The sequence below is a fragment of the Alteribacter natronophilus genome, assembly GCF_006007885.1.
Classification (GTDB): domain Bacteria; phylum Bacillota; class Bacilli; order Bacillales; family Salisediminibacteriaceae; genus Alteribacter; species Alteribacter natronophilus.
The window spans coordinates 114957-172627 of record NZ_VCRO01000005.1; the positions used below are offsets into that span (position 1 = coordinate 114957).

General features: G+C 50.1%; 56 protein-coding genes (2 of these 56 cut by a window edge). 21 read left to right on the forward strand and 35 right to left on the reverse strand.

The window, feature by feature from the left end:
* The 3 genes from ade to FGB90_RS15705 form a co-directional block, all read left to right on the forward strand.
* Positions 1–150: the end of an adenine deaminase gene (gene ade, locus FGB90_RS15695; RefSeq protein ID WP_138811805.1), read on the forward strand. It extends 1590 nt beyond the left edge of the window; 150 of the gene's 1740 nt are visible here — the last part of the coding sequence; its start codon lies off the left edge, out of view; it ends in the stop codon at positions 148–150.
* Between the two features lie 146 nt (positions 151–296).
* The gene (locus tag FGB90_RS15700) at positions 297–1742 is read left to right on the forward strand and encodes a cryptochrome/photolyase family protein (RefSeq protein ID WP_138811806.1); all 1446 of its coding nucleotides are present in this window, start codon (positions 297–299) and stop codon (positions 1740–1742) included.
* Positions 1742–2938, forward strand: coding sequence for a GNAT family N-acetyltransferase (locus FGB90_RS15705; protein WP_138811807.1), 1197 nt, complete (start codon positions 1742–1744; stop codon positions 2936–2938). The genes FGB90_RS15700 and FGB90_RS15705 overlap by 1 nt, the downstream gene beginning before the upstream one ends.
* 129 nt (positions 2939–3067) lie before the next feature.
* Here the strand turns inward: FGB90_RS15705 and FGB90_RS15710 are convergent, their stop codons facing one another.
* The 4 genes from FGB90_RS15710 to FGB90_RS15725 all read right to left on the reverse strand — a co-directional run bounded on the left by FGB90_RS15710 (position 3068) and on the right by FGB90_RS15725 (position 6234).
* Positions 3068–4441, reverse strand: a complete 1374-nt coding sequence (locus FGB90_RS15710; protein ID WP_138811808.1) for an aldehyde dehydrogenase — start codon at positions 4439–4441, stop codon at positions 3068–3070.
* A gap of 25 nt (positions 4442–4466) precedes the next feature.
* Positions 4467–4769 (reverse strand): HNH nuclease-like protein HlpB, encoded by a 303-nt coding sequence (gene hlpB, locus FGB90_RS15715; RefSeq protein ID WP_138811809.1) that lies wholly within the window; start codon positions 4767–4769, stop codon positions 4467–4469.
* A 75-nt stretch (positions 4770–4844) separates the two neighbouring features.
* Entirely contained in the window at positions 4845–5324 is a 480-nt protein-coding gene (locus FGB90_RS15720) for a site-2 protease family protein (RefSeq protein WP_138811810.1), read from the reverse strand.
* Between the two features lie 184 nt (positions 5325–5508).
* Positions 5509–6234: an STAS domain-containing protein gene (locus FGB90_RS15725; RefSeq protein ID WP_138811811.1), complete on the reverse strand. Its 726-nt coding sequence runs from the start codon at positions 6232–6234 to the stop codon at positions 5509–5511.
* 161 nt (positions 6235–6395) lie between these two features.
* Between FGB90_RS15725 and FGB90_RS15730 the strand changes: the two genes are divergently transcribed.
* Positions 6396–6986 (forward strand): TetR/AcrR family transcriptional regulator, encoded by a 591-nt coding sequence (locus FGB90_RS15730; protein WP_171051871.1) that lies wholly within the window; start codon positions 6396–6398, stop codon positions 6984–6986.
* Between the two features lie 11 nt (positions 6987–6997).
* Entirely contained in the window at positions 6998–7510 is a 513-nt protein-coding gene (locus FGB90_RS15735; RefSeq protein WP_138811813.1) for a small multi-drug export protein, read from the forward strand.
* 318 nt (positions 7511–7828) lie between these two features.
* Here FGB90_RS15735 and FGB90_RS15740 read toward each other — a convergent pair whose 3' ends face one another.
* Positions 7829–8944 (reverse strand): alanine racemase, encoded by a 1116-nt coding sequence (locus FGB90_RS15740; RefSeq protein WP_138811814.1) that lies wholly within the window; start codon positions 8942–8944, stop codon positions 7829–7831.
* A gap of 165 nt (positions 8945–9109) precedes the next feature.
* Here FGB90_RS15740 and FGB90_RS15745 point away from each other — a divergent pair, with 165 nt between their 5' ends.
* A complete protein-coding gene (locus tag FGB90_RS15745; RefSeq protein ID WP_138811815.1) occupies positions 9110–9661 on the forward strand; it encodes a hypothetical protein in 552 nt (183 codons plus the stop codon).
* An 81-nt stretch (positions 9662–9742) separates the two neighbouring features.
* Here the strand turns inward: FGB90_RS15745 and FGB90_RS15750 are convergent, their stop codons facing one another.
* Together FGB90_RS15750 and hutH are read right to left on the reverse strand one after the other, a co-directional pair.
* Positions 9743–10306, reverse strand: a complete 564-nt coding sequence (locus FGB90_RS15750) for a GNAT family N-acetyltransferase (protein WP_246056212.1) — start codon at positions 10304–10306, stop codon at positions 9743–9745.
* A 17-nt stretch (positions 10307–10323) separates the two neighbouring features.
* On the reverse strand, positions 10324–11805 hold the full coding sequence (gene hutH / locus FGB90_RS15755; protein ID WP_138811816.1) for a histidine ammonia-lyase: 1482 nt from the start codon (positions 11803–11805) through the stop codon (positions 10324–10326).
* A 307-nt stretch (positions 11806–12112) separates the two neighbouring features.
* On the opposite strand from hutH, the gene FGB90_RS15760 reads away from it, so the two are divergent.
* The 4 genes from FGB90_RS15760 to FGB90_RS15775 all read left to right on the forward strand — a co-directional run bounded on the left by FGB90_RS15760 (position 12113) and on the right by FGB90_RS15775 (position 15609).
* Positions 12113–12937: an aldo/keto reductase gene (locus FGB90_RS15760; RefSeq protein WP_138811817.1), complete on the forward strand. Its 825-nt coding sequence runs from the start codon at positions 12113–12115 to the stop codon at positions 12935–12937.
* 134 nt (positions 12938–13071) lie between these two features.
* Entirely contained in the window at positions 13072–13443 is a 372-nt protein-coding gene (locus FGB90_RS15765) for a cytochrome-c oxidase (RefSeq protein ID WP_138811818.1), read from the forward strand.
* A 131-nt stretch (positions 13444–13574) separates the two neighbouring features.
* A complete protein-coding gene (locus FGB90_RS15770; RefSeq protein WP_171051872.1) occupies positions 13575–15089 on the forward strand; it encodes a helix-turn-helix domain-containing protein in 1515 nt (504 codons plus the stop codon).
* The gene (locus FGB90_RS15775) at positions 15067–15609 is read left to right on the forward strand and encodes a GNAT family N-acetyltransferase (RefSeq protein WP_138811820.1); all 543 of its coding nucleotides are present in this window, start codon (positions 15067–15069) and stop codon (positions 15607–15609) included. Before FGB90_RS15770 ends, FGB90_RS15775 begins: the two co-directional genes overlap by 23 nt.
* A 51-nt stretch (positions 15610–15660) precedes the next feature.
* Here FGB90_RS15775 and FGB90_RS15780 read toward each other — a convergent pair whose 3' ends face one another.
* Together FGB90_RS15780 and FGB90_RS15785 are read right to left on the reverse strand one after the other, a co-directional pair.
* Positions 15661–16641 carry a nucleoside hydrolase gene (locus tag FGB90_RS15780; protein WP_246056213.1) on the reverse strand — a complete coding sequence of 327 codons (981 nt, stop codon included), beginning with the start codon at positions 16639–16641 and terminating at the stop codon, positions 15661–15663.
* 215 nt (positions 16642–16856) lie between these two features.
* Complete coding sequence (locus FGB90_RS15785) at positions 16857–17825, reverse strand: nucleoside hydrolase (protein ID WP_138811821.1); 969 nt, start codon at positions 17823–17825, stop codon at positions 16857–16859.
* Positions 17826–18087: 262 nt separating this feature from the next.
* Between FGB90_RS15785 and hutU the strand changes: the two genes are divergently transcribed.
* The 4 genes from hutU to FGB90_RS15805 all read left to right on the forward strand — a co-directional run bounded on the left by hutU (position 18088) and on the right by FGB90_RS15805 (position 23473).
* Positions 18088–19758 carry a urocanate hydratase gene (hutU, locus tag FGB90_RS15790; protein ID WP_438502707.1) on the forward strand — a complete coding sequence of 557 codons (1671 nt, stop codon included), beginning with the start codon at positions 18088–18090 and terminating at the stop codon, positions 19756–19758.
* Position 19759: 1 nt separating this feature from the next.
* Entirely contained in the window at positions 19760–21031 is a 1272-nt protein-coding gene (gene hutI / locus FGB90_RS15795) for an imidazolonepropionase (protein WP_138811823.1), read from the forward strand.
* Positions 21028–22026: an agmatinase family protein gene (locus FGB90_RS15800; protein ID WP_246056214.1), complete on the forward strand. Its 999-nt coding sequence runs from the start codon at positions 21028–21030 to the stop codon at positions 22024–22026. Before hutI ends, FGB90_RS15800 begins: the two co-directional genes overlap by 4 nt.
* Before the next feature lie 115 nt (positions 22027–22141).
* Positions 22142–23473, forward strand: a complete 1332-nt coding sequence (locus FGB90_RS15805) for a YjiH family protein (RefSeq protein WP_138811824.1) — start codon at positions 22142–22144, stop codon at positions 23471–23473.
* 177 nt (positions 23474–23650) lie between these two features.
* On the opposite strand, the gene FGB90_RS15810 is transcribed toward FGB90_RS15805, so the two are convergent.
* Together FGB90_RS15810 and FGB90_RS15815 are read right to left on the reverse strand one after the other, a co-directional pair.
* Positions 23651–23863: a PspC domain-containing protein gene (locus FGB90_RS15810; RefSeq protein WP_138811825.1), complete on the reverse strand. Its 213-nt coding sequence runs from the start codon at positions 23861–23863 to the stop codon at positions 23651–23653.
* Positions 23864–23915: 52 nt separating this feature from the next.
* Positions 23916–24863 carry an alpha/beta hydrolase gene (locus FGB90_RS15815; RefSeq protein ID WP_138811826.1) on the reverse strand — a complete coding sequence of 316 codons (948 nt, stop codon included), beginning with the start codon at positions 24861–24863 and terminating at the stop codon, positions 23916–23918.
* 208 nt (positions 24864–25071) lie between these two features.
* On the opposite strand from FGB90_RS15815, the gene queC reads away from it, so the two are divergent.
* Entirely contained in the window at positions 25072–25767 is a 696-nt protein-coding gene (gene queC, locus FGB90_RS15820; RefSeq protein WP_138811827.1) for a 7-cyano-7-deazaguanine synthase QueC, read from the forward strand.
* Complete coding sequence (queF, locus tag FGB90_RS15825) at positions 25751–26239, forward strand: preQ(1) synthase (protein WP_138811828.1); 489 nt, start codon at positions 25751–25753, stop codon at positions 26237–26239. The genes queC and queF overlap by 17 nt, the downstream gene beginning before the upstream one ends.
* A gap of 144 nt (positions 26240–26383) precedes the next feature.
* Here the strand turns inward: queF and FGB90_RS15830 are convergent, their stop codons facing one another.
* The 7 genes from FGB90_RS15830 to FGB90_RS15860 form a co-directional block, all read right to left on the reverse strand.
* Complete coding sequence (locus tag FGB90_RS15830) at positions 26384–27532, reverse strand: S8 family peptidase (protein WP_438502709.1); 1149 nt, start codon at positions 27530–27532, stop codon at positions 26384–26386.
* Between the two features lie 294 nt (positions 27533–27826).
* Positions 27827–29110: a helix-turn-helix transcriptional regulator gene (locus FGB90_RS15835; RefSeq protein WP_138811829.1), complete on the reverse strand. Its 1284-nt coding sequence runs from the start codon at positions 29108–29110 to the stop codon at positions 27827–27829.
* Positions 29111–29391: 281 nt separating this feature from the next.
* Positions 29392–31818, reverse strand: coding sequence for a DEAD/DEAH box helicase family protein (locus FGB90_RS15840; RefSeq protein ID WP_138811830.1), 2427 nt, complete (start codon positions 31816–31818; stop codon positions 29392–29394).
* Complete coding sequence (locus FGB90_RS15845; protein WP_138811831.1) at positions 31815–32171, reverse strand: nucleoside triphosphate pyrophosphohydrolase; 357 nt, start codon at positions 32169–32171, stop codon at positions 31815–31817. Before FGB90_RS15845 ends, FGB90_RS15840 begins: the two co-directional genes overlap by 4 nt.
* A gap of 58 nt (positions 32172–32229) precedes the next feature.
* Positions 32230–33207 carry a DUF4003 family protein gene (locus FGB90_RS15850; RefSeq protein WP_138811832.1) on the reverse strand — a complete coding sequence of 326 codons (978 nt, stop codon included), beginning with the start codon at positions 33205–33207 and terminating at the stop codon, positions 32230–32232.
* A gap of 104 nt (positions 33208–33311) precedes the next feature.
* Positions 33312–34757, reverse strand: coding sequence for a sodium/pantothenate symporter (panF, locus tag FGB90_RS15855; protein ID WP_138811833.1), 1446 nt, complete (start codon positions 34755–34757; stop codon positions 33312–33314).
* Positions 34754–35044, reverse strand: a complete 291-nt coding sequence (locus tag FGB90_RS15860) for a YhdT family protein (RefSeq protein WP_138811834.1) — start codon at positions 35042–35044, stop codon at positions 34754–34756. Before FGB90_RS15860 ends, panF begins: the two co-directional genes overlap by 4 nt.
* 203 nt (positions 35045–35247) lie before the next feature.
* Between FGB90_RS15860 and FGB90_RS15865 the strand changes: the two genes are divergently transcribed.
* A complete protein-coding gene (locus tag FGB90_RS15865; protein ID WP_138811835.1) occupies positions 35248–36474 on the forward strand; it encodes a NupC/NupG family nucleoside CNT transporter in 1227 nt (408 codons plus the stop codon).
* Positions 36475–36685: 211 nt separating this feature from the next.
* On the opposite strand, the gene FGB90_RS15870 is transcribed toward FGB90_RS15865, so the two are convergent.
* Entirely contained in the window at positions 36686–37336 is a 651-nt protein-coding gene (locus FGB90_RS15870; RefSeq protein WP_246056216.1) for an MOSC domain-containing protein, read from the reverse strand.
* A gap of 114 nt (positions 37337–37450) precedes the next feature.
* Here FGB90_RS15870 and FGB90_RS15875 point away from each other — a divergent pair, with 114 nt between their 5' ends.
* Together FGB90_RS15875 and FGB90_RS15880 are read left to right on the forward strand one after the other, a co-directional pair.
* Entirely contained in the window at positions 37451–37792 is a 342-nt protein-coding gene (locus FGB90_RS15875; protein WP_138811837.1) for a DUF3221 domain-containing protein, read from the forward strand.
* A 367-nt stretch (positions 37793–38159) separates the two neighbouring features.
* Positions 38160–39758 carry an alkaline phosphatase family protein gene (locus FGB90_RS15880; protein ID WP_138811838.1) on the forward strand — a complete coding sequence of 533 codons (1599 nt, stop codon included), beginning with the start codon at positions 38160–38162 and terminating at the stop codon, positions 39756–39758.
* A gap of 26 nt (positions 39759–39784) precedes the next feature.
* Here the strand turns inward: FGB90_RS15880 and FGB90_RS15885 are convergent, their stop codons facing one another.
* On the reverse strand, positions 39785–40948 hold the full coding sequence (locus FGB90_RS15885; protein WP_138811839.1) for an acyl-CoA dehydrogenase family protein: 1164 nt from the start codon (positions 40946–40948) through the stop codon (positions 39785–39787).
* Between the two features lie 282 nt (positions 40949–41230).
* On the opposite strand from FGB90_RS15885, the gene mreBH reads away from it, so the two are divergent.
* Positions 41231–42238, forward strand: a complete 1008-nt coding sequence (mreBH, locus tag FGB90_RS15890) for a rod-share determining protein MreBH (protein WP_138811840.1) — start codon at positions 41231–41233, stop codon at positions 42236–42238.
* A 320-nt stretch (positions 42239–42558) separates the two neighbouring features.
* Here mreBH and nhaC read toward each other — a convergent pair whose 3' ends face one another.
* The 3 genes from nhaC to FGB90_RS15905 all read right to left on the reverse strand — a co-directional run bounded on the left by nhaC (position 42559) and on the right by FGB90_RS15905 (position 45908).
* Positions 42559–44028, reverse strand: a complete 1470-nt coding sequence (gene nhaC, locus FGB90_RS15895; RefSeq protein WP_138811841.1) for a Na+/H+ antiporter NhaC — start codon at positions 44026–44028, stop codon at positions 42559–42561.
* A gap of 692 nt (positions 44029–44720) precedes the next feature.
* A complete protein-coding gene (locus tag FGB90_RS15900; protein WP_138811842.1) occupies positions 44721–45287 on the reverse strand; it encodes a class I SAM-dependent methyltransferase in 567 nt (188 codons plus the stop codon).
* Positions 45288–45311: 24 nt separating this feature from the next.
* A complete protein-coding gene (locus tag FGB90_RS15905) occupies positions 45312–45908 on the reverse strand; it encodes a carbonic anhydrase (protein WP_138811843.1) in 597 nt (198 codons plus the stop codon).
* A gap of 152 nt (positions 45909–46060) precedes the next feature.
* On the opposite strand from FGB90_RS15905, the gene FGB90_RS19770 reads away from it, so the two are divergent.
* Positions 46061–46204, forward strand: a complete 144-nt coding sequence (locus FGB90_RS19770) for a hypothetical protein (RefSeq protein WP_171051873.1) — start codon at positions 46061–46063, stop codon at positions 46202–46204.
* 71 nt (positions 46205–46275) lie between these two features.
* Here FGB90_RS19770 and FGB90_RS15910 read toward each other — a convergent pair whose 3' ends face one another.
* The 12 genes from FGB90_RS15910 to FGB90_RS15965 form a co-directional block, all read right to left on the reverse strand.
* Positions 46276–47256 (reverse strand): NAD(P)/FAD-dependent oxidoreductase, encoded by a 981-nt coding sequence (locus FGB90_RS15910; protein WP_171051874.1) that lies wholly within the window; start codon positions 47254–47256, stop codon positions 46276–46278.
* 53 nt (positions 47257–47309) lie between these two features.
* Positions 47310–50000, reverse strand: a complete 2691-nt coding sequence (locus tag FGB90_RS15915; protein ID WP_138811845.1) for an Eco57I restriction-modification methylase domain-containing protein — start codon at positions 49998–50000, stop codon at positions 47310–47312.
* Between the two features lie 240 nt (positions 50001–50240).
* Positions 50241–51335: a nitric oxide synthase oxygenase gene (locus FGB90_RS15920; protein WP_138811846.1), complete on the reverse strand. Its 1095-nt coding sequence runs from the start codon at positions 51333–51335 to the stop codon at positions 50241–50243.
* Between the two features lie 69 nt (positions 51336–51404).
* A complete protein-coding gene (locus FGB90_RS15925) occupies positions 51405–51728 on the reverse strand; it encodes a thioredoxin family protein (RefSeq protein WP_171051875.1) in 324 nt (107 codons plus the stop codon).
* The gene (locus FGB90_RS15930; RefSeq protein WP_138811848.1) at positions 51728–52159 is read right to left on the reverse strand and encodes a DUF1284 domain-containing protein; all 432 of its coding nucleotides are present in this window, start codon (positions 52157–52159) and stop codon (positions 51728–51730) included. Before FGB90_RS15930 ends, FGB90_RS15925 begins: the two co-directional genes overlap by 1 nt.
* A 201-nt stretch (positions 52160–52360) precedes the next feature.
* Positions 52361–52876 (reverse strand): hypothetical protein, encoded by a 516-nt coding sequence (locus FGB90_RS15935; RefSeq protein ID WP_138811849.1) that lies wholly within the window; start codon positions 52874–52876, stop codon positions 52361–52363.
* 25 nt (positions 52877–52901) lie between these two features.
* Positions 52902–54383: a hypothetical protein gene (locus FGB90_RS15940; protein ID WP_138811850.1), complete on the reverse strand. Its 1482-nt coding sequence runs from the start codon at positions 54381–54383 to the stop codon at positions 52902–52904.
* Between the two features lie 14 nt (positions 54384–54397).
* Positions 54398–54805, reverse strand: a complete 408-nt coding sequence (locus FGB90_RS15945) for a pilus assembly protein TadG-related protein (RefSeq protein ID WP_138811851.1) — start codon at positions 54803–54805, stop codon at positions 54398–54400.
* Between the two features lie 11 nt (positions 54806–54816).
* Positions 54817–55224, reverse strand: coding sequence for a TadE/TadG family type IV pilus assembly protein (locus tag FGB90_RS15950; protein WP_138811852.1), 408 nt, complete (start codon positions 55222–55224; stop codon positions 54817–54819).
* 163 nt (positions 55225–55387) lie between these two features.
* Positions 55388–55555 carry a Flp family type IVb pilin gene (locus FGB90_RS15955; RefSeq protein ID WP_138811853.1) on the reverse strand — a complete coding sequence of 56 codons (168 nt, stop codon included), beginning with the start codon at positions 55553–55555 and terminating at the stop codon, positions 55388–55390.
* Positions 55556–55576: 21 nt separating this feature from the next.
* Positions 55577–56332, reverse strand: a complete 756-nt coding sequence (locus tag FGB90_RS15960; RefSeq protein ID WP_138811854.1) for a hypothetical protein — start codon at positions 56330–56332, stop codon at positions 55577–55579.
* Between the two features lie 14 nt (positions 56333–56346).
* Positions 56347–57671: the 3' portion of an ICP22 family protein gene (locus tag FGB90_RS15965; RefSeq protein ID WP_138811855.1), read on the reverse strand. Its footprint extends 781 nt past the window's final position; only the last 1325 of its 2106 coding nucleotides appear in the window; its start codon lies off the right edge, out of view; its stop codon occupies positions 56347–56349.

Sequence of the window (57671 nt, forward strand, 5' to 3'; positions counted from 1 at the left end):
GGTAAAGTGGGAACCGAGGGGGGATTCAATCCTTTTCTTACCCTGTCCTTTCTCGCTCTTCCGGTCATCCCGTCCCTTAAACTGACTGATAAAGGACTGTTCAGCACGGAGAAAATGGCTCATATTCCTGTCGGAACACGTTTACACTGACGGGAGCGGGAAATTGTTCAGAAGGTTTTCCAATCCAGGACGGTGCTGAGCATTTCCAACGGCGGCAGGTGATCCGGGGAACATAGCCCAACCAGCCCTGAAGGAAACTATTCAGGGCACCGTGAGAGAGAAAGAGGTGAGGTCCCTTGGCAGAAAAAGAGCAAAGAGAGCGCTATGCTGTCTGGTTCCGGAGCGACTTCCGGCTCGAGGATCAGGCCGCACTCTATCACGCTTTGGAAACAGTCAGACATAAAGGCGGCGAATGGTTCGCTTTTTTTCACCTGGAACCTGCTTTTACAGAAAGCATCGACCTTCATCACGATTATTTTTTCCGCACACTCGAGCATTTCCGCTCCTCCTGTAAAGAGGCAGGCATTCATCTCCACATTGTCTGCGGAGAGCTTGAAGAAGTGCTCGAGCGGTTTCATAAAACTGTTCCGGGGTGGAAGGCGGTATTCTTCAACAGAGACGATGCAGGGGTAAACGGGAACCGGGACGAACAGGCCAGAGCGTGGTTTGATGATCATAACATCGACTATTTTGACTACGAGGATGCCCACCTTCACGGCCCCGGGGAAATTACTAAACAGGACGGCACACACTACAAAGTATTTACCCCCTACGCGAAAGCCTGGGGAAAAGAACACAAACCTGAGTGCTACGATATTGATATCAGGGCGCTGGCCGACTATCATGCAGACCTTGAGCCCATCCATGAAAAGGGTGAAACCTTCTTTACAGAGGAAGTTCTCTCACGATGCAGCGGTGAATGGAAAGCGATTGGACCGGAACTTGCAAAGGATCGTCTCGAAACCTTTATGGATGAACGCCTCACCTCCTATAAAGACGAGCGCGACCTCCCTGACAGGGCAGCCACGAGCCGCCTTTCCCCGTATCTTAAAACGGGGGTCCTTTCCCCCCGTCAGGTCTATCACAGTGCGGCTGCCCGGCGCGAGGACGCAGGATCGGGAGCCGAAACGTACATTACAGAACTCGCCTGGCGCGATTTCTACTACATGATTCACTACTTTTATCCGGATGCAAAGGATCAGGAAGTATCCGCACAATACAGGAACCTGGACTGGAATGACAGTGAAAAATACTTTAATGTCTGGAAGGAAGGCCGGACCGGATTCCCGATCGTAGATGCAGGCATGCGCCAGCTGAACGAGACCGGCTGGATGCACAACCGGCTCCGGATGATTACTGCCTCTTTTCTGACGAAGGATTTTCACATCGACTGGCGAAAAGGTGAACAGTACTTCCAGCAGAAACTGATCGACTACGACGCCTCATCCAATATCGGAGGCTGGCAGTGGGCTGCTTCGGTTGGTACTGATGCTGTACCGTATTTTCGTGTCTTCAATCCCACGACTCAGGGTAAACGCTTCGATCCCGAGGGGACGTTTATACGGAAATATGTTCCGGAGCTTGAAAGGGTACCGGACAAGTACATTCATGAGCCGTCAAAAATGCCGGAAGAGGTGCAGATGGAGTCCACATGTGTAATTGGTGAGGATTACCCCATGCCGGCAGTCGACCACAAAACCCAGCGTAAAAAAGCCATTGAGATGTTTAAGGGGGAGAATTAATGGAATTTCGCAAACTCAAAAAAGATGAAATTAACCGAAGTATCGAGATGTCCGAATTCGCCTTTCAGTACGAACTTTCGGACGAGGAACGGGAGGACCGCCTCAAGTGGATCGTCCCGGAGGAAACGTGGGTAGCTTCCGAAAAAGGTGAACTCTTATCCAAGGTTACAGTGATGCCATTTCATGTTTATATAGATGGCCAGGCATACGCCATGGGCGGTGTGTCGGGTGTGGCCACCTGGCCCGAAAAGCGCCGTTCCGGGCTTGTGCGCACACTGCTGGGCATGTCGCTTGAGGAAATGAAAAGAAACGGACAGACCGTCTCCTTTCTTCACCCCTTCTCCGTTCCTTTTTACCGGAAGTTCGGGTGGGAGATGTTTGCATGGAAACGAACTGTTGACATTCCCCGGGAAAAACTGCCGGCCCGAAAATCTGTCTCCGGCTCCGTGGAACGTGTAAAGAAGGATCCCGCCATTCTGGGACCCGTCTACGATCAGTGGGCGAGCCGCTATAATGCCACCATCAGGCGCACCGATGAATGGTGGGAACGCTCCATCTTCAAGCGGAAAAAAGGGCACGCTGCCGTTTACCGCAACGGGGAGGGCACAATCCGCGGTTACATTATCTATACAGTAAAAGAGGAAACGATGACCGTTAAGGAGCTCGTCCATCTGGACGCCGATGCCCGTAACGGTTTGTGGAATTTCATTTCCAACCACGACTCCATGATCGAAAATGCAGAACTCACTCTGCCGGGAGATGACAGCACGATGCTGATGCTGGACGATCCTGATGCTGAACAGACTGTCATCCCCTACTTTATGGCCCGCATAGTGGACGTAAAACCATTTCTGGAACAGTACACAGCCGAAAAAGCGCTCACGGAACCGGTAATCCTTCACATTGATGATGCCTTCTGCAACTGGAACACAGGTACCTATATTCTGAAGCCTGATTCTGAGGAAAACGGTGTGCTTGTGGAACATTACGCAGGAGCCTCCGAAGGGTCATCGTGTGCTCATCCCCCTAAACGGGGACTGAGTATGGATATTCAGACCCTGAGTGCTGCCGTGTTAAACGCCCATCCGGCACAACTTCTGTATACCGAGGAACGAATCCTCGGGACCCGGGAGGAACTGGAGCGCTTCAAATCTCTCGTTTCAGACCGGCCTGCGTATTTCTATGATTTCTTTTAAATATAGAGCCGCTTCCGGGCCGGTGCCGGACAGCGGCTTTTTTTCTGCGTTCAGCCGAAACAGAATCCCTCTGAAAAAAGAAACCCCGGATCCCGCACATTCACATGCACTGGACCCGTGGGTACTGTTTTATTCCCAGATTTTCCGCATTGCCTTGATGGAGCCTTCACTCTGGCTGTAACGGAGCGGGATATCGAATTTATTTGTCTGCTTCAGTACACTCTTGCTGTGGGAGAACGTGTCAAAGCTGGACTTCCCGTGATACGCCCCCATTCCGCTTTCACCGACACCGCCAAACGGGAGATGAGGTGTGGTAATGTGCATAAGAACATCATTCAGACAGCCGCCCCCGAATGAGAGGTTCTCAAAGATAAGGGACTCGGTTTCTTTCCTACCCGTAAACAGGTAGAGTGCGAGAGGGTTAGGCCGCTTACGGACGAGATCGATCACTTCCATTTCCTCTTCAAAGCTGATCATCGGAAGGATCGGTCCGAAAATCTCCTCTCCCATCACCGGGTCATCAAAGGTCACCTTGTCCATAATTGTCGGTTCAATAAAACGGTCCTCCCGGCTGTGTGCTCCGCCGTAGACGATTTTGTCCGGATCCAGAAGTGCTGTAATCCGGTCATGGTGCTTTTCATTGACGATCCGCGGATAGTCCCTGTTTTCCTCAACAGCCTGTCCGTGGAATTTCTTGATGTACTTCACAAGATACTTGTACAGTTTCCGTTTCGCTTTTTCCTGGACGAGGATATAGTCGGGCGCTACACACGTCTGGCCGGCGTTAACAAACTTGCCCCAGACAATCCGCTTGGCTGCCAGCTTCACATCGGCGTCTTTCATAACAATTGCCGGACTTTTACCGCCGAGCTCCAGCGTTACAGGTGTGAGGTGCCTGCTGGCTGCTTCCATCACTTTTTTACCGACTTCCACACTTCCGGTGAAAAAAATATAATCCACGTTCTGCTCTAGAAGCCCTTTAGAAACAGAGGCGTCCCCTTCCCGCACTGCAACATATTCTTCCTCAAAAGTGGATTCCACAAGCTCACGGACAACCCTGCTCGTGTGCGGTGTCATCTCCGAAGGTTTCAGAATTGCTGTGTTGCCTGCAGCCAATGCTCCGATCAGGGGAGCCATAACGAGATGAAACGGATAATTCCAGGGACCGATTATTAACGTAACTCCGTACGGTTCCTTATAAATGTAACTCGCTGAGCCCATATGGGTAAGAGGGGTCTTCTCTTTTTTCGGTTTGGCCCAGAGATCGATATTTTTAATCATGTCCTTAATTTCACTGTAGAGAAAGCCAATTTCAGTCAGGAATGCTTCACGTTTTGATTTGCCGAGGTCGCGGTAGGCAGCGTCAATAATCTGATCCTCCCGCTCTCTGATCGCATCTTTCAACCGGGTCAGCTGTTCCACCCGAAATGCAACCTTCTTTGTTTCCCCGCTGTAATAATAGCGGCGCTGTCTGCTCACTAGAGCCTCGTACTGGCTGTCCATAAGCACTCTCCTTTTCGCCGTTGTTCTATCTTTTTTTCCTTCTCCGCTCATTTGATTTTTTCATTTTCACACCGGCAGTGGCCGGCTGTTTCCGGATCCATTTTAAAAACTTACGGATTTTATCATCATCCCTGAGGCGTTCGATCGAGCCGAGTCGGAGGGCAATTTCCCGGTTTGTATACAGGTTATGAATCTGTCTGTGGCAAGGTGGGCAGAGCATGACCGTTTCGAGAAAGGTTCCCCCTTCTTCTTTTGGAATGAGATGATGCTCAGTCAGCCTGACTCCTTCACGCTGGCAGAGTTCGCACGTGCCCCTGTGGTTTTTCATTACCCTTTCCTCCGCTTCTGTCCCGGATGCTTATCCCTATCTTATGCCAAAACTGCAAAAAGCTCCAATTTCAAGTCAGTCAAGCGGGTCCCTGCCGGTTCCGTACCTGAGAACATCGTAAAGGGCCTTCCCGTCGCTTGGGTGCCCCTCTCCGTACTCTACGGGCAGAAGCGCAAAAAACATAAAGTACAGGGAAAAATAAGCAAACTGGTAAAAGACCATGTGCGGGGGCAGGAAGCCTGCATGAATTAGAGAATTAACGATGATAATCGTGAGTAAATTAAAAAGAGGCCCTCCTAAATAGACGAGCGCATGGGATAATCGGTTACTTACTTTCAGTTCTTTTATCTGACAGAAGGAATCGAGAAAATACACTCTGCGAAGCTCGAATCCCCCCATTTTAAACAGCAGTTTCCCTCTTCCAAGGGTAAAGGCAATTTTCCCTCCGAACAGCCGGGTAAAAGCATAATGACCCAGTTCGTGGATGAGGGCAACGAGCGGCAGAATAATGAAAAAAGCCCAGATTGCTGAAGGGATATCTGACCATCCGAACACTAAAACGATGCCACCTTTCCTAATAGTGCTTCTGCTTACCTTATTTCCTTAAGGAAAATGCCCTAAACAGTGATTCCCTCAATCACGTATTTTTTTATAATTCCATCATTAATAAAAAAGCACCCGGCTGACCAGGTGCCTCCCACCACTTGCCCATATAAGAAAGTTTCAGCGGCGTATTCGTTCAGCTTTCAGTTAGAAAGTACTCAACCGCCTGCTTAAGATTCTGGTAAACTCTGATCCTGTCAAATTCAATTTCAAGACCTGCAAAATCAGCGGCAGTCTCGTGCCGCACACCCGTCAGGATCACTTCTACGCCAAGAATCCGAAGAACTTCAATGAGCCTCACCAGTATATCCCCCAGCTCCTCATCGAGAGAGGTAATCCCGGAGAGATTAATGGCAAGCTTTGAAAATCTTTCATTCCGGCAGATTTCTGCCGTTTTTTCCACGATGATCCACTTCTGCTCATCCCGTAAAATTGGCGGCAGCGGCAGCACCCCTACTTCATCCGAAAGCGGTACGACATTAACTGTCATATCAAGAATCATCCGCTTCATATCCTCTTCACGGCGCCGCTGATGCGTCAGGTCCGTAAAAAGCGTGACAATGCAGGGATTTCCTTCACTATCTTTGAACCTGGTTGTATGCGTGTCCAGATAGAGTGTCTTCTCACCCATTGTGAAAGACACTTTTCTGCTTAAGTCTTCCTCATCGGAATCAATGATCTGCGTCAGAATCCGGCTGCTCGCAGGGAGATCTTTAAAGATCTTATGCAGATGTCTGCCAATGACCTCCTCTTCTTCAAGACCGAATAACTCTGTGTAGGCTTTATTAATTGCTCTTACGATGTAATCCTCCCCGGACATTATGGCCGGCTGCTGCATTTGCCTGAACGCTTCTTTATACATGTGGTCTGCTCCTCCCGAATTCTCCTCTTATTACATTGTACCTCACCGAAGTTGCCAATTGAAGGAAAACAATTGACACAACTTTTCTGCCGCGTTATGATGTATCCGGCCTAAAACTAACGACCGTTCGTTAACTAATGAGAAAAACGGAGGAACACCAGATGAAAGAAAGAGGTAAAGCAATCCGTACAGCTGCTCTTCACCTTTTTGCCGAGGAAGGTTATGAAGGGGCTTCGTTATCCAAAATAGCAGGACGGGTCGGGATCAGGAAGTCATCCCTTTATAATCACTGCAGCAGCAAGGAAGATCTGTTCCTCTCCCTTGTGGAGGAAGTATACAGCCGGTACATCCAGGAACTTAAAAAGATCGTGAGTGGATCAACGGGGACAGCTGAGAAGAAACTGTACAGCACGTTCATAGCCACCACTGACTTTATTACAAGAGAAGGCACCGGGCGCTTTTACATGCACTTTCTTCTGTTTCCCCCCTCCGAGCTTGAGGAGAAAGTCCGTACCCGTTTCCTGTCCTTTGAGGAAGAAACGAATCAGCTGCTTCTTCCTGTACTTAAGAAAGGAATAGCTGACAGGGAAATCCGGGACTCAGACCCCTCCATACTCCTTCATGCGTTTTACTGCATGATTGACGGCATGTCATCCCAGATGTTCTATTACCCCGCACTTGAAGCGGCACAGAAAAGAGAGCACGCGTGGGGGATTTTCTGGCGGGGAATCAGACACGGGAAAGAGCAGTGAGGTGAATAGCAATGTTTGAACTTCTTTGGCAATACACAATGATCTTTATAATGGCAGCACTTCCGTGGCTTGAAATTCTCGTGGTGATTCCGATCGGGATCGGGATTGGCCTGAATCCGTTTGGGGTCGGCCTCGTATCCTTTCTCGGAAACTTTCTTCCTGTCCTTCTCATCGTCTATCTGATGAAGTGGTTCCAGTCAACCAGCTGGTACATCCGTCGCAGGGAAAAGCGGAAGCGGAAGAAAGAGGCAGAGGAGGAAGCTGCCGTTACGGAAAAAGAGCAGCGCCGGCTGGCAAAGAAACAGCATCGAAGGGAACGGGCCGGCAGAATTTTTGAGAAATACGGGCTACCGGGTCTCGCTTTCCTCGGACCCGCAGTAACCGGTATACACCTGGCTGCTGTTATTGCTCTCTCCCTTAATTCCGGCAAAACAGCAACCACAGTGTGGATGGGAGTGAGCCTGCTGGCGTGGACGATTTTGCTGACTGTAGTTTCATACTACGGTTTTGATTTTATATTATAAGTGAAACCGCAGTCCGCAGTGCGAAGTACGACTGCTGTAACGCAGAGTGGCTGGGACATAAGTATTTTTACAGACGAAAATCCGAGCAGCCAATATGTGGTACAGGTAAATTGCTCCTGAAATATTCGCCGCTTTCCGCGGGAAGCGGCTGAGCCTTCGCGTGCTTCGCCCTGCGGGGTCTCACCTGCGCTTTTCCTCCTGCAGGAGTCGGCGAATATTTCATCCGCTTATCAGCTTTTTGTTCGGATTCTAATCTAAACACTTTTCTGATGTCCCATCCTCCTTTTTGTGAAGAATTCTATTCACTTTAACAAAGGATTACTGATTTCTCCCCCGGGCATCAACCTCCCACTCGCCCACAACAGTGTCATCTTCCACAAGCAGGTACCTGTCATACAGGTTGACCGCCGTGCAGGCATGGTTTGGGATGATCCGCACTTTTTCTCCAAGACTGACACCGGAAACATCCCCGGTTCCATCGAGAATTCCGTGTTCCTCCGACAGCCTTGTCATCTCCCGGCCTTTGAGGGCTTCCGGTTCCGTAAACGTACCAAACCCCTTGATACTGTCGTTCCCGTGAGCTCCTTTTTCAAGCGTCAGGGATTTACTCCCGGCATCAAAAATGATTCGGCCGTTTTTACGGGAAGCTACGGTGGCAGAAACCGTCAGTGCGCACTCCTCAAGTGAACACACCCCGAGCCCTGCCTGGACCCCGTCGAATAAAACAGCGTTTCCCGGCCGGACTTCGGTGATCCCCTCATGTGCCCCGGAAATTTCGTATGTGGGCGTTGAGCCGACGCTCCTGTGCTCAATCCGGATGCCTCTTTTTTCACAGGCTGCTGCAGACAAAAGAACAGCCCGGGCCTCATCGTGGGCTATGTTTTTACGATGGTCCTCACCCTTCGCCCCGTACGCATGTCCGGCGTGAGTGTAAAGCCCCTTCAGCTTCAGGCGTTCGTACGACTGCAGTTTTTCCGCCAGCTCTGCAGTTTCCTCACCGGGTTCCGTTCCGCACCTGTTCAGTCCGGCATTTACTTTTATCCACACTTCCAGCTGGACCGTGTGAGCTTCGGCTGCTTCACTCAACAGGGCTGCGTGTTCAGCTTCATCGACTGTAGCAATGAGCCGGACACTCTTACTCAAAGCCGCCAGCCGGCTGCATTTTTCCCGGTCCGAAAGAGGAAAAGCCAGCAGAATGTCACTGAACCCACCTTCGATCATGACTTCCGCCTCCGACAATGTTGCCACTGTAAACCCGCATGCGCCTTCCTGTTCCTGCAGACCGGCGATATTCAGACTTTTGTGAGTCTTGATGTGAGGTCTGAGCGAGACATTGTTTTCCCTGGCTGAACGCTGCATCCGTGCGATGTTCCGCTTCACTTTGGCGAGATCGAGAAGCAGCGACGGTGTTGGATAATCAGACCAGTGTTTCATATGTATCCCTCCCAAGTAAAGATTTACACGGCTTTGTTCTTCCTCTTTTATGCTAAAATAAATCGGTCGAAATTCATACATGTTTTTGCCGAACCGCCCCCAGAAAATAAAGGGCGCCAACGCATGTGTATCTCATAATGCCATTACATTACAGGAGGCATGTTCATGCAGACTCTTACATACAGCCAGCCGCCTCTTGATTCAGACAATCAGGATGTTGCGGTTCTTCTTGCTGACGAAAAAATTGGAACTGTGACACGGTACTTCCCATCCAGGGTACACGAACTCATGAACCAGTTCGTCCCGAACCAGTGGGCTCACCTGAAACTCGAAACACCGGAAGGAAGCCGTTATTCCATAGTTCAGACCACAGGAATGATTCCCGGCCGCCAGCGTATGTGGAACGTTCTTGAAGGTAACCGGATTGCAGGAAAAATTACAGAGGAACTCACTCCTCAGGCCCAGGTTCATACACTCACCTATTCAGGCGAGGACATGACAGTACAGCTTAAAAAAGGCCACATCCGCGGCACCTCGAAGAAAGGGACTCTTGAAGTTTCCGGCACCGGAGACGGGGCAGCAGCCTGTGAAGGTGAAAGCGACTATATCCGAAACGGCATTACTACGTCCCATACCGTGACCGTCCGTGGCGAAAGTGAAGCACCGCTGTTCATTGCGGCACTCAACTACCTGCTGAGGCTTACCGACCGCGGATAGCCTGAAAGAAAATCCCCCTTCATGTGTGGAAGGGGGATTTTATGTTTTCAAAGAAAAATAATGCCGCTGGGCTGGGTGGTATTAATGGGTACTCTCCCACTCCTCCCGCAGAATTCCCATTTTAACCGAGTCATAATACCTGCCTTCATGCAGCCTGCATTTCCTGATTCTCGCTTCCTCCTGAAATCCCAGTTTCTCCCCCACTCTGATCATCCGTTCATTTCCCGACCATGTCGTATAGCCGAGCCGTGGTATTGCAGGGAAACGTGCAAAAAGATCGTCGACCCACAACCGGAAGGCTGTTGAGCCATACCCGCCATTCCAGTATGCCGGGTTAAAAATAACGATTCCGATTTCCATCCAGTTTGACCGTTCGTGCTCCCAGAAATATGTGACAGTGCCAATTACCGCATCGTCGGCGATGATCAGCTTCTGGTGGTCAGCCCCGTTCTCCAGCTGCTTCTTCATCCCTGCAGACCACCGTTCGTAACTGACTTTTTCAAGCGGAAAATAAGGAGCGTCCCATTTCTTGAATTCCGGCTCCTCTTCCCCGTATATGAGCTCCCACAGAACGGGAAGATCCTCTTTTTCAGGGTTTCTCAGACTCACTTTCAGATTTTCCGATATTTCAGTTTTTCTGCTCAAACACGTCACTCCCAATCTCAGACTTCGTTTTCTTTCATCCACTTGTCCATTGCCTCGATATCCTTTGAAAACACCCTGTCCCCGGTGATGGATGGGACAACAGTGCGGCCTGCATCGTAAAAACGGCGGGTCGCTTCACCCATCCGCTCCACGCCACGATGTTCTGCTGCCTGCATGGCACAGATCGCTTCGATCGCCAGAACTTTACGCGCGTTTGCCGTAACCATCGCTGCGTGTCTCGCACCGGTCGTTCCCATGCTCACATGATCCTCCTGGTTTGCCGACGACGGAATCGAATCCACGCTCGCCGGATGTGCAAGGGTCTTATTCTCCGAAACGAGGGAAGCCGCCACGTACTGAAGAATCATAGCACCGGACTCCAGTCCCGGCCGGGGACTGAGAAAGGCAGGCAGGTCGTTCAGCTGCGGATTCACCAGGCGCTCAATCCGCCGCTCCGATATGCTGGCCATTTCGGCCACACAGATTGCCAGAAAGTCCATGGCAAGCGCCACCGGCTGGCCGTGGAAATTACCACCGCTCAGCACTTTTTCTCCATCGTCAAACAAAAGCGGGTTATCAGTCGCTGCGTTCATCTCCGTTTCAAGCTGCTTTTTGACGTATGCCAGCGCTTCCCTGCTCGCCCCGTGGACCTGGGGAATACAGCGCAGGGAGTAGGCGTCCTGGACACGAAGCTCCCCCTGCCTTGTGACCAGCCGGCTGCCGGAGAGGTTATCGCGCACTCTCTGCGCCACCGCTGTCTGCTCACTGTGGCCCCTTGCAAGGTGAATGTCCTCGTCAAATGCGTCAACGATCCCACGGAGACCTTCCAATGTCACCGAGGCGATCGTATCCGCCTGATCAAACAGACGCTCAGCCTCAAGACAGGCGAGAGCGCCCACCGAGGTCATTGCCTGCGTGCCGTTAATCAGTGCCAGGCCTTCTTTTGCCTCTAACGTGAGCGGCTTGAGACCCGCTTTTTCCAGTGCCTGGGCGGCGGCAATTCTCTCTCCGCCCATAACCACATCGCCCTCACCGAGGAGCGCGAGAGCAAGGTGGGCTAGAGGAGCAAGATCACCGCTCGCTCCGAGCGATCCCTGTGACGGGACGACGGGGTGGATCCCTTCGTTCAGAAAATCAATGATCTGATTCACTACTTCAATCCGGACGCCTGAAAATCCTTTGAGCATCGTATTGACTCTCAATAGGAGCATCCCCCTGCTCACGTCCTCGGAAAAAGGCTCTCCCGTTCCGCAGGCATGGGAAAGAATCAGGTTTTTCTGCAGCGTCACAACATCTTCCTTCGCAATTTTCACGTCGCTGAACTTTCCGAACCCGGTGTTGATGCCGTACACCGTCTGTCCGTTATTCACGATCTTTTCCACGGCCCTCCGGGAATTCGCCACACGTTCCAGCGCTTCTTCGGATGCCTCTACTTTTTCGCCGCCGGTAACTGCGCGGTGGAATTTCTCCAGTGATAAATCATTTCCGCTTAAAATCATCCTTTTCACAACCTTTCCTGAAGTACTATGGTAAAGCACGAAAAAAGAGGCACGGGATGAAAAATCAACTATGATTTTTCACCCGTACCTCTGTCTGTTTTTCTGTATGAATCTGTCTTGATCTGAAAACCATATTAACCAGATCCTTTCAATTGTACCTTCTTTTATTTTATGAACAAAAATTGCGAATAGTCAATCGCTCAAACGAAAGCTTTCGTACGGAAGTTCTCTGACACGACACCGCGAAAGTGCGGTGTTATAATCAGGGAGTGAAAAGCCTTACATATATGAAGGGAGTCGAATCACAATGAACGAAGTAACGCTGAATAATGGTGTCCGCATGCCTCAGCTCGGCTTTGGTGTCTGGCAGGTTGAAGAGGAGCACGCAGCAGAAGCGGTTCTTTCAGCGATTGACGCCGGCTACCGCTCCATCGACACGGCAGCGATCTATAAAAACGAGCGGGGGGTCGGTGAAGCACTGGCAAAAACAAATGTGCCCCGCGAGGAACTTTTCATTACGACGAAAGTGTGGAACAGCGATCAGGGATACGAAAACACACTGAAAGCGTTCGACGAGAGCCTGGAAAAACTCGGTCTCGACTACGTTGACCTGTATCTCATTCACTGGCCGACCCCGGAATACGATCAGTACGTGGATACGTACAAAGCCCTCGAAAAGCTTTACAGTGACGGCAGAGTAAAAGCGATCGGCGTCTGTAATTTTGACATTGATCACCTTGAGCGTCTGCTCGATGAGTGTGACGTGAAACCTGTCCTTAACCAGGTGGAGTGCCACCCCTACTTCGCCCAGAACGAACTGAAAACATTCTGCCGCGAGCATGACATCCTCGTGGAAGCGTGGAGCCCGCTCATGCAGGGGGGAGACGTACTAGGTGATGAAGCGGTCATGGCCATCTCCGAAGCACACGGCAAAACACCTGCCCAGGTGGTTCTCCGCTGGCACCTTCAGAACGGCTCGATTGTCATTCCAAAATCCGTAACGCCTTCCCGGATCCGGGAAAATTTCGATATATTCGACTTTGAGCTGTCCGAAAAGGAAATGGAGGCCATTAACGAACTGGACCGCGGCGAACGCAAAGGTCCGGCTCCTTCCGAAATGAACCGCCGTTAGTACATTTAAAGCCCGCAGACGCTGTCTTCAGCGCCGCGGGCTTTTTTGGAAACAAGCCCCTCCAGCCTCCATTCCTAATTTCCGCCATCCGTGCATATATATCGGATAGAAGCATACAGGAAAGGGGACTGACTATGGGTGTAAGATGCATAAAAGTATCTGCTGTTTATTTTGCCGTTGCCGTCATTCTCGGCCTTTACATGTCCATCGCCGGCGATTATTCCCTATCAAGTGTTCACGCGCACATTGCCCTTCTTGGATGGGCATCGTTTGCTCTTGCAGGCGTTATTTATCACCTTTTTCCCCGGGCAGGCGAAAACCGCCTCGCCTACGTTCACTTCTGGATTCATAACATCGGTCTGCCGGTCATGATGATCAGCCTTTTCCTCGTCATTACCGGGCAGGATCTGTTTCTCAGCTTTCTCCCGTTCGGTGCCATCCTCGTCGTTCTCAGCACACTCCTTTTTACGTACAACGTGCTCAAAAACGTCCGCAGCAGGTTTTAACCACGCCTCCCGGGCCGGCTCTGTAAAGGGCCGGCCCGTTACATATATCGCCGGCAGCCATAGCAGGATTTCGCCCCACCTTTGAAGAAATAATACTTTCAGGAATTATGTACGAAAGGAGGCGTAAACCCATGCTCTCACTTCTCATCGCCGACCGCGATCCTGAGGAATGCAGGGGACTTCAGTGGTTTGCAGAACGTGCGCCTTTTGACTTCCGGAAAGTGACTTCAGCCTCGACCGGAGCAGAGCTGAGCAGCCGGCTTCAGGAGCACTCTTATAATATCGTAATTATCGAACTGGACATGTTCGAAGGAGCCATGCCCGAATCGGTTCTCTCCCGGCTTCACGCTCTGCAGGATGTCCAGATCATTGCTATTTCAGCGGAAGCCACCTATGAAAAAGCCCGGGAAGCCCTGGCGCTGGGAGCACTGGATCTGCTTATAAAACCCCATCCTGTTACCAGGCTCCAGGCCCTTCTCGGAAAAGCGGTACAAAGCTGCCGTCGGGCTGAGCCTTCTCCTGGTGAAGAGAAATTACCGGCCCGCCCTGCCTATACATACACGGATCTGTTCACAAGGGAGACGGCTATGCCGGTGCCTCAGGCAGCCATGGCTTTTACCAGCGCTTCCCCTGATGACGTTCAGGAGCTTTCCGGGGAAGTCCGCAGACAGTTTCACACCGATCAGGTGAGTGTGCTTACATTAAGCGATTCCGTTATATGCCTTGCCGGCAAAAAGCCGGACGAGCTTCTTCCCCGGACGCGAAATGTCCTTACGGTATTCAGCGAAAAGTGCAGCGGTACCGCATCTGCAGTAGTCTACCAGCCTGCCGTCTCCCTTTCACCGAAGGAGATTTACAGTCATCTGAAAGAAATGCTGCATATGACCTTCTATGAAGGCTATCATCAACTGTTCTCATTTACGGGGCCAATCACGTGGAAAAAGATTGATCCGTTTCTGACACCTTCTGAGCAGCGGGTGTGGGTGGATATGCTTCTTCACGGCCACACGGACAGGATTCAGGAATGGCTTTACTGTAACTTTCTCAACAGCAAACAACCCTACCCTGAGCCAAAGCTGGTCCGGACCAGACTCACAAGTGTTCTTGCCCAGGTCCGCCGGTATATGAGAATGTACCATCTGGACTCGGGAGAAAACGAATCCGCCTACCAGGAGCTGTATGAAGATATTCTGTCCGGCCCCACCGTGTTCAAAACAGTGCAGAACCTTCACCTGTTTATCCAGTCCACAATCGGCCGCGTAAAACGCCGCCAGGGCGTAATGGATCCGATTGAACGGGGTCTGCTGTACATGGAATCCCGTTTTTCCGATCCGGGACTTACGCTGGAAAAAGTCAGCAGCGAAGTGGGACGAAACCCGTTTTATTTCAGTGAACAGCTGTCAAAACAGACGGGAAGCGGCTTTCGGGCAACACTTACAGCGATCAGAATCCGTGAGGCGAAACGGCTGCTTGCGGACAGAACACTCACCATAAAGGAAATTGCTGCAGGATGCGGATTTCAGTCCTCAAACTATTTCAGCCGGAAGTTTAAAGAAAGGGAAGGCCTTACCCCGAAAGCCTACCGGTTAAGCTTAAAAGAGAAAAAGGAAAAGGAGACTGACCATGCAGATCAGAAAAGCCGCTGAAGGAGACGAAAAGGGAATTGCCGTCGTTCATGTGGACAGCTGGAAGGAAACGTACAGAGGAATCATTCCTGACAGTGTTCTTGATAACCGGACGTACGAACGACAGGAGAAGATGTGGAAAAACGCCATCGCATCGCTGCATCCGGACGGTTCAGACGGGCGTATCATTCTCGTTGCAGAGGATCATGACGGATCCATTGCCGGTTTTGCAACCGCAGGGAAAAACCGGAGTGATGAGTACCGCGACTCGTTTGACGCAGAACTCTTCGCCATTTATATTCTGCAGTCTGCACACAAAAAAGGAATCGGGCGCAGACTGACTGCTGAACTCTCCCGGTTCCTTGTGGAAAAAGGATACGAATCCATAATGGTCTGGGTACTTAAAGACAATCCGGCCGTTCGTTTTTACGCCCGTCTCGGCGGCCGTCCTGTCGGGAAACGTACAGAGGAAATCGGCGGTGCCGAACTCGAGGAATTAGCCCTCGGATGGGAGCTTGAGGAAACACTCAGTGATGAATAAAGGAGAAGCGAAGCCCCTGTGCAGGGGTTTTGTTTTGCTGCGGAAAAGTGTTCATTCATTTTCCACTTCCCCGGACCTCGTTGTCATCGTTTCTGTAAATTCCCGGGCAAATTCACTGTAGTTGAAGTCCATGGCAAGCCAGTGATCCTGGCCGACTTCCTCTTCAAAGTCTTCCGCTTTTTCGGGTCGGAAATCCGAAATGCTCTGTCCGCGGGTTTCCGGTTCCACCGAAACGCTTACCGGCTTTTCAATGAAAGTAAAGTTTGCCGGGTTTGTATAGGCTGTAATCGTTACTACATCATGGAACGGGGCACCGTTGATTCCGGGTACAAGCCTCCCGTAGGCTTCCGAGTAAAACTCATATATCGGTTCTATCAGTGGAGTAAACGCATTAAACTCCTGACTTGTCACTTCGTTAATCATCTCATCCGTCACGATCGCATATTCGGTTACATTAAGGGGCACTATGGCAACGTTTTCTGCCCGTTCCATAATCAGATTTGCCGCAATCGGGTCGCCGTGAAAGTTCGCCTCAGCCAGAGGAGTCACGTTCCCCGGCACAAGAAAAGCCCCGCCCATGAGGAAGATCCCATTTACTTGATTCATTATTTCCTCACCACCGAGGATAAAAGCCATGGCAAGTGAAGTCAGTCTCCCTACATCGATGATCGTGAGGTCATTTCCATGCTCCTCGATCAGATCAAACAGATCAGTGAAATTAAGCAGTTCCTCCTCGATTTCAACCGGAACTTCAATCGGCCCAAGTCCCTCCTCTCCGTGAATTTCCGGATAGTAGGAAACCAGTTCTCCTGAAAGCGGGAATTTTGCTCCTGCAAAAACAGGGATATCATCGCGGCCGGCAAGCCGCAGAAGATAAACCACATTATCGGTAGCCTGCTCCTGTTCCACATTTCCGTAGCCGCTCACAACCCCGACGAGCTCAACGTCAGGATGGAGGAGTGCAAACATAATTGCCATTGAATCATCGATTCCCGGATCTGTAAAAAGCAGCACCTTTCCCAATTCGCCCACTCCTTCCTTCTCCTATACTATGCCACTTCTGTTAGTCAAATGAGCCTCGTGTATACCCTCAGCTCCCCTGAATGCCTGATGCAAATAAAAATCCCCGCAAATCTGACGCCGGGACAAACCCATAAAAAGAAAATAGGCCCCACCACCGGTGTGAGCCCTTTATTGGCTTAAGTATTCTATTGGCTGATTGTTCAAAAATAAACCCGCTTGTATTCTTACCTGTTATTCTGGTTTTTGCTTCGCATCAATGTCTCTGTAAACACTTCCACAAAACGGTCGTAATCAAAATCAACTGCGATCCAATGATTCTCCCCTACTTCTGCTTCGAACCCTTCCGCCTCAACAGGACGAAAATCCGAAATACTCAGCCCTCTTGTTTCCGGATCCGTCGATACGCTCACCGGCTTTTCAATAAACGTAAAAATCTCCGGGTTTGTATACGCCATGACTGTAAGAACGTCATGAAAAGGGGCGCCGTCAAGACCGGGCTGAAGTTCGCTGTAAGCTGCCGAATAGAAAGGGAAAATTTCCCTCACGACCGGGGTAAGCGCATTGTAATCTTCCCGGGTTACGATTTCCACCATGCGGTTTGTGACCATAGCATCACGGGTCACGTTAAGAGGAACAATCGCCAGGTTTAATGCCCTTTCCATAACCAGGTTCGCTGCAATGGGATCTCCGTAAAAGTTTGCCTCAGCAAGAGGAGTTACGTTCCCCGGAACGAAAAAAGCCCCTCCCATCACAAAAACACCGTTCACCTGATTCATCGTATCCTCACCGCCAAGATTAAACCCCGTGGCAAGAGACGTCAGACGCCCGATATCGATAATTGTCAGCTCATTGCCATAGTGTTCGATAATATCAAACAGGTCGGTAAAGTTTAATAGCATATCCTCTGTGATCGGCCCCAGTTCGATCGGGCCAAGTCCTTCCACTCCGTGAATTTCCGGATAAAATTCGATCGTTTCCCCCGACAAGGGAAACTGGGATCCTGCAAAGATCGGAACATCCTCTCTTCCTGCCAGCTCCAGAATAAAACGGACATTCTGAGTTGCCTGTTCCTGACCCACATTTCCATATCCCGTTACAATCCCGACGAGCTCAATATCCGGATGAAGCAGGGCATAAATAATGGCCATCGTATCATCAATTCCCGGGTCAGCATAAAGCAGTACTTTTCCCAATCCCGCTCCCCCCCCCTTTCTTTAAAATAACCTATGTCATCATCAGGAGGGGGGTGAATGCTGCCTGCCCTTTCCCTGACTCATGCGCCACAAGCCTCTTCCATCCTTTATTCGTACTGTAAAAACTGGAAGTGTGTTCTTTTTACTGAAATTTCAGTACAAAAATCAAATATAAATGCTGTTAATCCAATATGAAAGCACTATTTCCCCTCCCCCCTTCCCGCTATACTTTATGAAACACTGAAAACAGGAAGGTGATCTGATGAAACAGGTACGAACAATCAGAAGCAGACGCGGAACAGAACTTGAAACAAAAGGATGGGTCCAGGAAGCAGCTCTCCGGATGCTTTGCAACAACCTTGACCCGGAAGTTGCCGAACGTCCGGAGGACCTCGTCGTCTACGGCGGAATCGGAAAAGCGGCCCGAAACTGGGAAGCATTTGACGCGATTACCGATTCCCTCAGAAATCTTGAGAACGATGAAACTCTTCTCGTCCAGTCCGGCAAACCGGTTGCCGTGTTCAAGTCACACAGTGATGCGCCGCGTGTGCTGATTGCCAACTCCAACCTCGTGCCTGCATGGGCCAACTGGGATCACTTTCAGGAGCTCGAAAAAAAAGGACTGATGATGTACGGCCAGATGACGGCGGGCAGCTGGATTTACATCGGCAGCCAGGGCATCGTCCAGGGAACGTATGAAACGTTCGGTGAGCTTGCCAAGCACCACTTTGACGGAAGTCTTAAAGGAACGATTACCCTTACAGCAGGCCTCGGAGGAATGGGAGGCGCCCAGCCTCTCGCCGTTACGATGAACGATGGGGTCTGTATCGCCATTGACGTGGATGAGAGCCGGATTCAGAAGCGTCTCGACACCCGCTACCTGGACCGGATGACCGACAGCCTGGAAGAAGCTTTAAACCTTGCCCGCCAGGCAAAAGCAATGGGGGAACCACTCAGTATCGGTCTCCTGGGTAATGCCGCTGAAATACTGCCGCAAATGCTTTCAGACGGGTTTGTTCCAGACGTTCTTACGGATCAGACATCGGCGCACGATCCTTTAAACGGCTATCTTCCTGCCGGAATGACGCTTGAAGAAGGAGAACGGATGCGCAAGGCAGAACCTGCAGCCTATGTAAAAAAAGCCAAACAAAGCATGGCCTCACACGTTCAGGCGATGCTCGACATGCAGAAGGAAGGTGCCATCACCTTTGATTACGGCAATAACATCCGTCAGGTCGCTTTTGACGAAGGCGTGGAGAACGCATTTGATTTCCCGGGATTCGTGCCGGCCTACATCCGTCCACAGTTCTGCGAAGGCAAAGGACCATTCCGCTGGGTGGCACTTTCAGGCGATCCGGAAGACATCTACCGGACAGACAAAGCAATTCTGGAAGCTTTCCCGGAAAACGAGCACCTGTGCAACTGGATCCGAATGGCTCAGCAGAAAATCCAGTTCCAGGGACTTCCCTCCCGAATCTGCTGGCTCGGTTACGGCGAACGGGCGCGGTTTGGAAAGATCATCAACGACCTTGTGGCAAAAGGTGAACTGAAAGCGCCGATCGTTATCGGCCGCGATCACCTCGATTCCGGCTCCGTCGCCTCACCGAACAGGGAAACGGAGTCCATGAAAGACGGCAGCGATGCTGTCGCCGACTGGCCGATCCTGAACGCGATGATCAACAGCGTCGGCGGTGCCAGCTGGGTATCTGTCCACCACGGCGGCGGCGTAGGGATGGGGTACTCCCTTCACGCCGGCATGGTTATTGTCGCTGACGGGACACCTGAAGCAGAGAAGCGCCTCGAGCGTGTACTCACTTCCGATCCCGGGATGGGCATCGCCCGCCACGTGGATGCCGGATACGACAAAGCGAAGGAAACAGCACGAAAGCACAATGTGAACATTCCAATGCTCGACCGCGAAGGAGGACAATAATATGAGTTACGTATTCGTAAAAAACGCAAACGAGCTTTTAACTGTTGCCGGATCAAGCAGCACTCCGGCTGTACGGGAGCAGATGAACGAACTCTCCATCATCGAAAACGGAGCTGTCTGGATTGAAAATGACAGAATTGTCGAGACCGGGACAACAGCCGACCTCGAGAAGAAATACGCCGATCAGCTGGATCAGGCACAGGTCATCGATGCAAAAGGAAAGGTCGTGGCCCCGGGTCTGGTGGATCCCCACACCCACCTTGTGTTTGCCGGCAGCCGGGAAAATGAGTACAACATGCGCCTGCAGGGTGCCAAGTACATGGACATTATGGCTAAAGGAGGCGGCATCCACGCCACAACCCGGGCCACAAGAAAAGCGTCCTTCGAGCAGCTCTACAGTGAGAGCCGTCCGCGCCTTGATTCCTTTTTAAAACATGGTGTAACGACTGTCGAGGCAAAAAGCGGCTACGGGATGGACTGGGACGTGGAGAAACGGCAGATGGAAGTGGCGAGAAAGCTCGGTGACGATCACGTTGTGGATGTTGTAGGAACATTTATGGGCGCCCACGTTATCGCTGAAGAATACAAAGACGATCCGGAAGCATTCGTGGATATCGTTGTGAACGAAATGATCCCGGCGGCAGCCGAGTCCGGTCTCGCCGAGTTCAACGACGTGTTCTGTGAGCGTGGTGTCTACACACCTGAGCAGTCCCGACGAATTCTGGAAGCAGGACGGGAGTACGGACTGCTGCCGAAAATCCATGCCGATGAAATCGAACCGTACGGCGGAGCGGAAATTGCAGCGGAAGTGGGAGCAGTTTCAGCCGATCACCTCCTGAAAGTATCAGACCGCGGTCTTGAAATGATGGCCGAAAAAGGTGTCGTTGCCGTTCTTCTCCCGGGTACCGCATTCTTCCTGATGACAGAAGCTGCTGACGGCCGGAAAGCGATTGATGCCGGCGTACCTGTAGCTCTGTCCACTGACCGGAACCCCGGGTCGTCCCCAAGCACATCGATGCCATTCATGATGAACCTGGCAAGCCTGACGATGGGAATGACCCCGGCAGAAGCAATTACCGCATCCACCATCAATGCAGCCCACGCAATCCGCCGCGGGGAAACAATCGGAAGCCTGGAAGCAGGCAAACAGGCGGATCTGGTAATCTGGGATATTCCGAACCACCTTCAGTTTACGTACCTTTACGGAGTGAATCATACCCACACTGTAGTGAAAAAAGGCCGGGTTGTAGTGGAAAACGGGGTGATCGTGTGACGTATCCGTACGCCGGGATGCAGGCCCCTCCGTTTATATGGGGCCAGTTGAAGGGTCATCCGGAAAAAGTCCACGAATGGATCCGTCCGGTAACTCCGGGATCAGAGGGCTTTCAGGGGGAAGCCGATGCTCTCGTGTACGGCATCCCCCTCTCCCGCTCGTCCATCAGTCCATCCGCCGCATCTGCTTTTCCGGAAGCGTGCCGCCGTTCTTGGAAAGGGTTCAGTACGTACAACCTGGACGAAGATGTGGATCTGTCAAAACTCACGGTGTACGATCTCGGGGATACGGAGCAGCACGTAACCGATATCAGCCGCTGCCACGAAAACATCGTGCGGGCCGTTTCCGATATCCGGAAGAAGCACCCCGACCCGGTATTGATGGCTATCGGCGGTGATCATTCTGTTACGGCAAAAACGATCCGGGGACTCAAGGAAGCAGAGCCTGACGCAAAAATCGGCCTGCTTCAGCTTGACACCCACTTCGATCTCCGGGACCCGGCAGAACTTGGTCCTGCAAACGGCACTCCCGTACGGCAGCTGATCGAACAGGAGCTGGTGGAAGGAAAGCACGTTTATAATATCGGCCTTCACGGCTTTTTCAACAGCAGGAGCCTCAAAGAGTACGCCGACGCCCATCAGGTGCAGTACATTACGCTGAAAAAGGCCCGGAAGATGGGCGTTGGAAAAATGGTGGAACACGCACTTTGGGAACTCTCGCAGGAAGTGGACCATATTTATTTCACATGTGATATGGACGTCCTTGATATGGCCTACGCCCCGGGAGTACCGGCAACAACACCCGGCGGCATGCGCACCGATGAGCTCTTTGAGGCTGCCCTTGTCTGCGGGGGCCACGAAAAAGTCAGCGCCATGGATATCGTCTGCCTCGATCCGGAAAAAGACGTGGCCGGCATGACAGTAAAAGCGGGGACGCATGTAATGCTGTCATTTCTGACCGGGGTGGCGGTTAGAGAAAAACAGAACGGTATATGACGAGAATAGTATAACGAGGAATAAAGGAGATGGGATAGCTTGAAGAGGTTAACCATCTCTTCATTTTATCTTCGAAAGCAGTAAAACATCAATCTGAAAAAAGGGGGACAAAGTTATGGCTCTGAAACAAAGAAAGGAAGAAACCGTACCTCAGTCATCCGGAACAAAGAGCAGCATGCTGAAGTTTTTTCTGTTCAGTGCAATAGGTGTATTTATGTTTTTTGTACCGATTACTATCGGAGAAACATCTTCAATCATGCTCGATCATATCGTTTCATGGATCCGGAACACCTTCCCTGCAGCGGTGCCTTACTACGCTTTTACCGTCATTCTCCTCGGTGCTGTGTACCCGTTTTATACGAGAACCTGGAACAGGGACCGTGTTGCCGTCGTTTTTACAGGTCTGAAAGTTCTAGGTCTCGTGGTTGCCGGGATGCTGCTTCTGAACATTGGCCCAGCATGGCTGTTTGATCCTTCAATGGGGCCATTTCTTTTTAACACACTGGTAGCATCCGTAGGGCTGCTGGTTCCAATCGGTGCCATTTTCCTGGCTCTGCTTGTAGGATACGGGCTGCTGGAATTTATCGGCGTTATGATGCAGCCGGTAATGCGTCCTCTGTTTAAGACACCGGGCCGGTCAGCAATTGACGCAGTTGCCTCGTTTGTAGGGAGTTATTCCATTGGTCTGCTTATAACAAACAGGGTCTTTAAAGAAGGAAAGTACTCGGTTAAGGAAGCCACTATCATTGCAACCGGCTTCTCCACGGTCAGCGTGACCTTCATGATTGTTGTGGCAAACACGCTTGATCTCATGAGTATCTGGAACACCTATTTCTGGACGACACTTTTTGTAACCTTTCTTGTAACCGCTATCACAGTGAGGATCTGGCCGCTGAATAAAATCAGCGAGAAACATTATAATGACCGGAAAACCAATGAGCCTCCAGTGGAAGGAAACCGGATTCGCTTTGCATGGAATCAGGCTATGAAAGCATCGGAAAGAGCTCCCGGGCTTGGTGTAAATGTCTGGCGGAACTTCAGGGATGGTTTTCTTATGACCATGAGCATCCTCCCTTCCATTATGAGTGTCGGACTAATCGGTCTGGTTCTTGCTGAATTTACTCCTGTGTTTGATATTCTCGGTTACATTTTCTATCCGATTACAGCTGCATTCCAGCTGCCTGAAGCAATGCTTGCGGCTAAAGCAGCCTCCATTTCCATCGCTGAAATGTTTCTGCCTGCCCTGCTCGTAACAGAAGCACCTATGGTAACCAAGTTTGTCATTGCCGTTGTCTCTGTCTCTGCCATTCTGTTCTTTTCTGCTCTCATTCCGTGTATTCTCTCTACGGAAATACCAGTAAGTATTCCGAAGCTGATTGTCATCTGGTTCGAGCGAGTAGTTCTTACACTTGTAATTGTTATTCCAATAGCCTACCTGCTCGTATAGACCTTGTTTTCTGATTAATCAGTATTTTATTTCAACGATCTGTTTAAAACACGCACAGGCAGGTGAACATCCTGTGCGCCATTTTTATGTATGTATTTACACTGTAAAACTAAAGAAAGAAATCCAGAACTAAGGAAAACAGGCCGCCACCACTAAATGGAGCAGCCTGTTTTTTCTTTAAATCTCATATTCTTTTTCCGTGTCCTTCGGCATTACCCAGTCCAGAACGAGGTAAATGATGACGCACGGAATAACTGTGGTTGTCAGAGCAATAACCGCGAACACGATCCTTACAATCGTTGGATCGAGATTCCAGTAATCTGCCACCCCCGCCAGAACTCCGCTTACTTTAACATCGGTCGTAGACTTATATAATTTCCGATTATCCATTCCGGTTTTTCACCGCCAGACGTCCTTTTTCCTATATTTTAACACAGGGTTTCTACTCTCCTGTCAGAAATTCGGCAGCCTCCAGCAGATAAGTTTCAAAGTCCTCGGGAAACTCATGGCCTATACCGTTTACGATCTTCAGCTTACATGGCACATCGTAATCTGTCAGCAGCTTATGAAAGGCAGCCGCCTGATCTATATACGGATCGTACTCGCCTGTAAGAATATAGCCGCGGGTATCCCTGCAGATTCCTTCACGAAGAATCGCTTCATAAGGCTTTAAATCCCGAATTGAAGGCACCACGGCAAAAAAACGGCTCTCCCTGAACGGTTTCCACCCGAGGGCAGAATCGATCGCCAGCTTTCCGCCCTGTGACGCACCGCATAAAACAGTCTGATCGCTATTGGACATACTGATTTCATCAAAATGACGCTTTGATTCGCTCAGATCCGCTCTGGCCCGCTGTTCATCATCCCAGCAGAAACGCTCATAGCCGAATACCTGGGACGATTGGGGAAAACCGACATGCCAGTCTGATAACAGGGCCGTTTCCTCCCAGTACTCCGAGAAGGCCGAGGCATTATCTCCCCGCCAGTGAATGGCAAACATCCGCTTACGGCTCTGGGTATCTCCCATACTGTACAGCATCGGCAGATGACGGTCACTTTCCTGCTTCATCAGGTTGTAACACGCCTCGACAAGCAGGTCGAAACGGGCATCACTTTTCAGAGGATCGAGCTCCGGTTCTTCCCGCAGTCTTTCCGGGTGCCACCATATACCGTCATGAAGGGCCTGAAAAGCAAGACGGAAAGCCGCCTCCTTTTCCCCCGTACGCGCGTGAATGGAGATCCGCCACATGTCTGTTTTATACCTTTTCTCAGGAAAAAGCCCTGCAATCTCCTCGCTCATTTCCCGGCTCTTCTTAAGATCACCTTTTCTGAACGTACGGAATGCCTCCCGCTCCCAATCCGCAAATCGCTTCTGGATCTGACTTCTCATCAGGATTCCTCCTTCATCTTTCTACCTCATATATAGTTCTCCTCCCGAAGAAAAATCCCCTTCGGAAAGAATATATAAAAATGTAAAACAGTGTCCAAACCCCAACCCTTCCCCACTAACAATTTACATCTTTTTTTGGTAGAGTAGTAAGGTAGCGGAGTTCGTAACCATCCTCCGCTCTATAAGTAAAAACTAGGAGTGAACCATCTTGGATAACAATAAAGCAATTGTCGTGTTCAGCGGCGGACAGGACAGCACCACCTGCCTGCTCTGGGCACTTAAAAAATTTGATGAAGTGGAGACCCTCTCCTTCGATTACGGGCAGCGCCATGAACGGGAGCTGCATCACGCGGCGGAAATCGCCGAGCGTCTGAATGTGGCCCATAAAGTGATGGACCTGAGCATGCTCGGGCAGCTGACGGAAAACGCCCTGACCCGTGATGATATTGAGATTGAAGAAGGGGAAAAATACCCTACGACGTTCGTTGAAGGACGCAACCATCTGTTTCTTCTCATGGCGGGGATCTACGGCAAACAGGTCGGAGCGAAGCATATTATCACCGGTGTGTGTGAAACCGACTACTCCGGCTACCCGGACTGCCGTGACTCGTTCGTTAAGTCCATGAACGTGACACTCAACCTGAGCATGGACGAGAACTTTGTGATTCACACTCCGCTTATGTTTTTAAATAAAGCCGAAACGTGGAAAATGGCTGATGAGCTCGGCGGACTTGATTTTGTCCGTTACAATACACTCACGTGCTACGAAGGCATTGTCGGTGACGGATGCGGTGAATGTCCGGCGTGCAAGCTGAGGGCACGGGGTCTTAACGACTACCTTGCCGAAAAAGAAACTGCATCAGGAGAGTCTGAAGGAGGAAATGAAAATGAGCTACAATCGTGAAGAAGAAGTCGAACAGCTGGGAAACAATAAAACCGAGTATTCAATGGACTACGATCCGAGTGTGCTTGAAGCATTCGAAAACGTCCATCCGTACCGGGACTACTTTGTGAAATTCAACTGCCCTGAATTCACAAGTCTCTGTCCGAAAACGGGTCAGCCGGACTTTGCAACTGTATATATCAGCTACATCCCTGATAAAAAGATGGTTGAAAGTAAATCTCTTAAGCTGTATCTGTTCAGCTTCCGTAACCACGGGGATTTCCACGAGGACTGTATGAACAAAATTGTAAACGACCTCGTGGAGCTGATGGATCCGCGCTACATCGAAGTATGGGGCAAGTTCACCCCCCGCGGCGGCATCTCCATCGATCCGTACGTTAACTACGGTAAACCGGAAACAAAATGGGAGAAATTTGCCGAGCAGCGTCTCGTCCAGCACGACCTCTACCCGGAAACGATTGATAACCGTTAATGAAAAATCCTTTCAGCCCCCTGCATCCTGAACTGATGCAGGGTTTTTGTGCACACAGCCTTATCCGGGACAGGAATCCAATGGGAAAAGAATCCCCCGCCATATTCCAGGCGGGGGATTTCTATATAAGGGGGTATTCACATATTAATGAGCGTCAACCGCAGCTCTAACATCGAGAGCACCGTTTCCATAGTACCAGTGATCACCAAGCGGCTGAGCCGTGCTGTTAAAGGTATTTCGCACGTCATCGTTGGAAAGATGAGGGTGCTCGGCAAGAAGCAGAGCCGCCGCTCCTGCTACGTGCGGAGCAGCCATTGACGTACCGTTGAGGGCCGCGTAGCCGTCGTTCAGGTATGTGCTGTTTACATCGACTCCCGGTGCCATTACGTCGAGCTCATCACCGACGCTGGAGAAAGAAGCGCGCTCGTTGTTTTCATCGACAGCACCGACTGCCATAACGTTATCGTATTTAGCAGGGTATCCAATCGTATTGAAGGGGCCAAACTCTCCTGAGTTACCTGCTGCAGCTACAAGAGTGACACCGGCACTGTGTGCGTAGTTGACCGCTTCTTCAAGGGCCGTGGAACCGACGTCACCGCCAAGGCTCATGTTGACCACGTCCATATCATTGTCCGCTGCCCACTCGATTCCCTGGGCAATGCCGGCAAGCGTTCCGCCTCCGTCTTCACCGAGAACCTTAACCGCGTACAGATCCACATCCGGGCTTACGCCAAGTACGCCGAAGTCGTTATCAAGAGCTGCGACCGTTCCCGCTACGTGAGTGCCGTGACCGTTGTAGTCTTCGTAATCAGGTTCACCGTCAACAAAGCTGACACCATCCACTACATTCAGATCGGGATGGTCGGCAATACCTGTATCAAGGACTGCCACACTTACACCTTCGCCTGTGTTACCATCGTTCTGCTGAACGTCATCTGCTCCAACCTGCTCAACGCCGTAAGGTACTTCCTGAGCGTAGGCTTCCACCTCCGCGTTTTCATCTACAAATCGGACGTTCGGATTATTTTCCAGTGCTTCCGCTGCCCGCTCAGGAAGCGTCACATGAAGAATGTTGGCAAAGTCGAATTCGTGCTCCACTTCACCTCCAAGAGAGTTGACGGTATTCACCCCTGCCTGCTGTGCAGATGGCCCCTGATCAAACCCGACCAGGTATTCTTTCATGTCACCAGGCCCGTCCCCTGCGTGAATGACACTTCCAGCACCTCCAAATACGAGTGTGGCCACCAGTGCAGCGCCTGCTGTTTTTTTCCACTTAGCTGATTTGACCAAAATAACCTCTCCCTTTCCCAACTGAGTTTTTTAAACTTTTAAAAAGTTGTACCCCGTACTCTACAGAGGGAGTGAGGGTGATTTCAACAAAAATTAAAAATTTACAGAAAATTAACCTGTATTTTTACATAAATTTCAACCGGCATCCGACGAAGTTCACTCCACTCCGACAAAAGAGGCTTCAGTACTGAGGCGGAAGTTCAGTGACTTCTGTCTATGGACCAAAGTGCTGTCCCACGCTTTGGCCATGAAAAAAGTCCGGAGAAGAATCTCCGGACCCGACACTGTTAAGGAAAACTAAATTTCATAATTCATAATTTCAAGAGCTTTCATTGCTTTCTTATAATAAATAGCCGCTTTTCTATGGTGCTGCTTCCGTTCGTAACGGAGGGCGAGATCCTTTGCATACACGTGAACTTCCTCAAAGCGTTCGTGTTTTTCAAAAAACGGCACCACTTCGTCACTCAGATACTCTTCGAATTCCCCATCCGTCCCGGGAGTGGCGATGTGGTTGTAGTAGTTAAAATGATAGCGGTACTGTTCAACGAGGAAGCTGTTTGCCCGGGTTCCGGCTTCTTTCAGAATTTCAAAGCCGTGGTCAATCCAGCTCAGCAGTTCGCTGTACTGGCCGATCTTATAAAATTCCTTTAGTATGGCGTGAATACAGATCAGCCGGTTTGTCCCTTCACGGAGGCGGTAGCTCATCTGAAAGGCCGTTATGGCATCAAAAGACTGACCTTTTGCAGACAGCAGTTCCCCCCTTGCCTGGAGTACCTTCGCCTCAAGCTGCTTATGCTGGATGTTTTTTGCCAGCTTCATAGCCAGTTCGTACTGTTTTTCCGCGTTTTCATACTGTCTGATCCCTTTGTAGCAGAGACCGAGCATGAGCCTGCAGTCCCCGCTCCGCTGATAGTCATAGTTGCTGTCGTAGACTCTGACCGCTTCTTTCATATAGTACATGCTCGCATTAATATCCTTCACGCGGTAGGACGAGACACCGAGCATATAATAGAGATCCACCACATCCTTGTGAGGAAGATGGAGAGAAGCACGGAGTCCGTCCGCCTCTTTGAGCAGAAGCAGGGCCTGCTCTGCCTTCTGATTAAGAAAATAAAAGACACTTTTCATTTTCAGATAATGAAATTTAAGCTCCGCGTCCTCGATTTCCTTCACGAATGATTCGTTTTTCTCAAGCAGTGCCTGTCCGCTCGCATGCTCCCCGCGCAGAAACTTATACCTCGCCTGTACCGTTTCATAAAAAACGATCAGCTGGGGGTTCTGCACGTACTGAAGATGGTCATGAAGGGTATCGCTCAGCTGCCCTGCTTCTTCCAGTTCCCGGTCAATAATGAGCTCATTAAACTGATGAATCTTCTCCTTAAGCTGTTTCTCGTCATGAACCGACTTCACCGTATCGTGAATCTCCAGCCTGTTCAGAAGCTGTTCCATCAGCTCCCTGCCTACATCAATCTGATCATTTTCAATCTTACTGTAGTAGGAAACCGAACAGATCCCCTTCGCAACCTCTCCCTGTTTTTTCCGCTGCTTTAACCGGTGATACTTCAGAATTTTACCGTTCATCCGATCCACTCCCCAACACGTCATCCGAACCCGAAAAATACTATTACATCATGCAGGCTGATCAAAACCCCTGTACTTAATCCCGTAAAAAAACCTTTAATAATGCTAATACATTTATGTAGAAAATTAAACACCTTTGCCTGAAGCAGTCAGTCGAAGTTATGCCGGATAAGACTTTTGGCACGGCATCCACTCCCTTTACAGTAACTATTTACACATGAATATTTTATCACGTTTTGTATAAAAAAGGGAAAAAGACATTAATTAGCCAGCTCAAGAACTTAATTTCCGGCTTTTCTTTCGAAGTAACTTTCGAGCCGGTAATGGCAGATTTCCTTCGTCATCTCATAAATAAATGGATTATGCTCCTCAGGCCAGTCAGCAATTATTCTGAACTGATTTTCTTCAAACGAAATCAGCCCTTTTGAGGAACCGCTCCATTTTGTCATAGGCATGGTTCTGATCAGTGTTACAGATTTCTTAACAGAAATGTCCCGGGTGGTTTTATCGTTAAAATCAGTATTTCTCCGATAATCTTTTTCAAGATAGTACTCTCTGAAGAACGGAGCTGTCTCTTCAGGCGTCACAGGCCCTTTCCAGTTTTCAGAACCACTTTTCAGCATGTAAAGAAGTACAGTCATCTTATAGCTTTTTGACATTACGGTTCGTTCCACTTCATTAAACCACTCTTCTCCTGAGTTAAAAGCCTCGGAATCCGGCCCGGAAAGTTCCCCTGCCCAGTCGAGAAATCCAGGGTATGATCTGAATTCATCTCTGACAGCCTTGCTTTCTACTTCAGCCTGCCTGTGAAACTCCAGATAGGAAGGTCTTCTGCCCAGTTCCTCTTTCAATTTGCGATAGGCAGCCAGTATTTTATGCTTTCGCGGCTGTTCCTTGCGCCTGAATTCCTCCAGAAGGCTGACAGCTTTCACATCAAGATTAATCGAACAGGATTCAGGAACATGCGGAACTATCGGTTCTTTCCCCTTCTTCTTTTTATCTGATGGAGCTTTGTCAAACAGCTGCAGCTTCAGATCGGCATTTCTGTAGTTTCCCAGAAGGTCAATGATGACGCAGTTTTCTTTGCCTTCATGCAGTCTCAATCCACGCCCCACCTGCTGAGTGAACACTGTCAGAGATTCAGTAGGCCTGGCAAAAAGGAGAGTATCAACTGAAGGAATATCGGTCCCTTCATTAAAAAGATCGACTGTAAAAATGATATCCAATTCACCTGATGTAAGCTGCCTGATTGCTTCGGGCCTTGATAATACCGTCCGGCCGGAGGTCAAAGTCACCGCTCTTACACCTCTCGAGATAAAATAATCGTTCAGGAACTGTGCCTGTTTTATTGAACTGCAGAAAGCCAGTGTTCTGGTCTGTTTGTGTTTTGACCAGGCATCAAAAATTTTCTCTGCAAGGTCTGTCCGCATCTGGACTGCTGCCAGCTCCTCCTTGTCATACTGCGTCCCCAGCCATGTAATGGAGGAGTAATCGGTATCGTCATATACACCGTAATACCGGAAAGGGCTCAGCCAGTTCCGCTCAATAGCTTCGAGAAAGTGCAGCTGGTAGGCCACATTTCCCTCACAGAGGTTGTAAACATCTTTTCCGTCCAGACGATCCGGTGTTGCCGTGAGCCCCAATAGAAATCCCGGTTTAAAATAGTCCAGAAGTGCCTGATAGGAAGAAGCTGCGGCATGATGAAACTCATCTACTATAATAAGATCGAACTCATAAGGGCTGAATCTGTGCAGCTCTTTCTCCCTTGAAAGGGTGAAAATCGAAGCAAATACCTGATCTGACTGTCTTTCTTTCAGGTTGCCATTGAGGATCCCCTGGCTTTTTTCCGGCATGATATGGTTAAAGGACTTTTTGGCCTGATAAAGTATTTCCTCCCGATGCGCCACAAAAAGCACCCTGTCGTATTCCTCTGCAAAAAAACCTGCAAGATAGGTTTTTCCGAGGCCTGTAGCCATTACGACCATCGATTTATCGTAATCTTCCTCTACTGTGGAACGAAGTGCTTCCAGCGCTTCGAGCTGCGCATGACGGGGCCTTAATGCGATTTCTGTATTATATTCTGCCGGGGGATCGATAACGTGCTGAATATCACTCGTTTTACCCCCAAACATCAGCTCCTGCTGCTCGGACTCGTGCCAGTGCCTGAAGTGGTCACCCGTATCCCGGTGTACCTGTTCGTATTCTTTTTCATAGCCTGCTATCGTCTGCTCATTTACAGGTACGGTCCGCGGATCAAAAAAGAGTTTCATAAATTCCTCATTTGCTTCTTCAAACGTTTCAAAAGCTGCCTCTTCACTTGCAGAAAGGTTCCATTCCACTCCGTAAGTGAGAGCGGACCTGGACAGATTTGAGGACCCGACATAAAGAACCCCGTTCTGTTTTTCAAAATTAAATATGTAGGCTTTTGGGTGAAACGATCTCCCTTTTGCCCTGAGGAGCCGCACGTTTATATTAGGATGAATGGCGGTCAGACTTCGAAGGGCCCCGGGCTGGGTAACATAAAGGTAATCACCGGTGCAGATTTTTATATCCGCTCCTCTTTCAGCAGCCTTCCTAAGTCCTTCCGAAAGGAGATCGACCCCGGTTTTCATCGTAAAAGACACGAGAATGTATATGGTGTCAGCCTGTTTTAAATGACCAATCACTTCATCTGCAAACTGGGACGTAATCAGCTTAACCCCGCTCATTCAGTTACCTCTTTTAAGTAAATGCGCTCCCGGAATCCGCCACGGTTATCCGCTTTCGTTTTTCTGACCTGCTCGAGCTTTTCAGGAGAGGCTCCGTGAATGGAAGACAGCGCATATATAAGTTCCATTAAATCAGCCAGTTCTTCCACTGCTTCTTCATCGTTTCGGGCATTTGTGTATTCACTTAATTCCTCACTGAGCTTCGTTCTGGCTGCTTCTGTATATTCCTGTTTATTAAGCTTTGAAATGACCGGCTTTTTCCCGCTGTCGGCGATAATTTCCGGTATTCTGTCTCTTACGAGTTTGTTATATATCAACTTCCTCACGCCTTTCCGGTTTTCTCTCTCAATCATACCATCTGCCCCAGGGGTTAAAACACCGCCCTGCCTGAATGCAGAGCGGCTGCGGGATTCAATTTCCGGAGGTGGTGACCGTGACGGCGCCGATGGTGGTGAGCATGATGGCGGTGTCGGCCTGCTGGAGCATGGCGAGAGTGGAGAGCATATGACCTTTGAGCGGTGAGTCGGCAAGGTCCGCTGCAGCGGTGAACTGAACGCCGATCTGCCAGGCAAGGTCTTTCTGCCAGCGGAAGGACGGAATTTCCAGGATCGCATCGCCGGCTTTTTTTACAGTCCGTATGTCTTCAGGCACTGCTCCGCGAAGTGCGAGAAGACCGAGTTCGCTGTATACGGCAGGTTTGACTCTGTGAATCTGCTCTTCCCAGGCTTTACAGAGGCTTTTTATTTTATCCAGGCGTTCTTCATGGGTAAATGCATCATCCAGTGACAGAACGTGGGTAAGTCCCTGCAGATCGTTCCCTTTTCTGAATCCCCAGTCAGAGAGAGCTCTGTAGGTGTTTGACAGCTCGGTGCTCAGCTCTTCCGGCGAGTCCGTTCTCATGGCAGCGAGAAGAACGATTAATGGATAGTCGTTTTCTCCCGTGAGAAACGGATGCCTGCTGCGGATGACTTTATAGAGCTGCATCGCCCGGTCGGCAAGTTTCTCAGGCTCTGTTTTTTCCGGATGGGAAACGACAGTCATGGCTGCCAGGTAAGTGGAGTTGGAGCGGTTGAAACCGGATGAGATGAGCGCGTCGTACATAGTCATCATGTCCTGGAACGCTTCCTTCGGGTTCCCGGTATATAAATCGAGATTGGCCGCAGCAGTGTAGCGGAAGTTCGTCCGCATGTACGACCACATTCCCACCTCCCCTTTAATCCAGTCGGCGAGATCGCGGAGGCGTGCGGCCTCGAGCCTCTCTTCCCGGTTGGCGTACATGGAGGCAAGGAGGAGGCGGTTTTTCGTTTCCATGCCGCTCCAGGCGGTTGCCTTTTTCACGGCAGGTTCGTTGTCAGCTAGTAAATGTACTTTTTCCTGAATCGTCGTCATCGTATCTCCTCCACAATTATCGTTATCTGTATTACGAATGCAGCGGGAAAAAGGTTCCGGACAACGAAAGAAGCCCGCTCCGGGAAGGAACGGACCTCGGTCGATTATGTGTGAAGTGCTGCGTCCGTCCGTCCCTGAGTGAGGAGACTCCCCACTACGAAGCAGACAAACGAAAGTACCACCGGCAGCACGACAGAGTGCATACCGAACGGATCCGGGTAGAACTGATGGATGACAACATAGGACAGGACGCCTGCGGCCATCGATAGAATGGCACCGTATTTGTTGGCCCGGTTCCAGTAAAGACCGAAGATGACAGGCCAGATAAACGCCGCTTCGAGACCGCCGAACGCAAACAGGTTCAGCCAAATGAGAAGATCGGGAGGGCTGAGTGCAAGGGCGAAGACAAGTACTCCGAGAACCGCTGTGACGCCGAAGCTTACCTGCTTGACCCGCTTCACAGTTGCATCAGGTTTGATGTAGTTCATATACACATCTCTTACGACCGCTGAGCTGACAATCAGCAGCAGGGAGTCCACAGTCGACATAATCGCTGCGAGAGGTGCTGCCAGTACGATTCCGGCCACCCAGGCAGGGAGAACTTCCATGGCAATCATCGGCATCACGTGGTCGCCTGTTTCCACACCGGGGAGAATCGGCCGGGCAAAAACGCCGATCAGGTGCATCCCGAGCATAATGAAACCGACGACGATCGTGCCGACAATCAGGGCCCGGTGCATCGCCTGACTGTTCCTGTACGACATCGCCCTCACTGTTACCTGCGGAAGTGCCACGACCCCCACTCCGACGAGAATCCAGAAAGAGGATACATAAGCAGGTGTCAGGTTCCCCTCTGCCCCAAAGGGCGTCACAAGGTTCGGGTTTTCCGCCATCAGATCATTCATGATGTTTGTAATCCCGCCGCCGGCAATGATTGTGCCGATCAGGATGACCAGCGTTCCGAAAACCATCACCACTCCCTGGACGGTATCTGTGACCACCACTGCCCTGAAACCGCCCAGTATGACATAAATCAGCACTGCCACAGCAAAAATGAACAGCGCCGACGTATATGTAAGGCCGGTTAGAGATTCAATGAGCCTCGCGCCGCCCACCCACTGGGCAGCCATCGCAGAAAAAAGAAAGATAATGATACTGAAAGCCGAGAAAAGAACGACGGCCTTACTGTTGTATCTGTGCTTCAAAAAATCGACAAGGGTAACGGCATTGTACTTCCGGGCCATAATCGCAAATTTTTTGCCAAGCACCATCAGGACAAAGTAGCCGGTAGCGACCTGTGCCATTGCCAGGAGAACCCAGCCGAGTCCTTCTGTATACGCCACACCGGGTCCGCCGATAAAACTTGAGGCACTGCCATAGGTTGCGATCATCGTCATGGCCAGAATAAATCCGCCGAGCTCACGGCTCCCCAGAAAATACTCCTGAAGAAAGCCGCTCCCTTTTCTGTTCACATTACGGGAGGACCAGATCCCTATTGCGAAAATCAGAACGAGAAAGGCGGCTAATGAAACAATCACAGACGTGTTCATCGGCTCTCCTCCTCTTCTTCGTCAAAGGAGACATCGGTAAATGCAAATTTCACCACTGCCGTAACAAGAATAACCATCAGGAGAAAGCCGGCCACGCAGCTCCAGAAAAACCAGGCCGGCAGGCCGAAGACAAATGTATATTCCTCAGGCGGTGCCGAACCGAGACCATAGGCGAATCCGTACCACCAGACAAAATTGATAATCACAAGTACAACCCCGATTACGGCTTCACGGTTTGCGATCCTGTAACGGGGGTCTGAGTGCAGATCAATACCGTTGTTTTCCATAATTGGTCCCTCCTTCAGAAATAATTCGACATCATTAGATTTTTTTTGATAAAACGGTTTCACAAGGCATGCAAATTTGGTACGATTCTTGCTGTGTCCTTATTTCCGTTCATAAAAAACGTACTTTTGTAAACGTTATTATAAGAGCGTTTGCATTTATGTACGGACACGTAGTTAGCATTATACAACAAGGAGTGTACGACATGGATATTTTATGGGGTATTTTCGGTATTATTGTTGTCCTCGGTATTGCTTACCTTTTTTCTACAAACCGTAAAGCAATCAAACCGAGAACGATCCTTGCTGGTCTCGCCATCCAGATCACCTTTGCATTTATTGTACTGCAGTGGGATCTCGGACGGGCTGCTCTGCAGCAGTTTACGCTTGCGGTCTCCAGCATCATCGACTTCGCCATGGAAGGGGTCGACTTCGTATTTGGAGGCATTTTTGAAGGTGAAAACATCGGCTTTATCTTCGCATTCGAAGTTCTGCCGGTTATCATCTTCTTCTCTGCTTTGATTTCGGTTCTTTACTACATCGGTATTATGCAGTGGGTAGTTAAAATTGTCGGTGGCTTTCTTGAAAAAGTTCTTGCCACAAGTAAAACGGAGTCCATGTCTGCTGCGGCAAACATTTTCCTCGGCCAGACAGAGGCACCGCTCGTTGTTAAACCCTACATTGGGAAAATGACGAATTCCGAGCTTTTCGCGGTTATGACCGGAGGACTGGCTTCGGTTGCCGGTTCTGTACTGATCGGTTACTCCCTCCTCGGGGTACCGCTTGAGTTCCTTCTTGCGGCAAGCTTCATGGCCGCACCTGCCGGTCTGATCATGGCGAAAATGATGATTCCGGAAACAGCCGATACGTCCGAGCGTTCAGATGAGAACCTTGAGCTTGGAAAAGACACGGAATCTGCGAACGTCATTGACGCTGCTGCGCGCGGGGCAAGTGTTGGTCTCCAGCTTGCTCTGAACATCGGTGCGATGCTTATCGCGTTTATCGCCCTGATCGCCCTTGTCAATGGACTGATTTCCCTTATTGGAACGCCGTTTGGTGCAGAGAACCTTACGATTGAACAGATTCTCGGATTTGTGTTTGCTCCACTCGCCGTTGCAATCGGTGTACCGATTCAGGAAGCGGTTGCTGCCGGTGGATTTATCGGACAGAAGCTCGTGCTTAACGAGTTCGTAGCGTACCTGTCCTTCGCTGAAACGATGGACGAGCTTACTCCGAAGACAGTCGCGATCGTAACATTTGCTCTTTGCGGTTTTGCCAACCTTTCCTCTCTCGGGATCCTTCTCGGCGGACTTGGAAAGCTTGCGCCGGAACGACGTAAGGACATTGCACGCATGGGTGTGCGTGCTGTTGCAGGCGGTATGCTCGCGTCTCTTCTCAGTGCCGCTATTGCCGGGATCATGCTGTCGTTCTAATTTAATAAAAGAAACGTACCGCCTGTTGAGGTGGTACGTTTTTTTATTTGCTCTTTTTAAATGTGGTTTTTTGACGACGCTGCAGGCGGGCTCTTTCCGCGGGCAGGGCCTCAGCCTCCTCGGGAAAGGTCGCCCTGCGGGGTCTTCTGCTCCTGTTTTCCCGCTGGAGTCGTCGCCTTTCGCTCCATACACATTTAAAACAGCCCTTACGTTAACTCAGCTTCGCAAGTTTCTTCTGGACGTTTTCCCGCCAGCCTTCAGAAAGGTGGGGCAATGCGGCAAGCTGTTCCAGGCCTTCACGGTTGTCCGCTTCCTGAAAGTTAAGGCGGTTTACGATTCTAATTGAGGTGTCTGTATAGCGCTCCTTAAAGATAAGCTCGTCGTTCTTTGACACGTAACCTTCCTTAAGTACCCGGAAGTAATAACCGGAATAGCCGCTTTCCTGAACAAACAAAGGCAGCTTTGTAATGTCGTGCCTCTTGGCCAGTTTGTAGCACGGATGACGGGGCTGGCTTACCTGCACGACAGCTTCTCCCCAAAGGAACGTATCGCCGATACACACATCCTCCTCCAGGAGACCTGTCACCGTTACATTTTCTCCGAAAGCCCCGGGCTTGAATGGCTTGCCCGTCTTTTTCTCCCAGTATGCAAAGTGTTCCATCGGGTAAACACAGACAGCCTGATCGGGACCGCCATGATGGATTTTGTCTGCAACTTCATCCCCCTGGAGAGTCTCTTTTTCCAGATATACTTTATCCTCAGTCGGCTTTTTTTCGATGGCGGACTCCACCGCCTTGTCCCCGGTTCCGGCAATCACTTTTGGTCTCCCCCTGTTGAGGGAATGAACAGTCCCTTTCAGCACCTTCAGCGCCCCTTTCAGCATTTTGTTCCATTTTATACCTTCACCTGTGAAACAACAAATGATACAAAGCGTCAGTGTATATAATTAGCAGTAATTTCATTTTGGGGGTGGACCATGAAAATTTTATTGGGTTTGATGATGCTGCTCCTGCTCGGTGCCTGCGGAACGGGAAATGACAGCACGGATCGTTACGGGGAACCGGTGGTGGAAGGAAGAGTGGTCGACAGGGATGACAGCAGTATCCTCGTAGTGAGCGGCATCAGCCGGGACGAGGCTGAAGAAATTGACGGCGAAACCATCCTCGATGGCGGAGCCGGGGCCGCCTACTGGTTCAGTGGTATCGAGGATCCTTCGGTTTATGAAAACGGCACCCTCGTCCAGGTATGGGCAGATGAGATTGCGGAAAGTTACCCTGCCCAGGGCGAAGCGGTCAAAATAAAAGTGATTGAAGAGTAAAGGGCACTTTAGTGTGGGAACCAGTGTCATTTCGCGAGGCTGGGACTTAAGGAAAGTGTTTAGATTAGAATCCGAACAAAAAGCTGATAAGCGGATGAAATATTCGCCGACTCCTGCGGGAGGAAAAGCGCAGGTGAGACACCGCAGTGCGAAGCACGCGGAGGCTCAGCCGCTTCCCGCGGAAAGCGGCGAATATTTCAGGAGCGATCTACCTGCACCGCATATTGGTTGTTCGGGTTTTCGTCTGTAAAAATACTTCTCTCCCAGCCACTTTTCTTTGCCGCTGTGAATCAACCCCTTCTGTTTAAGGAAACATAATCCCAGGAACAAACTCTGCATTCAGGCAGGGAATTCGGGAGGAGGATGGATGATGAAGAAGTTTAATGTAATACTGCTGGTTTTTCTTTTTCTTACATCCTGCCAGCAACCGCAGGGCCAGAACATGACTGAACCCGGCGCCCTCGCCTCCTCTTACGACGGAAAAAATGTGATCCTCATTATCCTTGATTCCCTGATGGGTTCTGCTGTTGATTCAGCCATCGAGAAAGGCACCATTCCCGGGATGGAGTTCCTGATTAAAAACGGATATTACGATAAGGAGCTTGTGGCCCCGTTCCCGAGCATGTCCGTAACAATAGAGAGTTCCCTTATTACAGGTGAACCGCCTGACCGCCATAAAGTACCCGGCCTCACATGGTACGATGAAGATGAAGACAGGATGGTCAATTACGGAACCACGATTGAGTACTGGGTAAGAAACGGTATTGCCGAGGGAGCATGGGATACTCTGTATAATCTGAATAACACCCATCTGAGCCGGGAAGTCACTACGGTGTTTGAAGACCTGGATCAGCGCGGTTTTAAATCGGGATCGGTGAATATACTCACCTACCGGGGAAACAGTGAAAAGGAACTGCACGTTCCCTTTCTTGCGGAACAGGTCACCAGACTTCCTGAAACGATCACCACAAAGGCGCCGGATCTGCTTACTTTCGGCCGTATAAAAAAAGCCGAAACCCTGGAAGACGAGCCTTTTACCGATGGCGTGTTTAACCGCGGGGGACTTGTGGACCAGAATACAACCGAAGTTCTGACGCGGCTGATGGCCCGTGACAGTCTGCCGGATTTCACTCTCGCTTTTCTGCCTGACAATGATAAACGGACACATAAACACGGTCCTCACTATATCCGCGGGATTGAAAAAGCAGATGAGTATATTCAGGAGATGCTGAACACCTACCCTTCATGGGAGGAAGCCCTTGAGGACAATATATTTATCATCATCGGTGATCACGGTCAGGATCAGCTCCATGAGGAAGAGGATGAACTTGCAATAGACCTGGACGAACTCTACAGCGGCTACACTGTGGCCCCCCTCGGCGAAAACGTGACAAATGGGGATATTGCCTTCGGGATTAACCAGCGGATGACTTATGTGTACGATGTACATCATCAGGGCCTGACCGAAACCCTTGCTGAACATGCTGTAAACGACCAGAGAATTGCCCTCTCCGCCTGGAGAGACGGAGATATGATCACCGTTATCAGTCCTTACCACGAAGGTGAGTTCAGGTTTAAAAAGAACGGGGATTGGACTGACCGCTACAACCAGAGGTGGTCCGTTGAAGGGAATAGTGAGATCGTCTCGATTAAAACGGATGCTGATACGAAAAAAATCAAGTACGATGAATTCCCTGATGTGCTGAACCAGCTCCACGGGGCCCTCTACAGCCACCCTACTCCAAAAGTCGTCCTTGCTGCAGTTCCGGAACATTCCTTTAAAAGCGAGGGGATTGAAATGCATGAAGGCGGCGGGGAACATGGTGGACTCTATAAGACCGACACACTTGCAGCCATTATTATTGCAGGAACGGACAAGCGCCCGGAGCACAGCAGGATTTCCGATCTGAAAGACTACATCCTTGATTTATTTCCCGAAAGCAGCACAAAGGGAACAGGGGACTGATTGTCTCCCTGTTCCTTCTTTGTATTTTATTTATTTTTCGGAAAGGCTTTAGAAGCCAGTACATTGACGGTTATATCGTCCGAGGGAGGGTTGTGCAGACCGGCCCGTACATCGCGGTAATAGCGCTCAAACGGTCTGCTCTTCATCAGGCTCTGCCCGCCGACGATGCGCATGGCGAGATCCACCACTTCCACGGCAAGGTTCGTAGCCGTCGTTTTCACGGCGGCAAGCTCACCTCCCAGTTCACTCCGGCGATCCGGGTAATCATCCCACAGCTTTGCAACATGGTACATAAAATGCCGTGCCTGCATAAGTTTTAAATCCATTTCGGCAGTTTTACGCCTTACTTCAGGAACCTGGCTAATGGGGTGATCCAGACTGTTCGGCTGATACGTCTCTGCAAAAGCAACAGCGTCGTTTCTTGCTGCTTTAGCCGTCCCAAGATAACAGGCGGGGATGTGAAGAAGCCAGCCCTGGGGCCCTCTTCCGTGACCCGGCTGCCGTTTTGCCACCCAGTCCGCCTCACCAATTTTCACACGGTCGAGAATCAGGTCATCGCTCCGTGTCGCTCTCATCCCTAGCGTATCCCACGTTTCTTCTATGCTCAGCCCTTCACTGTCACGGGGGATTTTAAATTCCCCCGTTTCCCCGGTCTCCTCTACTGTAGCCGTCACGATAAAGTAGTCGAGTATCGGTGCCAGTGAAGTAAAGGTTTTTTTACCGGTAATTTCAAAGCCGCCTCCCGGAAGACGAACGGCTGTTGTTTCCGGTTTTCCTCCCCTGGCCGGACTTCCGGTGGCAGGCTCGGTTGCCGCACTGTTCATGAGTACACCTTTTTCGGCAATTTCCCGGCACATGGCTTCAAACGTGTCCGATTCCCATTTCCCCGTATCCCTCAGCTGCATCACGAGACCATTGTGCCAGCCGAGGCTGAGGGCAGTCGCAGCGTCTCCTTCCGCAATTTTTTCCTGGACAAGAAGATAGTCATACAATCCTGCCCCCTGACCTCCGTACTGCTCTGGAACAGTCAGACTGAAAAAACCTGCTTCTTTCAGATCGCCAAAATTATCGAAGGGGAATCGAGCGTTACGGTCATACTCGTCTGCCCGTTCCTTAAATGCCGGAAGGAGTGCCTCAAGCTTTTCATTTCGTTTCAGCTGTCCATCTGTATGAAAAAACAAGTCCTGCATCCGTGCACCTGCTTTCTGTATTATTATTTCCGGATAACGGTTTTCTCTGATTAAATCATATCGAATAACTCGGGATTGTGCTACCGTTCTGCTTTACGGCCGCCTGGTACTTCCACGTTTTTATTCTACTGCAAATTAGTGGGAAATCTCTCTTCTTTTCCCGGGAAATGACACGATCTCTGACATTTTTCCATAATTTAAGCGCGTTTTAACCCCTACAAATCTGTTACTGTACAAGAAAGTTTATAATAAACGTCAATTAAACGTATGGGGGATTTTTTAATGTTTTCTAACACACAAATCGGAATCGACCTTGGTACAGCCAATATTCTAGTATATACAAAGAACAAGGGAATTGTACTCAATGAACCATCAGTCGTTGCCATCGATCTTCAGACAAAAAGCGTACTTGCGATCGGAAATGACGCAAAAAACATGGTGGGTAAAACGCCGGAAAATATCGTTGCAATTCGTCCAATGAAAGACGGCGTCATTGCCGACTATCAGGTCACCACGGACATGTTGAAGGAAATTATGCGCAAAGTGAGTAAAAAGCTCGGCTTCTCCGTCAGGAAACCGAGTGTTGTCGTTTGTACACCGTCCGGCTCCACTTCCGTTGAGCGGCGCGCCATCCATGATGCTGTGAAAAACTGCGGGGCAAAGCATGTTGATCTTATCGAGGAACCTGTAGCCGCGGCGATCGGTGCTGACCTGCCGGTTGAAGAGCCGATTGCAAACGTAGTAGTGGATATCGGGGGCGGTACGACAGAAGTGGCTATCATCTCCTTTGGCGGCGTTGTGTCCTGTAACTCCATCCGTGTCGGCGGTGACCAGATGGATGAGCACATCGTTCATTATGTACGAAAGCACTATAACCTCCTCATTGGAGAACGTACTGCAGAGGAAATTAAAATAAACATCGCTTATGCCCTTACGGATCACGAGGAAAAAACAATGGACATACGGGGACGTGACCTCGTAACCGGTCTCCCGAAAACAATCACCCTGCGTTCTCCTGAAATCCAGGGTGCCATTAAAGATTCCCTACTCAGTATTCTTGAAGCGATTCGCGTGACTCTTGAAAACTGTCCTCCGGAACTGAGCGGAGATATCGTGGACCGCGGTGTCATCCTTACAGGTGGCGGTGCCCTGCTTAACGGCATTCAGGAGTGGCTTAGTGAGGAAATCGTTGTACCTGTACACATTGCCCCAAATCCGCTTGAAGCAGTTGCAATCGGAACAGGCAGATCCCTGAACGTGATTCATAAACTGCAGAAGGCAGCGAGATAGTTCCTTTGGATGAAGAGGCTGGGATAGAAGTGTTTTCTCAGACGAAAATCCGAACAATCAATATGCGGCGCAGGTAAATCGCTCCTGAAATATACGCCGCTTTCCGCGGGAAGCGGCTGAGCCTCCGCGTGCTTCGCACTGCGGGGTCTCACCTGCGCTTTTCCTCCCGCAGGAGTCGGCGAATATTACATCCGCTTGTCAGCTTTTTGTTAAGATTCTCATCAAAACACTTTACATATGTCCCAGCCTTATCTTAATCAAAGAAGACCCTTTAAAACAGCCCGGAAAATGTCTCAACGGACATCTTCCGGGCTGTTTGTTTACGCATACTGCTGCACTTTTTCCTCTGAGTCGCCTTTTTCTTCAGACTGGGCTTCGGCCGGACCACCGCCGTCATTCATACTGATGCCTGTAAAACCGTAGATGATCGTAATGATCGGACAGATCAGGCAGAAAAATGCAAACGGGAGAAAGCTGAGAACCGGTACACCGAGCACACTTGTCATAAATACCCCGCTTACCCCGTAAGGAATGAGCGGATTAATGACTGTTCCTCCTGCTTCAAGCGTTTTGGAAAGGTGGCGGCCTTTTAGTCCGAGCTTTCTGAACTGTTTGGCGTACGCTTCCCCGGTAAGAACAACACTCATGTACTGCTCACCCATGCTCACGTTGATCCCGATCGCTGAAAGGGTTGTGGAGAGAACCACTTTTCCCCGGGTATTAACCCAGCTCTGAATCCGATCAAACAGTGTTTCAATTATACGGAGGCTGGAAAGAATCCCGCCCATGGCCAGAGCCAGAACGAGGATGGATACGGCCCACATCATTCCCTGAATACCGCCGCGGGTCAGGAGCTCATCAATGTCGCCATTTCCTGTGGAGGCGGTGAAACCATCCTGAATGAGAACCATCCAGTGGCCCATGTTGAGCTGGCCGTCCTGGATGACTGCCATCACAAAGCCGGCTCCAATCCCTGCGAGCATTGTCGGAATTGCCGGTGTCTTCCGTATTGCCAGCACCGCCATAACAGCAGCCGGTATGAGCGCAATCCAGTGGACGTGAGTCGCCTCGGACATGGCGCCGATCCACTCGTTCACTTCAGACGTTTGTGCTGTCCCCTGCGCTCTTCCGATGATAAAGAAGAGTACAAGACTGATGATAAACGCCGGAATCGCGGTCCACATCATGTGGCGGATATGCTCAAAAAGATCCGTTTTCGTTACCGATGAAGCGAGGTTGGTTGTATCGGACAGTGGGCTCATCTTGTCGCCGAGGAGCGCTCCTGAAACCACCGCTCCTGCCGTCATTGCCAGATCCATACCGAGAATGCCTGCAAGAGCCATAAATGCGATCCCGATTGTGGAAGCTGTCGTAAAGGAACTTCCCACAGCCATACCGACAACCGCAGTCACAACAAACACACTGGGCAGGAAATACTCTGTGGAGATCACTTCGAAACTGAACGCAATCAGCGTTGGAATTGTACCTGCCTGCATCCACGCTGCAATCAGCACCCCGATCAGCATGAAAATGATGACCGGCAGAATCCCTGTTCGAACCCCTTTTACGATACCTTCTTCAATCAGCTTCCATGGCTGTCTTTTAACCATATTGTAAATGACGAGGAGCACGATGGCGGAGAAAACGGCTGAGTGAGGCTGGGCATCCAGATAGAGAAGGGACACCCCAATTACGAGCAGCATTGCTGTCATAATGCCGGCCGCTTCCCATCCGGATACTCGCGGCTCTGTTTCATTTTTCCTTGCTGTGTTTTTCTGTTCTTCAACCATCCTGAACTCCTCCTTTTCTTTTATGTTTCTTAGGCGGGAACGCAAAAAAAAGCTTCTCCATCCCTGTTAGGGACGGAAAAGCTCCGCGGTACCACCCTAATTGACCGGATCTGCTCCTGCTTCCTGGCACTTCCTCTGCCTGCTCATCTCGTCTCAGCTCTGTGCTCCGGTCCACTTCTTTTCCGGCCGTTTCGTGCGTTGAAAGTGTAATTCACTGCTATATCCTGCCTGGATTTTCAGCTTCCATCCAGTCTCTTTATGCTGCCCGGACACGCGCTACTCCGCTTTCATACGGCCTGATGTATGCTCTTGTTGTTTTTGCGTTCAAACGCCACTTAATCACTTAAACGCTTTTAAGCGATAAAGTATCTGCTGCTAATTAAAAGGATAGTACAGGTTTATGGGTGTGTCAACAGTGTTTTTTTCTTTTCGGAAATATTGTTGTTTTATACCGCTTCAGGCGGACGCTTTCCGCGGGCAGGGCTTCAGCCTCCTCGGGAAAAGCACCCTGTGGGGTCTTCTGCTCCTGCTCTCCCCGCTGGAGTCGCCGCCTTTCGCTCTATTTAATTTCTTGTAAAAGCAACAGCCTTTACGAAAACAACCTTTTTAAACTCCCCTGACTCGTGCCGCCATCCTGGCAGAACCAACAACGAAAAAACGGCCCTCTTCAACTGAAGAAAGCCGCTAACCGGTTACTTTTTCCCGGTGACAGTATAGATCCTGTCTTTCATATGTACGGTTACATCATGAAAACCCGCCTCTGTCATTTCCCGGCGGATGATATCAGACTCAATCCGCTCGTGCTCCGGCGGCCCCATAGTGAATGATTCCTTTTTCCATTCGGAAACAGCCGCCGTTCCGCCAGGCTTAAGCAGGCGTTTCATCTCGGAAAAAGCGAGCATTCTGTCGTCAGACTCATGCACGACAAAACCTGCCACCAGGCCATTTACGCACTCGTCCGGGAGAGTAATATCCTCCATCGGTGCTTCAATCATGCCTGCATTTTCGATTCCGGCTTCCATGAGCCGGATCCCAAGCAGGCCGAGCATTTCAGGCTCAATATCAACCGCATAGACCTCACCGGACGTCTGCTGTGCAAGCGGCAGTGTAAAGAAGCCGTTTCCGGCTCCAATGTCCGCAGCCGTATCCCCGTCGCGGAGATCAAGCAGTTCCACAATGCCCTGGGGGTTAATCAGTTCCTGCCTCTCCCTGCTGAGCAGCCGGTCGGCTTTTGCCGGGTCAAAACGCTTGTCAGTCATACTTGCCCTCTCCTTCACGTCCGCTTAATAACCGAGCATTTCCCGTTCTTCTTCGGTAAGATTTTCCGGATCGAACACATCAAGATTTCCTGTTTTCAGGTCAAACAGTGCCCCGATGATCTGTACACCTTCTCCATGCTTCTGATACACCGGATGCTTCTGCAGACGCTTCATCTGGACCATGACATTAAATTTGGAAAGTTTTTCAGGTGTCCATTCCTCAGTCGTGGCGCCGCGCTCCGGCATGCTGTCCTTTACGTATTTGAGCCAGCCCTGAAGGCCTTCCTCGTCATTATTTTCCCAGGCAGCCTGTACACCACCGCAGTTCGTATGGCCGTTAATTAAGATGTATTTCACCTTCAGATGTACGAGGGCATAATACAGTCCTGCTGCAAAACTTTCATCGCCCTCCACAACCTGGTTTGCCACGTTGCGGTGGATAAACATATGGCCCGGTTCCATCTCAGTTACCGTGGTCGGACCTACGCGTGAGTCACTGCATGCGAGGACAAGAAAATCAGGGTCCTGCCCCTGCTGCAGTTTCTCGAAGTAACTCGGATCTGTATCGAGCCACTTCTTCCTAAAGTTTATGTTCTTTCGTTTCAGATCCTCAATGTCCATGTCAGTCATCACCTCATTTTAGTCTGTACACGTAAATTATACACCTAACGAGGCGAATTTAAAGCCTGACGTCTCATCATGGACAAGAGCGGAAGCAGACATGGCGTACGGTCATATACTTTTAGTATCAGTCTTTTTACGGAGGGGTCATCATGGCAGGACGGCTGCTCAGCCTGCTTCTTCTTTTCTGGGCTGTCGCCATCCTATTAAGTGTGATCGGCGGCTTCGTCCAGGTTCTCATCGTGCTCGGCCTGCTCTGGATCATTTTTCAGTTTTTCCGCCACGAAAGCGGGTGAATGTCCAGAGGTACGTCAATAAACATCACAGCTGAAAGAGCGGCGTTCCATTAAGTCCGGAACGCCGCTTCTTATTTGAGCCGGCGAGCCGTATACTCGCCGGCTGCCAGTCCTGACAGCACAGCACTTTCCACCCGGGAACGGTCTGTTTTGTCCTCCTCTGTGATGAAGGCATCGCCTGCAAATACAAGGGAATCACTCCTGCCCCCATCAATAAACCCTTCCCGGTGCGTCTGTTTCACTTCTGCATATCGCCACCTTTTCAGCTGGACCCCTGTGACGCTCTCCGGATCAAACCACCGCCTGCCGATCTTCATGAGCCGCTCAGTCACATCCTCATCTGCAAGATCAAAATGCTGTTCCGACCATGGCCCACTCGCATAAATACTTACGATCGTTACCTGTGAAATCCCTTTCTGCCGGTTATCGGCAACCGTATCGACCTCTTCCGGCAGATCCGTTTTAAGAAGGCCCGGCTCCCCTATTCCAGACGGGCCGTCAAGAGAAACAAGCAGCACGAGACTAGGCCAGTAGTGCATCTTTTTCAGTGTATCTTCCGCTTCAGGAAAAAGGGAGATACCCGCTGTCATATCAAGGGCCTGGGGAACAGGGGCCGTCACGATGACGGATCTGCTCTGAAATTGGACTGCCTTTCCGTCCTGCTCTCCTGAAACCGTATATCCCCCCTCCGTCTGATTGACCTCAAGCACCTTCGTATACAGCTCAGTATTAACCTCCTCTGCCAGATGCCTGACGAGGCGATTCATTCCCTCCTGTGCGACATACCGGGGGTACGGGTCGCGGAACCATTCGCTCACCCAGCCTTTTCTGAGCCATTCTTCTGTGAGAGATTTCATTCTGTCCGTCCTTACTGTGAAAAACTGGGCACCGTGATCGGCCCGGCCGCTGCCTATCCGTCTTGTGGCCATTCTTCCGCCTGTACTTTTTCCTTTATCCACAACGAGCACCCTGGAAATCCCGCGTTCTTTCAGCTTTCGGGCTGCCATCACTCCTGTGAGTCCGCCGCCAATAATTACCGCATCATATATCAAATCACACACATCCTTATTTTTTCCTGATCAATCTATACCCCTGGCTCCCTCTGTCAAACGCCCGCTTTCTCACCCTCCTGGACTGCTGCACGGAACCTTTCGATAGAGGCCGGAATATCGTCTTCGTCCGGCTTCAATAAGCCTGACACCGCTTTTGCCAGCGGGGAGGGACAGCCTTCTGCTTCCAGCTCGGCAGACGCTGCTCCCTTCAGCCCCTGGTAGTAAAACCAGATCATAGTGTCCCCGTTCTGGACAGGCCAGTAAATCGGACGACGTTCATACACTTTCAGATGGTCAGAGTAAAACTTCTTTTCTATATACCGGGCAACGGCTTCGTCCACAGTTTTGCCCCGACTGCTTCCAAGCGTATTTGCCAGCCATTCCAGTGAGTTACTCACGCCCAGTGTGCCGAGATACTCCCTGACCAGACGGACGAGTAAACCGCCCCGATCGGCAAGACAGACTGCTGCTGCCGGCTCTTGGCCGGGCACGCGCCATCTCCCGAAACACACGCCCAGGACAAACGAAATCAGGCCTGAGGCAAATTGGACCGGACAGGGCTTTCTGATGCTGAGGAGATTTTCCTCAGGGGTTACCGGGACAAAATCCGTAAACCCGTACTTCTTCGCAAAAAAGCGGTTCAGGATGTCTTCATTATGTGCCAGCTGCGCCCGCTTTTGTTCCACAGCGGCAGCATAGGCGCGGTATACCGAGTTCAGCTCCGCACCGGGCTCGGCGAAAGTCAACACCGGGTGCCCGGTAAAATCCGGGGACGTTTCCCGGAAGCGCTCCTCCCACTGTGTAAGTCCGATATTCTGCCGCACAAGTCCCGTCACCGAATTCAGTTCCAGCTTCCCGGGCAGAGCAACAGGCATTTTGCCGAGGTCTCCGCCGCTGTAATTGAGCGTGGCGCTCACCGTACGCAGGAGCACATTCGCCGAACTGCTGTTGAGAAGAGCAGTGAGATAAAGAAGCGGAACTTCCTTTTCATAGACAGCCATACTCGCATCGTTGTTGATAAACCCTGACGGAGCGTACCGGCAGGACAAGTCCTTTGTGGTCACTTTAGACCAGGTGACTGCAGGCGAAAAATAAAGCTTCGGTGAGCGGTGGCCTTTAGCCGAAGCAATTTGTGCGTAACTGTCACGGTCCAGCCGCAGCACCCAGTCACCGTTACCGCTCCACCGCCGGAACGGCCCGCCTTTTTTTACCGGAAACCAGCAGCAGTCTGACGACAAAGCTTCCTCAAGGGAGGAGAAGTCGCGCCCGATCAGGTGCGCCGGCACTTCATACCATTTCCGCAGAAAATGCCTGTTATTTCCTGTAAACATCCCTTTTCTCACAAGGGCAGTCTCACTCATAGAGGGAAAGTGAATGAACGCCCGTGCCACTTCCCGGCGGACGCTGTAACTGAACGCTGCCCCGGGCAGGTCGTCAAACAAAGCCTGATCACGATCGTGCCTCCCGCTTCCGAGCAGAAACATCTCTTCTTTTATACGGCCGTGTTTCCCGTCTGTCAGATCATAAAAAGGGGTCTCTCCGGAACACGGCTTCACGGCGCGCATGACCCAGGCGGCGGTCTGCACGACTTCCCCGCTGATGGTATCGAAAGCACCCGTCCCAAGGTGAAGAAGGGATTGCACCTGTCTCTCCTTCAGAATCCTCCTCCGAAGGCGCTCATAGCTTTTCAGATACATCCACGACTGCTGTGCAAGACACGCAGACCAGCCCCCGTCACGCGTGAGGTCAAACACGCGCTCCATAAATGCCGCATACAGGTCGTAATGGGTGTCCGGATACATCTTTTTGAGAAATATTTTCAGCTCCGGGCTCATCGCCTTCGTTCCCATGTAGGGGGGATTTGCCAGAACAACGGCATACCCGGTTCTGCCCTGGTTTTTGCCAGCCAGTGAGCCATGTTCTTCAGCGGCCACATTCCGGAATCCGCTCCAGTCAGGGGATCTGCAGAACGCCCCGGAAAGTTCTCTGCCCCTTAGAAGCAGGGAGGCTTTTGCAAGCTGGAGAATCCGGGCGTCTATATCCCATCCGTGAAGGTGATCTCTGATAATCGTTTCGGTGATTGTGCCGCTACTCTCCCCTCTTTCCAGGTAAATGCGGAACAGAAGATCGAACGCAGCCAGGAGAAGCTGCCCTGAGCCGCAGGCAGGATCAAGCACCGTCATGTCCTTTAGTGAGAAATAGGATTTTCCCCTGCACCCCGTTTTTAAAAGATAAGGCATTTCCTCATTCAACACGGAGTCAGGTTTAACCGTAAGCCACCACGTCCCGATCGTATTCTCAGCCATGTACGAGGCAAGCCACCGGGGCGTAAACAGCTGGGTTGCAGCCGGGAGATCTTCCGCTGTCAGTTTGCCGCTGTTTCTGATATGCCTGTAGATCCGCGTCTTGTCCTCGTATAAAAACGCCTCGTACAGCTCCCCAAGCTCCCCGGGACTTTTGAGTGTCTTTTCGCCGAGGTGACGTATGAAAACTGTCGTAAGGAGGTTTTCCATACCGGCAAAACGATCGGCCTCCGCCCGGCCAAGGTGATTAAAAGCACTGGGAAGCTCCCGCTCAAGCCAGGCCAGTCCGCTTTCACCGCCATCGTAAAACCCTTTTTCCCGCGCATAAAAAAGAACCGATCCCCGCAGGAAAAACTCCCCCCACAGCTCCTGTTCAATTCCCTGCATAATAAACAGTTCCCTCACCTGTTCCGATGCCATCCTCATCTTTTTCAGGTTCATCCGGTCCGCTCCTTTTTCGTCGCTCGGCTGGTATTGTTTTCATTCACGCTGGTGCAGGTTCAAGCCAATTCGGTTCGTTTTTTGAAGCTAAACGCTGAATAAAAAAATTAACGACTAAATCCCCTGGATTAAAAACCAAATAAAATTACTAATCACCAAATCCCACAGATTAAAAACCAAATAAAATATCTACAAATCCGCTCATGCTCCCCAGCTTATTTTCAATTTAAAAAAGAAGCCTTATCCGCTGTAAGGCTTCTCCTGGTAGTGGTAGTTCGGTGTGATGACCTCATCTTTATACTGTTTGTGAAAAACATGTGTGGCTGCCGGCGAGACAGGAGGAATGAGCCACGTCCAGTCCCCGGTCAGCTTCCTTCCAGCTTCCTGTTCCCTCATCTCAAACTGGCGGAACTGCTCGGCTGCCGTATGGTGGTCAACGATGCTGACACCGTCTTCCTTGAAGGAATGAATCACCGCCCTGTTTAGCTCCACCAGAGCCCGGTCCTTCCACAGCGTTGAGGCTCTCGACGTATCCAGCTCAAACAAGGACGCCACTTTCGGAAGCAGATCGTACCGGTCCGTGTCGGCCAGGTTTCGGGCACCGATCTCCGTTTCCATGTACCAGCCGTTAAACGGCGCTGCCGGATAGTCGATGCCGCCGATTTCCATCCGCATATCGGAAATGATCGGCACGCCGTACCACTTCACGTTCAAGTCGGCGACAGCGGCGTTTTCCGGATGCCGGATCGGCACTTCCATCACGATTTCCCCCGGGATATCAAACCATTCCGCCTCGCCCCCATCCACCTGTATGACAAGAGGAAGGAGGTCGTAATCGGTCCCTTTCCCGCGCCAGCCGAGAGCTTCACATTGCCGGGTGAATGCAATCGACCATGGGTCCCCGATCACTCCGTCTTCAGTTTCGTATCCTGCGTATCGGAGAAGCTGATGATTCCAGAGCCGGATCCGGTCCTGTTCCCCCTCTTTTTGCTGGGCAAAAACCGTGATCGTGGGCAGAATCCTACCGCCGTTGGTTGCATATTCAATATGACGGCACAGGGCGTAAAACACTTCTTCCGCTGTCGTCAGTTTCCGGGCATCAAACACATCAAGCGTCTGCCAGAAAAAACGGCCGATGCAGCGGTTGCTGTTCCGCCACGCCATCTTCGCCCCGTGAGAAAGTTCTTCCAATGTATGGGTATACGACCCCGTTTGCCGAATTTCCTCTTTTATTTCCCCAAGGCGTACAGGAATCTCTGTCTCTTTATTCAGTTCACTGTAGCACTGCTGTACGAACGCTTCCGCTGCATCATACACTGCTTCACTGCTGTTCATCCAATCTCCACCGTTCCTGCATGCTCCCCCAAGTATACCCGAAATTGTTTACCGTGGAAAAGAGATACGTCACCTCCCGAGTGTCCGTTCCACTGCCGCACCGAGCTCGTCCCAGCTGATAAACCGCGATCCGCGCCATACTTCTTTTCCGTGGTAAAAAAAGAGAATCGTCGGAGCTGAAAACACCGTCCACTGCCCTCTGATTTCCGGAACATCCTCAAGCTGCACTCCGGCAAAGTGAACATCCGGAAAAGCTGCCGAAAACTCCAGCGCCTGCGTTTCCACCGCTTCACAGACACTGCAGCTGCGTGATTTCAGCAGCACAATGACCTGTGTATGTTCCTCCAGCCGCCCGAGCATCTGTTCAAAGGAAGTCACCTGTTCAAAAGTCATTATTTTTCTCTCCATTCCTGATTGAGCTTTTCGATCCCTGCCTTGCACACCCCGTGTGAAAGCCAGCTGCATCCTCTGCAGATATGGTCCAGATCGTCCGGTTTTACCATCCTTGCTGTCCATTCCACGAGCTTGCTTTTCCGATACAGTTTCCCCGGCTTAAGCTTCAGATGCTCTACCGCCCGTGTATCGAGCCCCTTTACATGGGCATCTGACCCCGGGCTCGCTGCGCAGTGCGTCCCTCCATTGTGAGGACACACCTGGCAGGCGTCGTCAAGATCCACCAGCACCCGGATGCCAAAATCCTGATCTTCATCTCTGATCTGAGTCACAATCTCATCCATTCGTTTTACAAACCCCGGGCTGTACCCCATCCCCTGAAAACCGTGCACGCAGAGGAGGTGATGCCCTCTCAGCTGTCTTTCTCCCATTCGCAGCGCCCCCAGTATTGTTAACTATTATAGTTATGATGTTAACATACCGGTTATGCCTGTGAGGGAGGTTTGTTGTGTTTTAAATGTGTTAAACGAAACCTTATTTGCTTTCGCCATCTGCTTTTCCGCTTGATAATAGGATGCCTGATTAATATGTTGTTCCGCTTCTTCAATCAGCTAATACCTCACCTGCAGACTCTATTCAGGCATAAACTGATCAATCAGATTCTGCATTCCTTCAGTTACATCCTCGTCATCGAGAAGGCCATACTCAATTTCTGCAGATATTTTTTGTGCCTGGTAAGCAGCTGCTTCACCTGTCAGGTCGGAGAACTCATCTGTCAGCTCCTCCGGGGGGGCGTCTGCCGCCACCAGGTCCAGGTCATTCTCAAAGATCATGACGCTTTCCTGAAACTTCTCAAGTGACCGGATGTAATAGTGATTAATAGTTTCCATTTCTTCGCTCTCAAAATTAAAACTACTGTTATTCTCATAAGCTTCCTCAAAAGCATCCATGATAGCATAGTAGGTTGATTCGATGGTTTCTTCATCTTCCACGTCGACAAACATTTGATCCACCAATAAACGAAACTCTTCATAAGGGTCATATTCATCATGAAATGCCCAGAAATCATTGTATTCCTGCTGCACTGTTCCCTGAGCCCCGCAACCTGACAGAATCAGCACGGCAGCCGGGATAATCATTTTCTTCATTAGTTTTTTCTCCTTACACTTCAGGTTATTTCTCAGAGTTTACAAAGGGAACCCTGTTACGTTCCGCCCAGGTTTCCACCTTTGGTATCACTTTTTCGGCTTCAGTGCTGGTTAAGCTGAAAATAAATTCAGTGTCTCCCCGAACATTAATCTTAAGCGTCTTTCCTGCTGGATTCCAATGAATTAATTTCATTTCATGTGGCCACTGGCGGTCTTTATTATAAACAACGTACTCGTCCTTAAATACTATTTTCCTTCTGCTCATTCTCATATAAGGGTAAGAGTAGGAAAACACAACAATGATGATACCAATAATAATGAGATTTCTTTCAAAACTTGTCCACGGGTTGTCCTGAAGATAGACATTTATAAAAGGATAGGTGAGAAATGCGCCAGCAACAATCAAAAAGAAAGCACTCTCACTTATACTGTTTCCCGTTACAGTAAACTCCCGCATGCCTGTCTGGCCACGATCGGGATTAATCTGTCTTGCGTATTCACCGTACCTTTGCCTGGTATTCAGACTTAATCTGGACACCATCCCTTTATAAACAGGATAGTACAGCAGGAAAAACAAAGAAGGGTAGATTAATGTGAAGAAATTGAACCCTGTTACAAAAAACAGAATAATACATAATGGTATGATTACTTTTTTCGATAACTCCATTAAAAGCTTAAAAATCCCGTATACTCTGCTTTCCGTATTTGTAAGTCGGACGGGGGAATGCGGTTCCTGACATTTATGATAAAGATAATGAGATTCCACTATGGATGGGAAACTGCCGCTTCCTGAAACATCCCCTTCCACAAGATCACTGAACAGGTGTATCATCGTTCGTGTATGGACGATTTCCTCACTTACATTCTTCATCCATACCCTGAAGTCTTCGTCCCGGCCCATATCATCGGCATGATAGGCAGGCAATCTATAAAGAAGCTTCATTCTTGCAATAAGGTCTTCTTCCATATCTGCAAAGTACTGCTCAAGGATCTCCCCATCTCTGCCTCCTATCTCATAAGAATCTGAAATCCTTTCAGCTGCCGACCTGATTTCAGATGCTTTTGCATAGTTATAGGAACCCTGCCCTTGGTGCAGACGCTCAAACGCTTCTATAACGTCCGTTTTTTCAGGGAAAGACACCTCAAGGTTTGCTCTGAGACGATCAGAGCTCGAACTGGAGAGAATGACACGCTCATGCCGTTCAGCTGCTAAAGAAAGCATGTAGGAAAGGTAATATACCGACAGCCTTCTGTGGACCGTTTCGGCTGTATGCCGGTTTTCCACTTGTTCCCCTGCTTCTGTATAAACTTCAAACATGGTAAAGTAACAAGCGCCGTCCCTGGCACTGCCGACTGCAACATACCTTACACCATCCACTGTTACAGGAAGCGACTGGACTACAGGTAAAAGAGGGAGCTTTTTCTGCTTAAATTCCCTTTTTAGCTTCTTCGCTGGTTTTTCTGACCAGGGCGGGATCAGTTCCACGTCCATACCGGGTCCATTCATAAAATGTCTCTCCTTTACTCGTTCGGGTCTGATAAATCTGCTGCTGCCATAGCCGATACCTGCTGATCTGAAAATCCAAACAGCTGCATAAAAAATATCGGCGAGTCTGCTTGTGCTTCAATTGTAACGGATGTGTCATCCACGTGAAAACTGGTCATGGATGCCCCGTTCATATTTTCCCGAAGGTATCTGTCAGCAAGCTGCTGTGCCTCGTGGGGATCGATCACGATGGATCCGTCTGCTTCCCACACTTCCCTGTCATAGCCATCAAGAGAGGCATAGGCCGCAGCATCAACAGCATTTGCAAGCCTGAAATAATTCGAGGCCATAAAGCCCACGTCCACCATTAGTCCGGCAACGCCGAGAAATACTGGGAGTAATACCGCTACAAGTGGAACAACCATCCCTTTTTCGTTTTTCATTTTGACCACACTCACTCAAATATATGATAGCTTGCCCTGTGCTGAAGGGTCAGGGGACTGTTATTCATAAAAGGAATCGGGAGAGCATACTGACAGGAGACATTAACTATAAAGCTGTCTCCACTGGGTCCTGCACTTGCGGGGCTGCACTGTCCAGTTGTACTGGATAGGGCACTTTCAGCAGAAGCACGCGCACGGCTTACAGCAATATGCATGGGAACATCCTCATCTGCTGCTAAGGCAGCGCCAAGTCGTGCCCCCTGGTTTGCAGCTGTTACGGTAACCACCTGGTTGTAGGCTGCAATCCCAAGAATTAGTCCTCCGACGATCAGCATCACCAGTGCCGGAAGCACAATGGCGAATTCAGTAACCGCCTGGCCCTCTTCGTTTTTTAATAGTCTTCGCATACGTTTTTTCATTCTTAACACTCCCCATTTGGTAACGCAATTGCACCCCTTTCTCCGTGTGTGCGGAAATAATCGAACACACCGAGAAAATGAACAACATATAAAAAAATATTAAGAGGGATCCGCAAAAATCAGCGATCTTCTTTTTCACAAACTAGATCCCTCTCTTAAACTATTAAAGACTAAGAGCATCAATGATAGACTGAAATACCGTTTCCAGCTGGCTGCTGAATGTGACAAGCAGACCTACCACAGCTACGAGAATAATCCCCAGAATCACGCCATATTCACTCAATGCCTGGCCTTTTTCATCTTTCCATAGGTTCATAAACATGTTTTTCATAAAGAATCCCTCCGTTTGGATTTAATCGTCGTCTTCATCTTCCTGGTCTTCGTCTTCACCATCATCGTCTTCTCCGGTTTCTTCCTCTTCCTCCTCTTCCTCCTCTTCCTCCTCTTCCGCTTCACCTAATTCAAAAGTCAGGAAGTATTGAAATTCACTGAAAGGAAACTCTGGATAACGAAGCTTTTCATAGGGTATAAATTCGCGAAAAGGAACAGCCTCTCCACTTTCAATGAGATCAACTGTGACTTCAGCCGAGAAATCCACCCTTCCTAACCGGGACTGAGTTGCATCCACTATACTTAACGTTGAATTTACCAGCCTCTCCTGCGAGACCTCTTCATCTGTTCCGTTTCTCAAGACACCGAGCAGCAGAATACCATCTTCCTCTTCGAATATCACAGAGGCCAGTGCATCAAATTTGCCAGCTTCAGGTGGTGGAAATCTTTCATAATTATCTTCGAAAAAGTATTGAAGCTGCTCTTCTGTATAAATCTCGTAATCATCTTCTGAAAGAGTGAGCACAGCCTCACTCCAGTTTCCTGTCTCAAATAAAATTTCTGCTGGAGATACGAGCTCTTCTTCTGTTTCTTCATCCTCTTCAGATTGCTGAATGACTGATTCACTTTCATAACCTCTTTGTTCAAGCCGGTGTGCCATTTTTTCATTTAACACATTTTCAGATTCTAATTCTTCGTCAACAGGCATTGAAGAGGGGGTACTGGTGCCGCATCCGGCAGCCAGTACCAAAACAGATAATACAAAAGTCTTTTTCATTTCAGTCCCCTCTCCTAACTGCCTCCGAACCAGCCGCTAACAGTTTCTTTCCCGCTGCTGAAAAGATTCCCGACCGATTCTTTAACGTTTGAAGCAGTGTCGCTGACATAGCCTCCGGGATCAGATATAAACTTACTGCCCTGCTCCCCGAGCCACCTGCCAGCCTGCTTTATTTCCTCCCGGTACGTAAGCCCCAGAGCAACTACTCCTGTAACTGCAGCTCCAATAACCAGCGCAGGAGCAGCAACTGTTGCTACACCGAAAACGACTGCACCTGCAGCAGCAAGCCCTAAAGTACCACTGGCTAAATCGAGTGCTCCTGCTGTCCGGTCAATCCAGTGGGCACTTGAATCCGTTAACCCCTGGTAACCCTCGAAGGCCACATACCCATTAAGTAAGCCTCCTGCAACTCTACCGACCGGAGATTTTGCAACAGCAGCTGTGGCTTCTCCAATCCTGCTATTTGAGAAACTTTTTCCAAGCCCTGTTACCCGGTCTATTGAACCAGAAACAGCTGATCCCAAACGATCGGCTGCATTTGAAAAACCTGAGGATAAACTGGCATTGGACATTGCCTGCCCGGCACTTTGTACTGCACTTGCAGCATGCCCCCTTATAGTGGAAAGACCACTGAATACGTTACCGACTCTATCCCTTACAGCATTGGTAAAAGGTTCTGTAGCAGCCAGGAATCTTTGTGCTGGATTAGTAGCGTTTCCTCTGAAGGAGAATAAAGATTCACGTGACTCTGCGACTCTGAAATCCAGGTAACTTGAGGAAGTACTCACGCCGGCCATCGACTTTCCTGCACGCCATAATCCTTGATCAACCTTTGATAGAACATTGGAAGTTACATTCTGTGCAAAGCCGGCAAGCCTGTTTCCTCCACTGGCGAGCCTTTCACCTGCCCACAATAATGGAGCTGCTGTTTTAGCTGCAGTAACTCCATGACGAGCTTCACGGCTGTACCTCGCCTCCTGAAAAACCCTAAAGTTATTCATGTAGTGAGCAGCACGTGCATTATTTCCTGCATGAAGGTGTGCCCCGAAATGATTAACTGTATTTATATAGGGCTTGGGAGTAAGCATTGACAGCATCGTTGTCCTGTTTCCGACAAACTGATTAATATTACGTACTTCCTTGCCCGCCATAGATACCTGAGCAGCTGACGTCAGTCCTGCATTGAATAGTGCCTGATCGTGTGGATCATCAAACTGAACAAGACTTCCCGCGAGAGCTTTGTAGAAAGATTTCCCAAACGGCCATTTCCCATGATTACGCCTTTGTACTGCTTCATCTACAACTTCCGCATTCTGAAGGTAATCCTTCACACCAGACG

Bases quoted from the DNA above. Each gene is read 5' to 3' on its own strand.
- panF (WP_138811833.1), bottom strand. From the start codon at position 34,757: ATGAACACGTCTGTGATTGTTTCATTAGCCGCCTTTCTCGTTCTGATT.
- FGB90_RS15725 (WP_138811811.1), bottom strand. From the start codon at position 6,234: ATGTATAAAGAAGCGTTCAGGCAAATGCAGCAGCCGGCCATAATGTCC.
- FGB90_RS15705 (WP_138811807.1), top strand. From the start codon at position 1,742: ATGGAATTTCGCAAACTCAAAAAAGATGAAATTAACCGAAGTATCGAG.
- FGB90_RS15845 (WP_138811831.1), bottom strand. From the start codon at position 32,171: ATGATTGAGAGAGAAAACCGGAAAGGCGTGAGGAAGTTGATATATAAC.
- FGB90_RS15960 (WP_138811854.1), bottom strand. From the start codon at position 56,332: ATGAAAAAGACTTTTGTATTATCTGTTTTGGTACTGGCTGCCGGATGC.
- FGB90_RS19770 (WP_171051873.1), top strand. From the start codon at position 46,061: ATGGCAGGACGGCTGCTCAGCCTGCTTCTTCTTTTCTGGGCTGTCGCC.
- FGB90_RS15905 (WP_138811843.1), bottom strand. From the start codon at position 45,908: ATGGACATTGAGGATCTGAAACGAAAGAACATAAACTTTAGGAAGAAG.
- queF (WP_138811828.1), top strand. From the start codon at position 25,751: ATGAGCTACAATCGTGAAGAAGAAGTCGAACAGCTGGGAAACAATAAA.
- FGB90_RS15805 (WP_138811824.1), top strand. From the start codon at position 22,142: ATGGCTCTGAAACAAAGAAAGGAAGAAACCGTACCTCAGTCATCCGGA.
- nhaC (WP_138811841.1), bottom strand. From the start codon at position 44,028: ATGGTTGAAGAACAGAAAAACACAGCAAGGAAAAATGAAACAGAGCCG.
- FGB90_RS15955 (WP_138811853.1), bottom strand. From the start codon at position 55,555: ATGAAAAACATGTTTATGAACCTATGGAAAGATGAAAAAGGCCAGGCA.
- hutI (WP_138811823.1), top strand. From the start codon at position 19,760: ATGAGTTACGTATTCGTAAAAAACGCAAACGAGCTTTTAACTGTTGCC.
- hlpB (WP_138811809.1), bottom strand. From the start codon at position 4,769: ATGAAAAACCACAGGGGCACGTGCGAACTCTGCCAGCGTGAAGGAGTC.
- FGB90_RS15945 (WP_138811851.1), bottom strand. From the start codon at position 54,805: ATGAAAAACGAAAAAGGGATGGTTGTTCCACTTGTAGCGGTATTACTC.
- hutU (WP_438502707.1), top strand. From the start codon at position 18,088: ATGAAACAGGTACGAACAATCAGAAGCAGACGCGGAACAGAACTTGAA.
- FGB90_RS15710 (WP_138811808.1), bottom strand. From the start codon at position 4,441: ATGGACAGCCAGTACGAGGCTCTAGTGAGCAGACAGCGCCGCTATTAT.
- FGB90_RS15850 (WP_138811832.1), bottom strand. From the start codon at position 33,207: ATGACGACGATTCAGGAAAAAGTACATTTACTAGCTGACAACGAACCT.
- FGB90_RS15900 (WP_138811842.1), bottom strand. From the start codon at position 45,287: ATGACTGACAAGCGTTTTGACCCGGCAAAAGCCGACCGGCTGCTCAGC.
- FGB90_RS15735 (WP_138811813.1), top strand. From the start codon at position 6,998: ATGTTTGAACTTCTTTGGCAATACACAATGATCTTTATAATGGCAGCA.
- FGB90_RS15840 (WP_138811830.1), bottom strand. From the start codon at position 31,818: ATGAGCGGGGTTAAGCTGATTACGTCCCAGTTTGCAGATGAAGTGATT.
- FGB90_RS15930 (WP_138811848.1), bottom strand. From the start codon at position 52,159: ATGGGAGAAAGACAGCTGAGAGGGCATCACCTCCTCTGCGTGCACGGT.
- FGB90_RS15810 (WP_138811825.1), bottom strand. From the start codon at position 23,863: ATGGATAATCGGAAATTATATAAGTCTACGACCGATGTTAAAGTAAGC.
- FGB90_RS15875 (WP_138811837.1), top strand. From the start codon at position 37,451: ATGAAAATTTTATTGGGTTTGATGATGCTGCTCCTGCTCGGTGCCTGC.
- FGB90_RS15885 (WP_138811839.1), bottom strand. From the start codon at position 40,948: ATGCAGGACTTGTTTTTTCATACAGATGGACAGCTGAAACGAAATGAA.
- FGB90_RS15880 (WP_138811838.1), top strand. From the start codon at position 38,160: ATGATGAAGAAGTTTAATGTAATACTGCTGGTTTTTCTTTTTCTTACA.
- FGB90_RS15835 (WP_138811829.1), bottom strand. From the start codon at position 29,110: ATGAACGGTAAAATTCTGAAGTATCACCGGTTAAAGCAGCGGAAAAAA.
- FGB90_RS15765 (WP_138811818.1), top strand. From the start codon at position 13,072: ATGGGTGTAAGATGCATAAAAGTATCTGCTGTTTATTTTGCCGTTGCC.
- FGB90_RS15915 (WP_138811845.1), bottom strand. From the start codon at position 50,000: ATGAACCTGAAAAAGATGAGGATGGCATCGGAACAGGTGAGGGAACTG.
- FGB90_RS15950 (WP_138811852.1), bottom strand. From the start codon at position 55,224: ATGAAAAAACGTATGCGAAGACTATTAAAAAACGAAGAGGGCCAGGCG.
- hutH (WP_138811816.1), bottom strand. From the start codon at position 11,805: ATGATTTTAAGCGGAAATGATTTATCACTGGAGAAATTCCACCGCGCA.
- FGB90_RS15925 (WP_171051875.1), bottom strand. From the start codon at position 51,728: ATGACTTTTGAACAGGTGACTTCCTTTGAACAGATGCTCGGGCGGCTG.
- FGB90_RS15920 (WP_138811846.1), bottom strand. From the start codon at position 51,335: ATGAACAGCAGTGAAGCAGTGTATGATGCAGCGGAAGCGTTCGTACAG.
- FGB90_RS15760 (WP_138811817.1), top strand. From the start codon at position 12,113: ATGAACGAAGTAACGCTGAATAATGGTGTCCGCATGCCTCAGCTCGGC.
- FGB90_RS15935 (WP_138811849.1), bottom strand. From the start codon at position 52,876: ATGAAGAAAATGATTATCCCGGCTGCCGTGCTGATTCTGTCAGGTTGC.
- FGB90_RS15815 (WP_138811826.1), bottom strand. From the start codon at position 24,863: ATGAGAAGTCAGATCCAGAAGCGATTTGCGGATTGGGAGCGGGAGGCA.
- FGB90_RS15940 (WP_138811850.1), bottom strand. From the start codon at position 54,383: ATGAATGGACCCGGTATGGACGTGGAACTGATCCCGCCCTGGTCAGAA.
- mreBH (WP_138811840.1), top strand. From the start codon at position 41,231: ATGTTTTCTAACACACAAATCGGAATCGACCTTGGTACAGCCAATATT.
- FGB90_RS15730 (WP_171051871.1), top strand. From the start codon at position 6,396: ATGAAAGAAAGAGGTAAAGCAATCCGTACAGCTGCTCTTCACCTTTTT.
- FGB90_RS15745 (WP_138811815.1), top strand. From the start codon at position 9,110: ATGCAGACTCTTACATACAGCCAGCCGCCTCTTGATTCAGACAATCAG.
- FGB90_RS15770 (WP_171051872.1), top strand. From the start codon at position 13,575: ATGCTCTCACTTCTCATCGCCGACCGCGATCCTGAGGAATGCAGGGGA.
- FGB90_RS15860 (WP_138811834.1), bottom strand. From the start codon at position 35,044: ATGGAAAACAACGGTATTGATCTGCACTCAGACCCCCGTTACAGGATC.
- FGB90_RS15865 (WP_138811835.1), top strand. From the start codon at position 35,248: ATGGATATTTTATGGGGTATTTTCGGTATTATTGTTGTCCTCGGTATT.
- FGB90_RS15775 (WP_138811820.1), top strand. From the start codon at position 15,067: ATGCAGATCAGAAAAGCCGCTGAAGGAGACGAAAAGGGAATTGCCGTC.
- FGB90_RS15740 (WP_138811814.1), bottom strand. From the start codon at position 8,944: ATGAAACACTGGTCTGATTATCCAACACCGTCGCTGCTTCTCGATCTC.